General features: G+C 70.7%; 37 protein-coding genes. 15 read left to right on the forward strand and 22 right to left on the reverse strand.

The window, feature by feature from the left end; all coding sequences use genetic code 11:
- The 8 genes from BO221_RS18880 to BO221_RS18915 form a co-directional block, all read right to left on the reverse strand.
- A partial coding sequence (locus BO221_RS18880) for a hypothetical protein (protein WP_198956142.1) occupies window positions 1–432 on the reverse strand: 432 nt, incomplete at its 3' end.
- 55 nt (window positions 433–487) lie between these two features.
- Complete coding sequence (gene tnpB, locus BO221_RS18885; RefSeq protein ID WP_083680609.1) at window positions 488–886, reverse strand: IS66 family insertion sequence element accessory protein TnpB; 399 nt, start codon at window positions 884–886, stop codon at window positions 488–490.
- Window positions 883–1,293, reverse strand: a complete 411-nt coding sequence (locus BO221_RS18890) for a helix-turn-helix transcriptional regulator (protein ID WP_073558437.1) — start codon at window positions 1,291–1,293, stop codon at window positions 883–885. The genes tnpB and BO221_RS18890 overlap by 4 nt, the downstream gene beginning before the upstream one ends.
- A gap of 984 nt (window positions 1,294–2,277) precedes the next feature.
- Window positions 2,278–3,738, reverse strand: a complete 1,461-nt coding sequence (locus BO221_RS18895) for a serine/threonine-protein kinase (protein WP_083681175.1) — start codon at window positions 3,736–3,738, stop codon at window positions 2,278–2,280.
- A complete protein-coding gene (locus tag BO221_RS18900; RefSeq protein ID WP_043411564.1) occupies window positions 3,735–4,457 on the reverse strand; it encodes an RNA polymerase sigma factor in 723 nt (240 codons plus the stop codon). Before BO221_RS18900 ends, BO221_RS18895 begins: the two co-directional genes overlap by 4 nt.
- A 205-nt stretch (window positions 4,458–4,662) precedes the next feature.
- A complete protein-coding gene (locus BO221_RS54900) occupies window positions 4,663–5,172 on the reverse strand; it encodes a hypothetical protein (protein ID WP_158079874.1) in 510 nt (169 codons plus the stop codon).
- A gap of 100 nt (window positions 5,173–5,272) precedes the next feature.
- Window positions 5,273–6,016 (reverse strand): helix-turn-helix domain-containing protein, encoded by a 744-nt coding sequence (locus BO221_RS18910; RefSeq protein ID WP_233166146.1) that lies wholly within the window; start codon window positions 6,014–6,016, stop codon window positions 5,273–5,275.
- Between the two features lie 280 nt (window positions 6,017–6,296).
- A complete protein-coding gene (locus BO221_RS18915) occupies window positions 6,297–9,452 on the reverse strand; it encodes a serine/threonine-protein kinase (RefSeq protein ID WP_073561893.1) in 3,156 nt (1,051 codons plus the stop codon).
- A 98-nt stretch (window positions 9,453–9,550) separates the two neighbouring features.
- On the opposite strand from BO221_RS18915, the gene BO221_RS18920 reads away from it, so the two are divergent.
- Window positions 9,551–9,772: a hypothetical protein gene (locus BO221_RS18920; protein WP_073561894.1), complete on the forward strand. Its 222-nt coding sequence runs from the start codon at window positions 9,551–9,553 to the stop codon at window positions 9,770–9,772.
- A 10-nt stretch (window positions 9,773–9,782) separates the two neighbouring features.
- Here the strand turns inward: BO221_RS18920 and BO221_RS18925 are convergent, their stop codons facing one another.
- Window positions 9,783–13,832, reverse strand: a complete 4,050-nt coding sequence (locus BO221_RS18925; RefSeq protein ID WP_073561895.1) for a protein kinase — start codon at window positions 13,830–13,832, stop codon at window positions 9,783–9,785.
- A 119-nt stretch (window positions 13,833–13,951) separates the two neighbouring features.
- Window positions 13,952–14,839, reverse strand: a complete 888-nt coding sequence (locus BO221_RS18930; RefSeq protein ID WP_143195542.1) for a hypothetical protein — start codon at window positions 14,837–14,839, stop codon at window positions 13,952–13,954.
- An 81-nt stretch (window positions 14,840–14,920) separates the two neighbouring features.
- On the opposite strand from BO221_RS18930, the gene BO221_RS18935 reads away from it, so the two are divergent.
- Entirely contained in the window at window positions 14,921–15,316 is a 396-nt protein-coding gene (locus BO221_RS18935; RefSeq protein ID WP_073562326.1) for a translation initiation factor, read from the forward strand.
- Window positions 15,317–15,573: 257 nt separating this feature from the next.
- Here the strand turns inward: BO221_RS18935 and BO221_RS18940 are convergent, their stop codons facing one another.
- From BO221_RS18940 to BO221_RS18950, 3 genes are read right to left on the reverse strand one after another with little or no spacing between them, the layout of a single operon-like run.
- Complete coding sequence (locus tag BO221_RS18940; protein WP_073562327.1) at window positions 15,574–16,263, reverse strand: hypothetical protein; 690 nt, start codon at window positions 16,261–16,263, stop codon at window positions 15,574–15,576.
- A 49-nt stretch (window positions 16,264–16,312) separates the two neighbouring features.
- Entirely contained in the window at window positions 16,313–17,107 is a 795-nt protein-coding gene (truA, locus tag BO221_RS18945) for a tRNA pseudouridine(38-40) synthase TruA (RefSeq protein ID WP_073561897.1), read from the reverse strand.
- Window position 17,108: 1 nt separating this feature from the next.
- Window positions 17,109–18,293 carry a serine/threonine-protein kinase gene (locus BO221_RS18950; protein ID WP_073561898.1) on the reverse strand — a complete coding sequence of 395 codons (1,185 nt, stop codon included), beginning with the start codon at window positions 18,291–18,293 and terminating at the stop codon, window positions 17,109–17,111.
- Window positions 18,294–18,483: 190 nt separating this feature from the next.
- On the opposite strand from BO221_RS18950, the gene BO221_RS18955 reads away from it, so the two are divergent.
- Both BO221_RS18955 and BO221_RS18960 read left to right on the forward strand, forming a co-directional pair.
- Entirely contained in the window at window positions 18,484–18,816 is a 333-nt protein-coding gene (locus BO221_RS18955; RefSeq protein ID WP_143195543.1) for a hypothetical protein, read from the forward strand.
- Window positions 18,817–18,963: 147 nt separating this feature from the next.
- A complete protein-coding gene (locus BO221_RS18960; RefSeq protein ID WP_073561900.1) occupies window positions 18,964–22,776 on the forward strand; it encodes an ATP-binding protein in 3,813 nt (1,270 codons plus the stop codon).
- Between the two features lie 6 nt (window positions 22,777–22,782).
- Here BO221_RS18960 and BO221_RS18965 read toward each other — a convergent pair whose 3' ends face one another.
- From BO221_RS18965 to BO221_RS18980, 4 genes are all read right to left on the reverse strand, one after another.
- Entirely contained in the window at window positions 22,783–23,769 is a 987-nt protein-coding gene (locus BO221_RS18965) for a class I SAM-dependent rRNA methyltransferase (RefSeq protein ID WP_073561901.1), read from the reverse strand.
- Window positions 23,766–25,061 (reverse strand): amidohydrolase family protein, encoded by a 1,296-nt coding sequence (locus tag BO221_RS18970; protein WP_369865171.1) that lies wholly within the window; start codon window positions 25,059–25,061, stop codon window positions 23,766–23,768. The genes BO221_RS18965 and BO221_RS18970 overlap by 4 nt, the downstream gene beginning before the upstream one ends.
- A 180-nt stretch (window positions 25,062–25,241) precedes the next feature.
- The gene (locus BO221_RS18975) at window positions 25,242–25,661 is read right to left on the reverse strand and encodes an MGMT family protein (protein ID WP_073561903.1); all 420 of its coding nucleotides are present in this window, start codon (window positions 25,659–25,661) and stop codon (window positions 25,242–25,244) included.
- 126 nt (window positions 25,662–25,787) lie between these two features.
- Window positions 25,788–27,206 carry a reverse transcriptase family protein gene (locus BO221_RS18980; RefSeq protein ID WP_073561904.1) on the reverse strand — a complete coding sequence of 473 codons (1,419 nt, stop codon included), beginning with the start codon at window positions 27,204–27,206 and terminating at the stop codon, window positions 25,788–25,790.
- A gap of 302 nt (window positions 27,207–27,508) precedes the next feature.
- On the opposite strand from BO221_RS18980, the gene BO221_RS18985 reads away from it, so the two are divergent.
- Both BO221_RS18985 and BO221_RS18990 read left to right on the forward strand, forming a co-directional pair.
- Entirely contained in the window at window positions 27,509–28,324 is an 816-nt protein-coding gene (locus tag BO221_RS18985) for an SDR family NAD(P)-dependent oxidoreductase (protein WP_073561905.1), read from the forward strand.
- A gap of 83 nt (window positions 28,325–28,407) precedes the next feature.
- The gene (locus tag BO221_RS18990; protein ID WP_083681176.1) at window positions 28,408–36,138 is read left to right on the forward strand and encodes a right-handed parallel beta-helix repeat-containing protein; all 7,731 of its coding nucleotides are present in this window, start codon (window positions 28,408–28,410) and stop codon (window positions 36,136–36,138) included.
- 185 nt (window positions 36,139–36,323) lie between these two features.
- Here the strand turns inward: BO221_RS18990 and BO221_RS18995 are convergent, their stop codons facing one another.
- Together BO221_RS18995 and BO221_RS19000 are read right to left on the reverse strand one after the other, a co-directional pair.
- Window positions 36,324–37,223, reverse strand: a complete 900-nt coding sequence (locus BO221_RS18995) for a hypothetical protein (RefSeq protein ID WP_073561907.1) — start codon at window positions 37,221–37,223, stop codon at window positions 36,324–36,326.
- A 147-nt stretch (window positions 37,224–37,370) separates the two neighbouring features.
- Window positions 37,371–40,238, reverse strand: coding sequence for an aldo/keto reductase (locus BO221_RS19000; protein ID WP_073561908.1), 2,868 nt, complete (start codon window positions 40,236–40,238; stop codon window positions 37,371–37,373).
- Window positions 40,239–40,275: 37 nt separating this feature from the next.
- Between BO221_RS19000 and BO221_RS19005 the strand changes: the two genes are divergently transcribed.
- The gene (locus BO221_RS19005; protein WP_073561909.1) at window positions 40,276–40,914 is read left to right on the forward strand and encodes a hypothetical protein; all 639 of its coding nucleotides are present in this window, start codon (window positions 40,276–40,278) and stop codon (window positions 40,912–40,914) included.
- 18 nt (window positions 40,915–40,932) lie between these two features.
- Here BO221_RS19005 and BO221_RS19010 read toward each other — a convergent pair whose 3' ends face one another.
- Both BO221_RS19010 and BO221_RS52615 read right to left on the reverse strand, forming a co-directional pair.
- Window positions 40,933–41,775, reverse strand: a complete 843-nt coding sequence (locus BO221_RS19010) for an SDR family oxidoreductase (protein WP_073561910.1) — start codon at window positions 41,773–41,775, stop codon at window positions 40,933–40,935.
- 149 nt (window positions 41,776–41,924) lie between these two features.
- Window positions 41,925–42,425, reverse strand: coding sequence for a LysR substrate-binding domain-containing protein (locus BO221_RS52615; protein ID WP_073561911.1), 501 nt, complete (start codon window positions 42,423–42,425; stop codon window positions 41,925–41,927).
- Between BO221_RS52615 and BO221_RS53815 the strand changes: the two genes are divergently transcribed.
- The 8 genes from BO221_RS53815 to BO221_RS19055 all read left to right on the forward strand — a co-directional run bounded on the left by BO221_RS53815 (window position 42,385) and on the right by BO221_RS19055 (window position 55,555).
- Entirely contained in the window at window positions 42,385–43,386 is a 1,002-nt protein-coding gene (locus BO221_RS53815) for a pyridoxal-dependent decarboxylase (protein ID WP_233166148.1), read from the forward strand. The genes BO221_RS52615 and BO221_RS53815 overlap by 41 nt on opposite strands.
- 94 nt (window positions 43,387–43,480) lie before the next feature.
- A complete protein-coding gene (locus BO221_RS19025) occupies window positions 43,481–46,333 on the forward strand; it encodes a tetratricopeptide repeat protein (protein ID WP_073561913.1) in 2,853 nt (950 codons plus the stop codon).
- Window positions 46,330–48,582: a fused MFS/spermidine synthase gene (locus BO221_RS19030; RefSeq protein WP_073561914.1), complete on the forward strand. Its 2,253-nt coding sequence runs from the start codon at window positions 46,330–46,332 to the stop codon at window positions 48,580–48,582. The genes BO221_RS19025 and BO221_RS19030 overlap by 4 nt, the downstream gene beginning before the upstream one ends.
- 179 nt (window positions 48,583–48,761) lie before the next feature.
- A complete protein-coding gene (locus tag BO221_RS19035; protein ID WP_143195545.1) occupies window positions 48,762–49,394 on the forward strand; it encodes a hypothetical protein in 633 nt (210 codons plus the stop codon).
- 119 nt (window positions 49,395–49,513) lie between these two features.
- Window positions 49,514–50,302, forward strand: coding sequence for a DUF3396 domain-containing protein (locus BO221_RS19040; protein WP_233166187.1), 789 nt, complete (start codon window positions 49,514–49,516; stop codon window positions 50,300–50,302).
- Window positions 50,303–50,388: 86 nt separating this feature from the next.
- Window positions 50,389–51,360 carry an ABC transporter substrate-binding protein gene (locus BO221_RS19045; protein ID WP_073561915.1) on the forward strand — a complete coding sequence of 324 codons (972 nt, stop codon included), beginning with the start codon at window positions 50,389–50,391 and terminating at the stop codon, window positions 51,358–51,360.
- Window positions 51,357–53,264 carry a HAMP domain-containing sensor histidine kinase gene (locus BO221_RS19050; RefSeq protein ID WP_073561916.1) on the forward strand — a complete coding sequence of 636 codons (1,908 nt, stop codon included), beginning with the start codon at window positions 51,357–51,359 and terminating at the stop codon, window positions 53,262–53,264. The genes BO221_RS19045 and BO221_RS19050 overlap by 4 nt, the downstream gene beginning before the upstream one ends.
- Window positions 53,265–53,293: 29 nt before the next feature.
- On the forward strand, window positions 53,294–55,555 hold the full coding sequence (locus tag BO221_RS19055) for a YfhO family protein (RefSeq protein ID WP_073561917.1): 2,262 nt from the start codon (window positions 53,294–53,296) through the stop codon (window positions 55,553–55,555).
- On the opposite strand, the gene BO221_RS19060 is transcribed toward BO221_RS19055, so the two are convergent.
- The gene (locus BO221_RS19060) at window positions 55,542–57,584 is read right to left on the reverse strand and encodes a glycosyltransferase family 39 protein (protein WP_233166150.1); all 2,043 of its coding nucleotides are present in this window, start codon (window positions 57,582–57,584) and stop codon (window positions 55,542–55,544) included. The genes BO221_RS19055 and BO221_RS19060 overlap by 14 nt on opposite strands.
- Window positions 57,585–57,671: the final 87 nt, after the last annotated feature.

The raw sequence follows: 57,671 nt of genomic DNA on the forward strand, positions 1-57,671 counted from the left end.
GCGCCGCTCCACCACGTCCACCTCCTCGGCCTCCTCGTAGCAGCCCTTCATCTGCGCCAGCGCCCCGCCGCACTTGGGACACTGCTTGTCGGGCTCCTCCAGCGTGTGTTCCACCTCCAGCGTCGGCAGCGTGGGCTGGGCGCGCGGGCCGTGGCCGTGCGTGGGCGGCTCGGGTTTGTTCCCCTCGTCCTGCTCGCGCTGGGGGCGCTTCTCGCTGGAGCGGCCAAACAGCTCGCCGGTGCGCTGCGCGAGCTGCCGCTCCAACTCCTGCAAACGCAGCTGCAACTCCTCGGCGTCCTTGCCCTGGGCGCTCATCAGCTTGCGCGTGAGCTCCACCACGCGCGCCACCAGGCGTCTGTTTTCCGCCTCCAACAGGAGGGCCGCCTGGCGCAGCCTCTCCACGTCCTTCTCCGTCGTAAGCTGGAAGCTCATGCGCGGGTAGTGCCATGCCAGCACCCGCCCGCGCAAGTAGTGCGCGCGGCATGACTCACGAAGTCACCGCCCCAGCGTCCTCCGGCTGGAAGAGCGGCGCCAGCGTGTACGGCGCGGGCGACAGCGGCGCTCGTCCCACCAGCTCGCTGCCCTCCAGAAACAGGGCCAACTCCGACACCGTCAGCACCAGCGGCGGCTTGTCGCTCTCTGGCTGCCACAGCGGCGCGAAGCGTCCTTTCTCCAGCCGCTTGGCGTACAGGCACAGCCCGGTGCCGTCCCAGAAGAGCGCCTTGGCCCTCTTCCTGTCCCGTCCCACGAAGAGGAAGACGTCGCCCGAGAGGAAGTCGCGGCCCAGTGCCTGCGTCACCAGCCCGCTCAGCGCGTCGTAGCTCTTGCGCATGTCGCACGGCTGCCCGTAGGCGTACACCGCGAGCCTGCGCGTGGAGCCAATCACAGCAGCCCTCGCAGCAACCTCACCGCGTCCTCAACGCACAGGCCCTCTACCCGTACTCCTCCGGGCCCGTGCGCCACCAGCCCTCCTCTTCTGGCCTCGGGGCGCGCGTCCTTCACCTCCACGGGGACCAGCGCTGCCCTCGCGGGCTCCTCATGAGTGGCACGGCGAGCTGCGCTGCCCCAGCGGCTGAGCGTCCAACTGCTCACGCCCAACTCCTTCGCCGCTTCCTCCCTGCTCGCCCCCTGTTGCTGGCGCGCTCGCATGTACGCCACCGCTTCCTGTCTCTGCTCCTGCGTGTAGCGCGTACGCGGGCCCACTTCGCCCCGCTCGAGTACCTGCCGCCGGAACTTCTCCGCCTGCTCCTTCATTTCCATCGCTTCCTCCTCCTTCACGGGGGCGACGGACATGCTCACGCCTCTGCTCTCGCGTCACGACGGGCTCGGGCGAGGATTTACGGTACTCGCGCAGCACGTCCTCCAACGCCTCGTCCCCAGGCGCCGGCCGCAACGTCTCGGCTCGCTCCACCCACCAGTGCGAGGTAGTGCTCGCCCCCTCATGCGTCCCGGACAGCTCCACCCGCACCGTGCGTGGGCCCAGCCCCCGTGTGAAGGGCAATACCGCCAGCATGAGAGCCTGCGCTGCCCATCCGTCCGCGGGACGCACCCCGCCACCTGACCCGGCCTGGTAGGGCCCCGATTTCCAGCCCATCAGCCGGTCATCCTCCAGGGTGAGCTCCACCGTCATGCGCGCCGATGCGCCCGCGGGCACCTGGAGCAGGCGTACCACCTGATTCGCCATGGCCTGCACCGCCAGGAGCGGCCCGGCGATGGCCCCCGTGCGCCGCGCCGGATGTTTCCTCGCCTCTGGAGGCTCCTCCAGGGAGGCCGCCCCGTAGTCCCCCCTCCAACGGCTCCGCTCCCGATGCAGCGTGAAGGCCAGCGCTCCTGTGTGCGTCTCGGCGAGCACGGTGAGCAACCCCCTCAGCTCTCGCGTGAAGGCCTCCGCCCTCGCTACCTGGCCCTTCTCTCCTCCCACCGCGCCCCGGTGCTGGGACAGCAGCGTGAAGGCACCACGATCCACCCAGAAGGCGAACTCCAACTCCGTGCCCACCTGCTGCTCGCCGCTGGCCGCTTCCCACATCCGTGCCAGCACCCACTCCACCTCCGCCCGCCGTGCCTCGGCGTCCCCCCTCGTTCTCCGAGTCCGAAGCGCCCCATTGGGTGGAGACGAGCGTCGCCTCTCCCGGAGATGACGCGCGGTGCGGCACGGTGGCGCAGCCCTGCGCCAGCAACACCGCGAGCCCCACCGCCATGGCCCGCCAACATGTCCCGCGTGTCATCGGGGATTCCCTCTCCGAGCACGCCACCGGAGCGCTCGCACATCCGGGCCCCTCAAGGCCGCCAGCGCCACAGGTACATGCCGAACTCGAGCACCGGCGGCGTCAGCATCAGCACCAGCCCCGCCCACAGCAACGGCTCGCGCGAGAGCGGGCGCTGTCGCCTCCACGCCTCCAGGATGGAGACGCACAGCAGGTACAGCGCCGACAGCTCCAGCAGTCCCCCCACCAGCGGCATGAAGGGGGGCATGGAAATACCCGCGCCCCACTCCAGCACCCCCCGCAGGGCGAACAGCCCCGAGCAGGCCAACGCCACTCCCAGGAAGCTCCGGCTCTCGCGCAGCGGAACCTCCGGCGCGGGCGCGTCCAGGCCCTCGTGGCGCCAGTGTCTGCGCAGCAGCCCGTACGCCGCCAACGCCACCGCGAGCCCCGCCACCGCCCCCAATATGGGCCCCGTCTCGAACCGTGCCCGCGTCACCCACCGGCCATCCGCCAGCCGCGCCGCCGGCTGCATCGTGAGCGGATCCAACTCGTGCGGCGCCACCACCCGCGGCGTCACCGACACCACCAGCGCCCAGAGCACCAGCGCGCTCGCCACCGCCTGCAGCACCGCCACCGCGCGCAGCCAGATGGCCTCGTCCGGAGGCAGCGCCGCCTCCTCCGCTCCATCCGCGAGCCGCCTCAAATCCAGCCCCAGTGCCCGCGCACTCGCGTAGCGCCTCGAGGGCTCGAGCGCCACCGCCCGCCGCACCACCGCTCCCAGCGCTCCCGTCAGCGCCGGCGCCCCCGCCACCGGTGGCCGGCCCGTCACCAGCTCGTGCAGCAGCACGCCCACCGCGTACACGTCCATGCGCGGATCCGGCGGTGCCCCGGCGAGCGCCTCGGGCGCCATGTACTCGGGCGTGCCCACCACGGCGTGCGCGGCCGTGAGCGTGTCCCGAGGCCCTTCCTGGCGCACGATGCGGGCAATCCCGAAATCCGTCACCTTCACCGGGCCATCGTCCGCCACCAGCACGTTCGCCGGCTTGATGTCCCGGTGCACCACGCCGCGCTCATGCGCATAGGCCAGCGCGTCGCACACCTGGAGCACCACCCGCACCGCCTCCGCCGGCGCCATGGGCAGCAGCTCCGCCAGGGAACGGCCCTCCACCAGCTCCATCACCAGGAAGCGCTCGCCCTCCTCGTCGCCGAAGTCGTGCACCCGGACGATGTTCGGATGATCCAACAGCGCCAGCGCCCGCGCCTCCCGGGCGAAGCGGGCCTGCGCCTCGGCGCTGGAGGCCCCCTCCCCCGCGAGGAACTTCACCGCCACCGGCCGGTCCAGCCGCACGTGCCGTGCCCGGAAGACCCGGCCCATCCCTCCCCGGCCGATCTCCTCCTCCAGCTCCAGCGAGCCGATCCGCCCCGGATCCTCCACGTCCTCGTCCAGCAGGCAGCCCGGACATACCGCCAGGCGTCCGCCCACCCCAGGCGTGCCGCAGCGTGGACAACGGACACTCCTCGCCTCGGCGCTCATCGCTTCAGCACCCGGAGCAGCTCTGCGAGCTCGGCCTCCGCCTCCTCCGGCCCTCCCACCGTGTCCGCCACTTCCTCGCGCACCAGCTCGCGGTAACGCACCCGCGCCCGGTGCAGGAACGTCTTGAGCTGCGGCAGCGACATGCCGTGTGCCTCCGCCGCCTCCCGGTAGCTCGGCGGCTCGCCGGGACGGAAGAACTGGAGCACCAGCGCGAAGGGACCCTTGCGCGCCCCACTCTCGAACTCCTCCTTCAGCCGCCCCAGCGCCCGCTCCATGACGCTCGCCGCCCACTCCCGCTCGAAGGCCTCGTCCGGGCCCTGCGCATCCTCCGCGGCGATGCGCTCGGCCAGCTCGAAGTCCAGCGGCATGGGCGCCACGCCCCCTCCGCGCCGGGCGGCGCTCTCGCGCTCGTGGCGATGCACCAGGTGGTTGCGCGCCGCCGTCAGCAGGTAGCCCCGCAGACGGCCCTTCTCGGGGCTCAGCCGCTCGAGGAAATCGTGCTCCAGCAGCCGCACGAGCAGATCCTGCACGGCATCACGCGCGGGCTCGGCATCCAGCCCCTGGCGGCGCATGAAGACGTAGAGCGGGCGCCAGTAGGTGCGCAGCAGCGACTCGAGCGCCGCGCGGCGGGCCTCCGGCGAGGCTCGTGCCGACCGGATGACAGTCCAGCGCGTGGGTGGGAAGGCGCCGGGCCCTTCCTCTCGCGGATCTGCGCTCATGAGTCCGTTCTAGCGCACTTCCGGGATGGCCTTCTCGGGGGGGCGCTGATCGGGAGTGCACATCCGCGCCGGGCACTGCTCTCTGCCGGACACGCCTCCTCCGCCGCCTGGAGCAGCGTCTCCGTTTCACTGGAGGAAAAGTCCCTACCGCGTTGTCCGGGGGGATCTCGATCTCTAACGTCCGGTCCCGAAGCCGTACTCCCCGTCACACCCGAAGAGGACGAACCATGACGCCTGCCTCCCAGATGCCGATGCAGTCCGGAATGAACCCCATGATGGGCATGAACCAGATGCCGATGATGGGCATGAACCAGATGCCGATGATGGGCGGCATGATGGGCATGAACCCGATGATGGGCGGCATGAACCCCATGATGATGGGCGGCATGCCCATGCCCATGATGGGCGGCATGAACCCCATGATGATGGGCGGGATGATGCCGATGATGGGCATGAACCCCATGATGGGCGGCATGATGGGCATGAACCCGATGATGGGCGGCATGCCCATGATGATGCCCATGATGATGCGCATGCCGATGATGGCCCGGATGACCTGTGAGATGGGCAAGGACGGCATGATGTGCCGGATGATGCCCATGGAGTCCGGCCAGATGGAGATGATGAAGGAGTGCTGTGACGCGATGAACTCCATGATGGCCATGGGGATGCCGATGATGATGATGTGCAACGGCATGCCCATGATGATGTGCACCGCGAAGTAGCACCCGGGCCCCCGAGGGCCTGAAGCACGAGAGCCGGCGAGAGCCCCACGGGCCCGCCGGCTCTTCGTGTTTCGGGGCCCAGCGCCGCGCCTAGCCGACCGTCTCCGCGTACGTCATCACCAGGTACATCACCGCTTCCGTGTTGCTCGTGTTGCGGTACACGTGGGCCACATCCGCCTCGAAGAGGATGGCGTCTCCCGCGGCCAGCACGTGGTGCTCGTCGCCCCGGTCGATCTCCACCGTCCCCGCCGTCACCACCAGGTTCTCCATCGTCCCCGGTGGGTGCGCGTCCGCCCGCTCCTCCGCGTGCGCGGCCAGCCTCAGCTCGTAGAACTCCACGCGCCGCGGCTCGTCGAACGGGAAGAGCGCGCGCGAGCTGAAGCTCCCATCATGGGACGCCAGCCGCTTGGACTGCGCGGTGCGCATCACCCGCGTGCCCGTCTGCGCCGTGGTGCTGATCAGCGCCGAGAACGGGATGCCCAGCGCCCGGGCGATCTTCCAGATGACGTTGATGGTGGGCGCGCTCTGGCCCAGCTCGATCTGCCCCAGCATGGCCCGGCTCACCCCGGACGCCTTGGCGAGCCGCTCCAGGGACAGGCCCCGCTGGGTGCGCAGGCGGCGCAGGTTGCGGCCGACGATGGGCGCCAGGTCCGTCGACGCATCCGCGTGCGCCACCTCGTAGGCCCACTCCTCCTCGGAGCTCGGGGCCTCGGGCGCGGGGGCCTCCGCCTTCTTGGCCCCCTGCTCCTTCTTCTTGCCCTTGCCCTTGGCGGCGGGGGCCGTCTCTTCCGTTTCCTCCCCCGTGGGAGGGGTGTTTTCGCGGACCGATTTCACGTGGGCCAGACCATGACCCACACCCACACCGGCGTCCAGAGGCTCATGGGGGCGGGCGACCGAGTCGACGAAGGCCTGGACTCACGCCGCTTCCGGAACTCATCGAGGTTGATCACTTCGGCTGCCGAGCTCATGACAGATGGTCTCTCCGATAGCGGAACCATGTCCGCCGTAGCGGACGAACGCAATATCCGTTTTAACGGACGTCCTGTCAATGTCACCGCGCCGCGGGGAGGGCAGCCAGGCGTACCGGGCGCCTGGAGTGCCTCCCCGTGCTCCGTCAGGGGCCGCCGTGGGACTCCAGCCACGCCGTCACCTGGGTGGCCTCGGGGGCCTTGTGGGCCTGGAGGAACACCTCTCGCGCCCCGGCGGCCAGCTCCCGTGCCTTCTCGCGTCCCGTGCCCGTGTCCCAGAGGGCCCGGGCCAGGAGGAAGCGGACCTCCGCCGCCGTCTCCGGGGCAATGCGCGGGGAGCCCGCCAGCGCCAGCGCCCGCTCCAGCGGCGCCACCGCCTCGGCCGGCGCGTTCAGCGCCACATGGCTCCTGCCCACGCCCGCCAGCGGCTCGAAGAGCTCCGGGTGTCCTGGCGGGAGGTCCTTCTCCTGGAGGGACAGGGCCCGCTGGTAGTGCGCGAGCGCCTGCCGGTGCTGCCCGCCCTCCAGGTACCAGGCGCCCAGCCCTTCCAGCACGGAAGCCACATCGGAGGCCTCCTTGCCCAGCTCCTTCTCCGCCAGGGCCAGGGCGCGCTGGAGGTGCGGCAGGGCCTCGGCGCGGCGTCCTCGGGCCCGCAGGGCCCCGGCGAGGTCCACCAGGGCGGTGATGACATCCGGGGGATAGGGCTCCTCGATGGACTCCGCTACCCGCAGCGCCTCCTGGAAGCGCGTCAGGGCCTCGCCCTTCCTGCCCAGACCCTCCAGGGCCTCCGCCACCCGCATCAGACTGGCCGGAAGCTCCGTGTGCTTGGGCCCGAAGGCCTTCGTCCGGATGGCCAGGCCCCGCTCGGAACTGGCGAGACACTCCGTGTACTGGCGCAGAGCGCAGTAGCTGCCGCCCATGGAGCCCAGCGTCGCGCCCGTCTCCGGGTGCTCCGGCCCCAGCCCCGTCTCCCGCGCCGTCAGGGCCCCCCGCAGGTAGCGCAGGGCCGCCGCGTCATCCCCGAGGTGCTGCGACAAGCGCCCCAGGTTGTGGAGCGCGTTGCCCGTCTCCGGATGCGTGGGCCCCAGGGCCTTCTCGTAGATGGCCTGCGCCTGGACGAGTTGCTGGCGCGCCTCCTCGTACCGGTTCAGCTTGGTGAGCGCGGCGCCCAGGTTGTTGAAACCCGCCGCCACCTCCGGGTGATCGGCCGGGTAGACCTTCTGGCGCAGCGCCACCACCCGGCGGAAGTGCTCCAGGGACTCGTCCATCTTGTCCTCGCGCAGGAGGATGGAGCCCAGCGCGTTGGTGACGAAGGCCTCGATGCGGTCATCCCCGCCCATGCGCTCCAGCACCGCGCGGGTGTGCTCGGCCCACTCGCGGCCCTGCTCGAACTCGGCCTGGAGCATCCCCGAGCGCACCAGCCGGGCCGAGGCCGAGGCGATGACCTCGTCGTGGCGGCCGGCCTCCGCGGCCCATACCGCCCGCCGCAGCGTGGCCTCCGAGGCCGGGAAGTCCCCGGCCTTCTCCTCCAGGGCGCCGCGCAACTCCAGCACCTCGGCCTCCAGCGGGCGGTAGCGCACGGCCACCACCTCCCCGGCGAGCGTCCGGACGCGCTCCAGGGCGGGCTTGAACTGGCCGCTGTCGAAGAGGGCCCGCGCCTCGGCGAGCCTCAGCCGCGATTGCTCCACCTTCTCCCGCGTGGCGGGGTCCTCCGGCGGGCGGACGGTGGCGCGCAGGGCCTCGACGTTGGCGCACCCATCCAACGTGGGCAGCGCATGGGCGGCCTTCGCGGCCTGGTCCACCAGGGCGGCGTCCGCGCGGGAGTAGACGTCCGTGAGGGCATGGAGCGCGTGCAGCCGCCGCTCCAGACAGGCCATGCGCAGCGAAAGCACCTCGTCGGACTGCTCGCCGCGGACGCGGGTGGCCTCGCAGGACTCGGCGTGCATGGAGACCCAGCCCTGGGCGTAGGTGTCCAGCACCTGGGCCGTGCGCGACCAGGACTCGTCCGCGTTGGGCTTGCCGGTGGTGTGGAAGGCCTTGCCGAGCGACTCCTTGCGCGCGGTGTCCCACAGCCCTTCCAGGTGACGGGCGCCACCCCGGCAGGGCTGCTCCGCCTGGGCCCGGTACTGGAGGGGCAACCCCACGCCGAGCGAGAGCAGGAGGAGGCCAGCGGCCGCCGCCAACCAGTACCGCTGCTGCATCGGCAGCGTCTGGCCGAGCGCCTCGAGCAGTGCCTCCATGGAGGCGAAACGCTGCTCGGGATGGGGGTCCAACCCCCGCAGCACGAGGCGCCGCAGACTGGCGGGCACCCGGGCGTCCCGGGGCGGCTCGGGGGTGCGCCAGGTGGAGGGCGGGCCCGGCGTCCGGCCATGGGGCCGCTCTCCATAGAGGGCCTCGTAGAGGGCCACGCAGTAGCTGAACTGGTCCGAGCGCGCGTCGAAGGCGCCTCCGCTGTAGAGCTCCGGCGCCATGTAGGCCGGCGTGCCGATGACGAGGCCCACCCGGGTGAGGGGCGTGTCCAGCGGTGAGCTGCCCCGCTCGGACAGATCGAGCTCGGTGAGCGCGGGCAGGGACTCCTCCGTGGCCGCCGCCGGCCGGGCCAGGCCGAAGTCCAGCACGCGCACGCGCCCGTCCTTGCCCAGCAGCACGTTGTCCGGCTTGAAGTCGCGGTGCACCAGCCCCGCCGCATGCGCGGCCGCGAGCCCCCGTCCGGCGGCGGTGAAGACATCCACCACCTCGCGCCAGGAGCGGGGCGCCTGCTTGAGCCAGTCGCGCAGCGTGGGTCCCTCCACCAACTCCATGGCGAGGAAGACGCGTCCGTTCCACGTCCCCACGTCGAAGATGGAGATGACGTTCGGGTGGGCCAGCCGCGCCAGCGCCTGGGCCTCGCGCATCAGCCGGGCCTGGCCGCCGCTCTTCTCCACCTGATCCGCGCTCTTCTGGAGCAGCTTGAGGGCGAGCTTGCGGTCCAGCTCGGGATCATACGCGGCGTACACCACGCCCATGCCGCCAGCGCCGAGCTTGTCGAGCACCATATAGCGGCCCACCATGGCGCCGCGCGGGAGCACCTCATCGGGAGGAAGCTCGGCCAGCGGGGCCGGCGCGGCCACCACGTTGGTGGGCTCCTCCTCCGACGAGGAGAGGGGGGTGCCACTGCGCACCAGCAGGAGGCCGCACGAGGGACACCGCTCCGCGTGCGCGAGCAACCGCGCCACCTCCGCCTCCGGGAAACGTCCCGACAAGGCCTCGCGTACGGCGCCTTCTTCCGGGCAGATGCTGTCGTCGATCGGGCTGTCCGCCATGGCTCGTTCCTATGTGCCCCACATTCTGACCCGAGGCGTGGAGGGTTGGCCACTCCGGAAGCGGCTGGCATAGGCTCGCGGACGAGGAGGCTCCGCGAGTGCCAGGCGGCGACCCACGCGACCACATCCCCGACGTGCGAGACGGGCTCACCCGGGCCGAGCGCATCATTCTGCACACACTGCACCAGCTCGAGCGCGAGCGCGGGGGCCGCTCCGTGCCCACGGCCATGCTCTACGGGTACGTGGTGGAGCGGCTCGACATCGGCCCCGGCGAGTTCCAGGACATCCTCACACGGCTGGTGGGACGCCGGGTGCCGTGAGGGCCCTGCTTCAGGAATACGGCAGGGACTCGTCCAGCCGAGCATCCGGCCGCTCGAGCCACCGCCCCCACTCGGTCAGGACACGCCGCGCGTAGATGTGGGCGCCCTGCCCGCGAGCGATCTCCAGCACCCGCAGGAACGCCTCCCGCGCCTCCGGCGCCCGGCCGCGCAGGACCAGCAGTTGGGCCCGGACCAGATGCGCATAGGCCTCGAAGCTGGTCTCGCCGGCATGGAGCTTCTCGGGCACCAGCGCGTGCTCGATGGCGTCCAGGCCCTCCTCGGCCCGGCCCAGCTTCAAATAGATGTCGGCGAGCATGGCGGAGTTGTGCAGGGTGCCGATGACGAAACCCGAGCGCGCCCAGGCCTCGAGCGCCCGGTGCATGAGCGCCAGTCCCTCTTCCGCCTGCCCCAGCTCGGCGAGCGCCCATCCCTTCAACAGGGTGGACCACCACAACCAGAGCAGGAACCGGTGCTCGCCCGCGAGCGCCACGCCCTGCTCCGCCCACTCCAGCGTCCTCCGGCCATCCCGGCGGATGTGCGCCCCGAGGGCCGCGTAGGTGAACACGCTCGCGCACGTGTGGGGATGTCCGAGCCGGCTGGCCAGTTCCAGCGCCTCCTGCACATGGCGCCGGGCCACCTCCTGCTCGTCGAGCGCCGAGTGGATGACGGAGCTGAAGGCCAGGGCCACCGCCCGCGGGTTCACCGCCTGCTTCAACGCGAGGGCCCGGTGGCGCTCGAGCGTGGACTCCTCGGAGTGGGCCAGGGCCTGCTCGATGTGGGCCAGGGCCGTGGGCATGTTCCCCCAGGTGAAGGAGTCGATGGCCATCATCCGGTGCCCCATCACCAGCAGCTCCCGGTTGGACTGGCGCTGGCCCAGCTCCACTTGCAGCTCGGCGATCTCGTGCGCCTCCTGGAACTTCATCTGCGTGAAGTAGTAGGAGTACGCGCCCCAGTACGACAGCTCCATCCGGCCCACGCCCTCGCCCACCTGCCGGAAGAGCTCGCGCACGCGCTCATACACCTGCTCCACCTCGGGCGAGTGGTAGCCCCGCAGCTGCACCAGGGGCAGTCCCAGGGCCAGCAGCAGCTCCAGCTCATCGGGAAGGAGCGACGCGGCCTCCGGCAGGCTCCGCAGCAGCTTCAGCGCCTGGGTGAGGTGGCTCACGGCCTCCTGGTTCGCGTAGCGCCGGCTGGCGCGCAGGCCCGCCTGCTTCCACGCGCGGATGGCCGGCTTCAGTTCCCCGGCCTCCGTATAATGATGGGCGAGCAGCTCGGGCCGGTGCTCCACCATTCCAGGGAAGTGCTCCACCAGGGCGAGCGCGATGCGCCGGTGGTGCTCGCGCCGCACCCCGCGCGTCTGGGACTGGTACGCCGCCTCCTGGATGAGCGCGTGGCGGAACTGGTAGCAGGGCCCGGAGGCCTCCTCGTGGCGCTGCAGCAGACCCGCCGCCACCAGCCCCGCCAGATCCCTGCGCAGCTCGGCCTCGCGCAGGCCCGTCACGGTGACGAGCAGCTCGCGCGTGAAGCCACGGCCCAGGACGGCGCACCACCAGGCCAGCTCCTTCTGGCGCCGCGGGAGCGAGTCCAGCCGCGCCAGCAGCAGCTCCTGCAGGGTGACCGGGATGGACGCCGCCGCCCCGCCCTCCAGCAGCATGCGCGTCATCTCCTCGGCGAAGAGCGGAACACCATCCGTGCGCGCCACGAGCTGCTCCAGCACCGCCTCGGGCAGGTTCCGGCCCCGGGCCACCTCCTTCGCCAGACGCGCGGTGCACTCCGCCGGCATCCGCTCCAACGTGAGCGGGTGGAACTCCGGCCGCGCGGGCCAGGGCGGGCGGAACTCGGGACGGGCGCTGAGCACCCCCATGACGCGCGCCGGCCCCAGCCGCTCCATCAGCAACCCCAGCATCCGCAGCGTCGAGGGGTCCGCCCAGTGCAGATCCTCCACCACCAGAAGCACGGGATGCGCCGCGGACACCCGCAGCAACAGGGTGCCCAGCGCGTCCAACAGCTCCTCCAGCTGCCGCTCCGGCGTGAGCCGCAGGTGCGGCGACGACTCCGCCACCGGCAGCGACAGCAACGAGGCCAGCAGGCCCACCTGCACGGGCTTCAGCTCCCAGGGCGCGAGCCACTCCTCCAGCACGCGCAGGTTCTCCTGGGGAGAGCGCTCGGAGGAGAGCCACAACCGCTGCAACGCCTCGATGAGGGGGTGGAAGGCACTGGTGGAGAACTGGGACCAGCACTGCAACCGCAGGGGCAGCGCCTGCTCCCGGCCGATCCGCTCGCGCAGCTCCTGGATGAGGCGGGACTTGCCCATGCCCGCCTCGCCCGAGAGCAACACGAAGCCGCCCTCCCCCGCGCGCGCCCGCTCCCAGCGCGAGAGCAATTCCTCCACCTCCCGCTCCCGCCCCACCAGCGGCGTGAGCCCTCCCCCCACGGCCAGCGTCCGGTCGAACCGGGACACCGTCTGGCGAGCGCTCAGCACGCGGTACACCCGGATGCTGCGCGAGCCCTCGTAGGAGCGGGGGCCGAGCGACTCCGTCTCGAACGCGCGATGCACCAGGGCATGGGCCTCGCGGCTGAGCACCACCTCGTCGGGCCCGGCCTGGAGCGCCAACCAGGCCGCCACCTTCGGCGCTTCCCCCTGGATGCCGGGCGTGCGCCCCCGCAGTTCCTTCGGAAGATCGTCCAGCATCACCATGCTGGTGTGGATGCCCACCTGCACCCGCAGCTCCGGCCCGTCCCGCCACGGCAGCCGCTCCCGGAGCGCCTCGCGGATGGAAGGCAACAATGACAGGCCCGCATGCACGGCGCGCTCCGAGTCCTCCTCGCGCGCCACCGGATAGCCGAAGCACGCCAGCGCCTCGTCGCCCATGCACAGGGTGACGAAGCCGCCATGCTGTTGGATGACCTTGGAGAAGCCGCGATGGAAGGCCGCCTCCCACTCGCCGAAGTCCTCGGCGTCCATGCTCCCCGCGAGGTGGGTGAGCCCCTCGAGCCTGCACGCCACCAGCGTCACCTGCCGCCGCTGCGGGGCCACGTTCCTCGGCTGCTTGCGCCCGGGACGCAGGTGCTCCTCCAGCTCGCGCAATTCGTCCTGCAGCTCGGCCGCGGAGAGCAGCCGCCGGGAGGAGTCCTTCGCCAGCATCACCGCCAGCAACGACTCCAGCTCCCAGGGCAGCTCCGGGTGGCGCTCGCGCAACAGCGGCACGGGCTCGGAGGACAACACCCGGGCCCGCAGCTCCTCCAGGTTCATGCTCACGTAGGGTAACTCTCCCGTGAGCAGCTCGTAGAGCACCACGCCCGCGGCCCAGATGTCGGTGCGCTCGTCCAACGCCTCGCCCCGCCACTGCTCCGGCGCCATGTAGGGCGGCGTGCCCGCCATGGGCAGACGGGGGGCCAGCGCGGTGGTGGGATCCAGGAGGTATGCCAGCCCGAAGTCGAGCAGCTTCACCCCGCCCTTGCGGGTGATGAGGACATTGCTGGGCTTGAGGTCGCGGTGGACGATGTGATGCTCGTGGGCGTGCGCCAGCCCCGCGGCCACGGCCATCATGATCTCCAGCGTGCGCCGCAGCCCGGGCCGCTCGCGTTGCATGAGGTGGGCGAGCGACTCGCCCTCCAGGCGCTCCATCACCAGGAAGGGAATGCGCTGCTCGTCCGGGCGCCCGGCCCACTCGGCGACGTCGAAGATGCGGACGATGTTCTCGTGGTCGAGCCGCGCGATGGCTCGGGCCTCCGCCAGCGCCAGGCCCGCCAGTTCCTCGCGGGGCACGAGGAACTTGAGGGCCACCTCGCGCCGCAACTGCTCGTCCCAGGCGCTCAGGACCCACCCCATGGCACCCGCGCCCAGTTCCTCGAGGAGCTTGAAGCGGCGGCCGTCCTGGCCACCCAACCGCTCCCCGGGCACCGGCCTGCGCAAGGGCACGGGCACATGGGCCACTTCCCTCAAGAAGGAGTCATCCAGGTCCGAGTCCCCGGATACTCCACTCAGGCGCGCATCGGGCCAGGACGCCGCCGGTGGCCCGTCGATGGGCCTATCACCCGTGTCATCGCCACCTTGCATGGCATTCTCCCGCGCCCCCTCGACGGAACCCACTCCGGCGCCCTGCCTGCCCGCCCTGGAAAGCTATGGAGCCGAAGGGCACCGGGCAACGAAGCGGGCAGGAGGGCCGGCGTGGATGATCAACCCACCACCCGTTCTCGACCCTCGCTCCGGGACGAGAAGGCAGGTGGAACGTTCACGTTCATGCGCTGGCTCGCCCTCGGCTCCGGGAGGGGGAGCTGGATGCCGGATCCTAGCGACCTCCGGGGAGTCCCCTGGCAGAGCCGCCGCGCCAGATGGCTGGCGGCGTATGGGAATACGCGCAGCCCCTGCAGGAAGCCGATCGGACGCAGCCCACGCCCCGCGGCATGCGGGGTGAGTCGCAGCTCGTCCTCCAGCTCCACCTGGCTGTCCAGGCGGACCTCCGTGAGCGGCTGGTAGTCGTCCGTCCCCCACGGAGCCATCTCGAGCCGCAGAGTGGCCGCCCCCGACCGCACCGCGTCCTCGAGCCGTTCGTCCCGCGACAGACCCCGGGCACCCGCGCCCGAGGCGATGATGCGCAGCGAGACACGGCCGAGCCCCTTCACCTCATAGGGCGTGATGGCCCAGTAGGTGTTGGCCAGATAATCGTCGCGGTTGGTGGCCTTGATGTCCTGGGCGATGGCCCCGAAGGAGTGGAAGGAGACGAGGAAGAGATCCTGCCCGCCGGGCGCATTGGTGGTGCACGGCCCGGGCTGGCCGTGGAAGCGCAGGCCGAGCCCGAGCGAGTCCGTCTTCACTTCCCTGCCATGTTGCTTGAACAGGCCCCCCGAGAAGCGGACCAGGGCGCAGCCGGACAGGCGCTCGGCCACTTCCACGCCCATCACGGACGCGAGCCCGGGGGCGGGATACGCCATGGCGGAATAGACCACCCCCGTGGGATGGAAGAAGCGGGCCCTGCGGAGGAAGGACAGTAGGAAGAATACCCAGGACAGGAGCAGCAGCCCGAAGAAGACACCCAAGCCGTAATAGATACGTCCTCTCGACACACAAGCCCCCTATGGATTTGAAGAGTCAAGGTGGACGGAGCAGGATCGGCACGGATGTGATGACGCCCGCAGGGGATGCCCATGACGAAGCAGAAGGACAAGCACTCCAGTGGCCAGCAGGACTCGAAGGAGAAGGGATTCAACAACCCGTTCGCCCGGCTCCAGGAGTTGCGTGACACCCTGCCTTCCACGAAGCCCCAACTGCGCCGGGAAGACTTCCCCGACACTCCGCCACCGGGAGGCCCCGAGCGCGTGGTGGTGCGGCTCGAAACGGACCGCGCGGGCAAGGAAGTGACGGTGGTGGAGGGGCTGGGCCTGCCCTCGGCCGGGTTGAGGGAATGGCTCGAGGCCCTGCAGCGGGGACTGGCCTGTACGGGCGCGGTGGAGGGTGAGCGGCTGGTGCTGCGGGGAGATCACCGCTTCAAGCTGCCGGATCTGCTGCTACGCCGGGGCGCACAACGCGTGGTACACGGCTGAGCCGCACCCCGTTCCGTGAGGCCCCCATGTTCGTGCGACTCTTCGTCGCGAGCCTCCTGAACCAGCGGGACAAAATCCTTTCAGGGGTGGGGATGTCCGCACTGTCTACGCATGTCATGCCCTCGAGTTCAGCCCACCTTCCGGGCGCGCTCTTCACGAACTTGTCCAACTGTTGGACAAGTTTGGCGAGACCGTGCCCGGAGGGCTCCCTCGTGCTCTCGAGCTGAGGTAACCACCTCTTGCCCGAAGGGGCGTGCTCAGGCGGCGGGGGCCTTCGACTCGCCCGGGGGCTTCTGCTCGGAACCCTCCTCGGAGGAGGCGGCTGGCGCCGCGGGCTGCTCCGGCACCGGCAGTGACTGCACGGGAGCCCCCTGCCCCTCGGGCTTCGCGGCCTCGCGCTGGGCGATCTTCTCGCCCGCGAGCTCCGCCTCCCGGAGGAACTCGGCGTACTCGTCCTTGCGTGCATCCGCCTGCTGCTGCGCCTTCGTCTCCTGCTTGCCCGCGGCGGCCCGGCCCCGCACCACCGCCCGCTGGCTGAGCACCACGCCCCCGGCCACCACCGCCAGCTCCAACAACAGCGACACGGCTCCCGCGGCCAGCCACCCCTCGATGCCGTTGCTCGTGAACTCGATGGCGAGCGTGAAGAACAGGCCCGTGGCCGCGGCCCCGAGCGCCGTGGCCCACGGCTTCAGCTCGATGACCCGGGCAGCGCCGTAGCTGAGCACGGGCAGCACGGCGAGCACCCACAGGTGCCTCAGCACCGGGGCAATGAAGAAATCAATGAGCCAGGAAGGCAGCGCCTCGACAGGGCCGGACAGCCGCGTCCAAAGCGACAACGTCAACGCGGTGCCAATCACCAACGCGATGAATCCGAGCCCCACCGTGAATTGGACACGGCGGATGCGGACGCGCAGCGGTTCGAGGACGCTCTTCTTCTGGGTGCTCACGGGAACCACAGCCTAACCCAAGCCCGGCCCCGGCACGCACTCGGAGTCCTCACTCCGCGTCCTCGCCGTCCGCCGTGCCGCCCGGGGTGCGAGGAGGCGGGCCGTCCCCATAGAAGACCTCCTCCAGGACGAGCCCATGGGCCGGTGCGGTGGGACCCGCCCTCTTTCGCTCTCGCGAGGCGAGGACCTCGGCCACCCAGGTGTCGGGACGGCGCCCCTTGCCCACCTCCACCAGCGTCCCCACGAGGTTGCGCACCATGTGCTTGAGGAAGGCGGTGCCCTCGACGGTGACGGACAGCTCATCGCCGGAGGTGCCCTGGATGTCCACCCGGCGCACCTCGCGCATGGCATGGGCCGCCTGGCAGTCCGCGGCCCGGAACGCGGAGTAATCATGCCGGCCCAGCAGGTGTGCCGCACCGCGCCGCAGCGCCTCCACGTCCAGGGGGGTGAACACCTCCCAGTGGGTGAAGCGGCGCAGCGGCGAGCGCGAGGGCCTGTTGCTCAGCCGGTACCGGTAGCGCTTGCCGTGGGCCCAGCGGCGCGGGTCGAACCCGGAAGGCACCTCCTCGGCGCGCACGACGGCGATGTCCTCGGGCAGCAGCCCGTTGAGCCCCTTCCAGTACGCCTTGAGCGGCAGCTCGCGCGGCGTGTCGAAGCACACCACCTGCCCCGTGGCATGCACTCCCGCGTCCGTGCGGCCGGCCACCACCACGTCCACCCGCTCGCCGAGCAGCTTCTCGAGCGCCTGGACGAGCTGGGACTGGATGGAGACGCCGTTGGGCTGCACCTGCCAGCCCACGTACCGGGTGCCGTCGTATTCGAGGGTCAGCTTCAGGCGGGGCATGTCAGCGGTACTTGAGCCAGACCGAGAGGAGCTCCCCCACCATCTTGCCCACGGGGACGCCGTGCTTGCGGGCCATGGCCTCCAGCGACTCGAGCTGCGCGGCCGTCACGGGCACCGCGACAATCCGCTCACTGCCCGAGGGCTCCTCCACGGGCAGCACGGACTCCAGCTCCGGTTGCGTGGTGGGCGCCGGCGCCGAGAACGGGGCCGGTTGTTGGGGCCTCAACCGCTTCTGCTCCTCCTCCAGCTCGTCCAGGAAGAGCTGCTTGAGGAAGTTGGAGAGGTGGAGGCTCGAGGGGGTGAAGTCGTACGTGTTGAGGAAGCGATCCAGGTCCTGCTGGAAGTGCCAGGCCGTGGGGTAGCGCTTGTCCCGGTCGCGCTCCAGGGCCTTCATGAGGATGGCCTCCACGGGCTCGGGGATGTCCGCGCGGAAGTACGAGGGCGCGTACACCTTCCCATCCACGATGCTGCGCATGACGGCCACATCCGACTCGCCGGTGAAGAGCTTGAAGCCGGTGAGCCACTCGTAGAGCACGGAACCCAGCGAGAAGATGTCGCTGCGATGGTCCAACGGCTTGCCCAGACACTGCTCGGGGCTGAGGTAGCTGAGCTTGCCGCGCAGCTCTCCGGCGCGCGTCTGCTCCACCCGGTTGGCCGCCTTGGCGATGCCGAAGTCCAGCACCTTCACCGTGCCGTCGAAGCACACGAAGATGTTCTCCGGCGTCACGTCCCGGTGGACGATGTTCAACGGTGCCCCGTACAGGTCCACCTTCTGGTGCGCGTAGTGGAGGCCCTCGCACACGGACGAGGCGATCTTCAGCGCGTACACCATGGGGAAGGGAATCCCCAGCGACTCGGCCTTGGGCACCACCCGCCGCATGTCCCGGCCGAAGAGGTACTCCATGCCGATGTAGTAGCTGTCCCCCACCTTCCCCAGGTCGTGGATCTGCACGATGTTGGGGTGGTTGAGCTGGGCGGCCAGGCGGGCTTCGTTGAGGAACATGCGCACGAAGGCCGGCTGCCTCGACAGGTGCGGGCGGATGCGCTTGATGACGACAGGCTTCTCGAAACCGTCCGGGCCAGACTGCTGCGCGAGAAACAGCTCCGCCATGCCGCCCACGGCGAGGCGATCGATGAGCTTGTACTGGCCGAACGACACGGGGGCGCGGGGGGCGGCTGTGGACATCAGAGGCGCCACGATACCTCCCCCGGGGCCTTCCTGGCCAAGCTCAACGCGCCCCCGACCCCGGGCACCGGCTGTCCTGGAGGCCGCACCTCCCTTCCTCTGGCCCTCCCTGGACGCACGGAACTATTGCGCCCGCGCGGATTTACAAGCACGTTGAGGGAATCACGTAGTGGAGAGGAAGACCATTCTCATGAAGAACGCTGAAGGGGGCGCATATCCCTTTGAGCTGCTGGACCAGAGGTTGAGGGAGAGCACCGCGCAGTTGAGGGACGTGACGAAGGTGCTGGAGGCGCTGGGCCGGTCCGCCGGTACGCTCCAGCGCATGGTCAGAGGGGAACAGTTCCAGGAAGCCGCCAGGACGGCCGGCCGGGCCCCGAAGGCACAGACCGCGCCGCCGCCCGCCAGGGGCGCCCAGGCCCCACAGAGCAGCACCCCGCAGGCACAGGCCGCCCAGGACGACATTCCGGAATGGCGCAAGGTGTTCCCGAACCTGTCCAGCAAGGTGCCGAGCCGAGGCAAGTAGGCAGGACCCCGAGCCACCGGCCTGGAGACAGGAACCAGGCTGGTGGCACCCAGGGACGGCGAGCGGCCTCGGTCAGGAGGGAAGCACCCGGCGAAATCGCGGCTCCCTCGCTACAAGCCCGAACCGTCTTCGTGATCGAGACCTGGAATGCCCAAGATCGACCCTTCCGCGCCCCGCGTCTCCGACTCCCAGGAAAGCTGTCTGGCGGAAGGCGGTGAGCTGGGCGCGCTGGTGCGCTCGGTGGACTGGTCCCGGACGCCCCTGGGTCCCGTTTCCGGATGGCCCACCAGTCTCAAGACGATGGTGGGCGTCGTGCTCCGCAACCGCTTCCCCATGCTGTTGTGGTGGGGACCGGACCTCATCCAGATCTACAACGACGGCTACCGGCCCATCCTCGGCGAGAAGCACCCCGCCTCCCTGGGCGCGCCCGCCGTCCAGGTCTGGAGCGAAATCTGGGACGTCATCGGTCCCATGGCCCGGAGCGTGCTCGACGGGGCCCCGGCGACGTGGAACGAGTCCTTCCTGCTCCTCATCAACCGGCGCGGTTTCCCCGAGGAGACCTACCACACCTTCTCGTACAGCCCCGTCCCCGCCGAGGGGGGCGAGGTGGGCGGCGTGCTCGTCACCGTGAATGAGACGACCGGGCAGGTGCGGGACAACCGCCAGCTGCGGATGTTGGGCGAGCTGGCCGCGCGGGCCGCCGAGGCGAAGTCCGCGGAGCAGGCCTGCCGCACCGCCTCGGGCATCCTCGCGGAGAACGACGCCGACCTGCCGTTCTCGCTCCTCTATCTGCTGAGCGAGGACGCCCGGGAGCTCCGGCTCGTCAGCACCACCGGGCTGGACCGCTACGAGGGCCCGGGCAAGCCCGCCCAGGTGTCCTTCGACGCCAGCGTCAGCGACCCCCCGGGGTGGCCATTCGCCGAGGCAGCCCGCACCGGACGCGAGGCCCTCGTCGACAACCTGCCGGAGCGCTTCGGGCCCATGCCCGGAGGCCGCTGGGAAATCCCCTCGGAGCGGGCGGTGGTCCTCCCCCTGTCGCGGCCCGGCCAGCCCCACCCGTACGGCTTCCTGGTCGCCGGCGTCAGCCCCCGCCGCGTGCTGGACGGCCGCTACCTGGGACTCTTCCGGCTGACGGCGGATCAGGTGGTGACGGCGATCGCCAACGCGCGCGCCTACGAGGAGGAGCGCAAGCGCGCCGAGGCGCTGGCGGAGATCGATCGCGCGAAGACGGCCTTCTTCAGCAACGTCAGCCACGAGTTCCGCACTCCGCTGACGCTGATGCTCGGGCCCACGGAGGACGCGCTCGCCTCGCCCTCGCGAGCGCTCACCGGCGGGAACCTGGAGACCGTCCACCGCAACGCGCACCGGTTGCTGAAACTCGTCAACTCACTGCTGGACTTCGCGCGCATCGAGGCCGGCCGCGTCCAGGCCTCGTACGTCCCGGTGGATCTGGCGGAGCTGACGGCCGGCCTCGCGAGCGCCTTCCGCTCGGCCATCGAGCGCGCGGGGCTCACGTTCGAGGTCCACTGCCCTCCCCTCCCCGAGCCGCTCTACGTGGATCAGGACATGTGGGAGAAGATCGTCCTGAACCTGCTCTCCAACGCGCTGAAGTTCACGTTCGAGGGCACCATCCACGTCTCGCAGCGGTGGTGGGGCGAGGGTGTCGAGCTCCAGGTCCGCGACACGGGCACTGGCATTCCCGAGAGCGAGCTGCCCCACCTCTTCGAGCGGTTCCACCGCGTGCGGGGGGCGCGCTCGCGCACGCACGAGGGCTCCGGCATCGGCCTGGCGCTGGTGCACGAGTTGGTGCGCATGCACGGTGGCACCATCTCCGCCACGAGCACGGCCGGCCAGGGGACGGCGTTCACCGTCCGCATTCCGGCCGGGACGGCGCACCTGCCGAAGGAGCGGGTGGCCCCCCGCCGCACGCAGGAGTCCACGGCGCTCGGCGCGGCGCCCTACGTGAACGAGGCACTGCGCTGGCTGCCCGGCGCGCCCGAGGAGCCCTCCGTGGAGCCCTCGCCTTCGAGCGCTCCGGTGAACCCGGCGATGGACATCGTGGCCGGGGCCCGCATCCTGCTCGCCGACGACAACGCGGACATGCGCGAGTACGTGGGCCGGCTGCTCGCCGAGCGCTGGCAGGTGGAGACGGCCGCGGATGGCCTGGCCGCGCTCGAGGCCGCACGCGCGCGGCCGCCGGACCTGGTGCTCACGGACGTGATGATGCCGGGCCTGGATGGCTTCGGCCTCTTGAAGGAGCTGCGGGAGGACGAGCGCACCCGGAACGTGCCCGTCATCGTCCTGTCGGCGCGCGCGGGCGAGGAAGCACATGTCGAGGGACTCCGGGCGGGGGCCAATGACTACCTGGTGAAGCCGTTCTCGGCCCGGGAGCTGATGGCGCGCGTCGAGTCCCAGCTCGTGCGGGCCCGGCTGCGCACCGTGGAGGAGCAGCACCATCGGCGGCTCGCCCGGGTCTTCCAGCATGCCCCGGTGGGAATCGCGATCCTGCGCGGCCCCACGCACGTGTTCGAGTTCGCGAACGCCAACTATCTCCAGCTTCTCTCCAACCGCCCGGTGCTGGGCCGGAGCGTGCGCGAGGCGCTTCCCGAGCTGGCCGGCCAGGGCCTCTACGAGCTGCTGGACACGGTGTTCACGTCGGACGAGCCGTACATCGGCAGATCCGTGCGCGTGCTGCTCAACCGTGGCACTGGAGGAGCGGAGGAGGAGGGCTTCTTCGACTTCGTCTATCAGCCGATGCTCGACGAGGGGGGACAGGTAGAGGGCATCGTGGTCGTGGTCTTCGAGGTGACGGAGCTGGCGCGCGCCCGGCGGGGAGCGGAGTCGGCCAACCGGGCCAAGGACGAGTTCCTCGCGATGCTCGGCCATGAGCTGCGCAATCCCCTGGCCCCCATCCTGACGGCGCTGCAACTGATGCAGCTTCGCGGCGACGCGGAGATGGAGCGGGAGCGCACCATCATCGAGCGTCAGGTCAAGCACCTGGTGCGGCTGGTGGATGATCTGCTGGACGTGTCGCGCGTGACGCGGGGCAAGGTGGAGCTCAAGCGGGAGAAGCTCGAGCTGTCCACGGTGGTGGCGAAGGCCCTCGAGCAGGCCAGCCCGTTGCTCGAACAGCGCGAGCACACGTTGACGGTGGACGTGCCCCGGCAGGGCCTGCCCCTGGACGCGGATCCGACACGGCTCGCCCAGGTGTTCTCGAACCTGCTGACGAACGCCGCGAAATACACCGAGCCCGGAGGCCGGATCTCCGTGAGGGCCACACAGGAGGGCCGCGAGGCCGTCATCCGGGTCCGCGACAACGGCACCGGCATCGATCCCAAGACGCTGCCCCAGGTGTTCGATCTCTTCGTCCAGGAGCGCCAGGCGCTGGACCGGTCCCAGGGAGGACTCGGGCTCGGGCTCGCCATCGTCCGGAGCATGGTCACGCTCCATGGCGGCGGTGTGGAGGTACACAGCGAGGGGCGAGGGCGTGGCAGTGAGTTCACGGTCCGGCTGCCCCTGCTGCCGGCGGGAGAGGCCCTGACCGTGGCCGCTTCCGTCCAGGAGGAGCCGGCACCGCCCGTGCGCGACGCCGTGCCCGGCCGCGTGCTCGTGGTCGATGACAACCGGGACGCCGCCGACATCCTCTCCGAGTCGCTCGAGCTCCTGGGGTGCGAGACCCAGGTGGCCTATGACGGCCCGAGCGCCCTGCGGATGGCGGAGACGTTCCGGCCCGAGGTGGCCCTGCTGGACATCGGTCTGCCCGTCATGGACGGCTACGAGCTGGCGCGCCTGCTCCGCGCGCAACACGCCTCCCGGGGCATCCGGCTCGTGGCCGTGACGGGTTACGGCCAGGCCTCGGACCGCCAGCAATCCAAGGAGGCGGGCTTCGATGCCCACCTCGTCAAGCCGTTGGATCTCGACGTGCTGGAGTCCCTGCTCAAACGGCTCGCGGCGCCCTGAAGGCCCTCAGGGCAGCTCCAGCACCCGCACCTTGAGGGCGGCCGGGTGCGAGAGGGACGTGGGGAAATCCACCGGCGAGGGCCCCAGCGGCAGCATGCCCCCGCCCTTGCGCTTCGCCCGGGACACGCCCTCCGTCACCATGGTCTCGAAGCGGCGCGGCTCCAGCGTGGCGAGGTTGCAGCACGCCACCAGCCGGCCTCCGGGGGCCACCACCCGGGCGGCGGCCTCGGCCAGTTGCGCGTAGTCCCTCGCGGCGGAGAAGCGGCTGGTGCGCGTGGTGGCGAACGAGGGCGGATCCGCCACCACCACGTCGAACGTCTCCCCCTTGCGCGCCAGGCGGCCCAGCCATTCGAAGACATCCCCGGCCACGTAGTCGTACCGGTCCACCGGCTGGCCATTGAGGCGGGCATTCTCCTCGCCCCACTCCAACACGCGGCGGCTGGCGTCGATGTTGAGGACGCGCTTCGCCCCACCCGCGGTGGCCGCCACGCCGAAGCCACACGTGTAAGAGAAGAGATTGAGGACGGTGAGGCCGCGCACCTGTCCGGCCAGCCACACCCGCGTATCGCGCATGTCCAGGTAGAGACCCACCGACAGCCCCTGCCCCGGACGGATGAGGAAGCGCAGCCCATTCTCCAGCGCTACCAGCGACTCCACCGGCTCGCCGCGCTCGGCCTGCTCGGGGGCGAGCTGCTCCTTCGCCACGTTGGCCAGGTGACGCGCCTCCTTCGGCCGGCGCTTCAGGTAGACGCTGCGCGGCGCCCAGGCGGACTCCACGGCCTCCAGCAGCGCCCGCTCCTCGTCCGGAGTGAAATCACGGTAGAGGCTCACCACGTGCAGGTACTCGAAGACGTCCACCGTCACGTCGGGCACGCCATCGGGCTCGCCGTTGACGAGCCGGAAGGCCGTGGTGTGTGGGTCCTCACGCAGCGGGGCACGCCGCTCGCGGGCCTGGCGGAGGAGCTCCACCAGGGACGGGGTGCTCCGGTTCATCCCTGGCGCACCGGCCAGAAGTGGGCCGCCGCCTCCGGGATCCGGGTCTTCGCCCACAGCCGCGAGAGCACGAGGGACGCCTCGCGTGCCAGCGCCACCTCATCCATGCCGAGCAGTTGCCCCTCGCGCACGGTGACGCGGCCATCCACGATGTTCCACGCCACCCGCGAGCGCCCGAGCTGGCCCATGAGGAACGGGGCCTGTCCACTGTCGGGATCCAACGCGGGCACGCAGTCGAACACCAACAGGTCCGCCAGCCGCCCCTCCTCCACCGCGCCGGAGGGCGCACCGTAGAGACGCGAGCACAGCTCGGCCGGGCCGTCCGCGAAGAGCTGCACCAGCACACCGTCCGGGTCCACCAGCCGCGAGCCTCGCGCGGCGCCCATCGCCGTGATGAGCGCGGCCGCGATCGCATCCCAGAGGTTGCCGTGCCCGGCGCTGCCCAGGCCCATCAGGTTCTGGCGCCCATGCAGCGTCTCCAGGGCCCGGCCACTGGGCTCGACGAGCAGCGCCGACCCGGGGCCGAGCGCCACGCACGTCCCGGACTCCGCCAGGCGGACGGACTCGGTATCGTCCACGGCGCGCGCGTACGCGGCCACCGACAGGGGCCCGAGCAGCCCGAAGCCTTCCAGCCGGGGCACCACCCGCTGGAAGTGCTGCTCCCAGGTGGTGGCCAGGTCGTGGTCGCCCTCGGAGAGGTGGAAGACGACGGGCGCTCCGGAAGCATCCCGCAGCCGGCTGAGCTTCTGCATCAGCGGATTGGCGCACGTCCACGAGGCATGGAAGCCGAGCGCGCCCCGCACCAGCGAATGGGAGCCGCGGCGCCGCACGAAGTCGGCATTGGCCTCGGCCTGGGCCACGGACTCGGAGGTGCCCTCGAGGCTGGTGGTGGCATGGCTCGCCACCAACCGCAGGCCGAGCTGCTCCGCCGCGCGCGCCTGGGCATCCAGTGCCCCGGCCACGTCCCCCGGACACGACAGGTGGTCCACCGCCAGGGTGACGCCCGAGCGCAGCGCGCGGGCCATGGCGTAGAGGGAGAGGATCTCCACGTCCGCGGCGGTGAGATGGGCGGCCAGACGCCGCTCGTGCTCCAGACGGACCTGGGGCGGGTGCAGGAGGAGCTCGCCCGAGGTGGGCACCAGCAGATCCCCCACGAGGTGGGAATGGCAGTCCACGAGGCCCGGCATCACCAGCCGGCCCCGGCAGGACACCTCCCAGTCCCCGGGGAGCACGGGGACCTCGGCGTCGGGAGCGACCCGGCGGATGAGTCCATCCTCGACCACGACGGCCATGCCAGCACGTCCACGGCCGTCCGCGCGGAAGATGGAGCAGTTCTTAAGAACCAAGCGGCCTTCCATAGGGGCGCCGAGTATACGCACGGCGCGGGCGGGTGGATCGCCGAGGTGCACCGGCCGCTGTCACTGCCAGTGACCCCCACCCCGAACCGGGGTATGCCCGCCCCCCCGGAAAGCTCAGAACAAGCGCATCTGGGACTTGTCCTCCTCCTTGCCCGGACCACGCGCGGGCAGCGGGGTGAAGCCGTGCTTCGCCGCCCACTCCTGGCTCGGCCCCGCCCAGCGGAAGCGATCCAGGTAAACCTTGCCTTTCTCGTCGAACTCGACCCCCTCGGCCACCAGCAACTCGCGCTGGTTGTACCCCTGCGTGCTGATGCCTCCCGAGCGGTTGATGATCCGCTGCCAGGGCACCTTGGCCGCGCGCGGCCCCAGGTCCCCCATGGCGAGCCCCACGATGCGCGCATCGCACCCGCCCCCCACGATGATCGCGATGTCACCGTAGGTGGACACCTGGCCGTGCGGCACCTGCTCGACGGCCTGGTAGATGCGCTCGAAGAACCTTCGCTCCTGCATGGTGATGGTAACGGTCGTGGACATGTCTTCTCCAGTCAGATCCCTCGTACTACCTCAGAGGACCTGTCCAGTGAAGCCGGTACTACGTCCGCCGTCGTGTACCCGACCCTACACGTGAAGTCGGCGGGCGCCGGGCCCGCCGCCGGGCCTTCATCGGCCGAGCAGCGCCTTCACCTCGCCCTGCCAGCGGGCGCCCAGCTCCGGGTGCACCATGCGGACATAGGCCGCGTAGCCCTCCAGCCAGCGCTCGAAGTCCGGCCGGCCCCGCGCCTGCGAGGCCACCCCGTGCTTACGGCAGTTGGCGAGAATGGCCTTGAAGCGGCGCCGATCCTCGCGGGGGATGGAGACCTTCTGGTTCACCGTGAGGCCCGTCACCCGCTGGCGCGAGCCCTGGCGCATCACCCGCCGCTTGGCACCATTCTCGATGAACCCCTCCTGCTGGAGGATGGCGTTGAGCCACCAGAAGAAGCGGCCCAGGCGCTCGGGAGGCGCGCGGAAGGAGAAGGACAGGTCGTCCGCGTAGCGGGTGTAGGTGGCGCCGAACTTCCCGGCCAGCGCGGTGAGGCGCGCATCCAGGCGCCGGCAGACGAGGTTGGCGATGGCCGGAGAGGTGGGCGCGCCCTGGGGCAGCACGCCCGGCCACACCACCGTCCCGTCCGGCAGCTTCGCGCGGTGCGTGGTGAGCCCGGCGAGCACTCCGGCCACCTCGTCGCCATAGCCGTGCGACAGGAAGAGGCCCTTCACCCGGCGGTAGTGCACCGTGGGGAAGAAGTCCTCCAGATCCACCCGCACCACCGCCGTGGAGCCCACGTGGGGCCCGGCGTTGCTCACCGTGGAGCGGCCCTCGATGAAGCCGTGCGCGGCCGGGTGCGGCGTCATGCGCGCGAGCACCTTGTCGAGAATGGCCCGCTGCACCTCCTTGAGCGCCTGGCGCGGCGCCGAGATGCGGCGCACCCCGCCCGAGCGCTTGGGGACCTCGAACTCCACGTACCCCGAGCCGGCCTCCGTGCCCGGACGCATCAGCGCGTCCAGCGCGGACTCCTCCACGCCCACCAGTTCCGCCACGTCGGCCCGGGTGCGCAGCGCGGGCAGCTCGCCCGAGGTGGGGGGCGGACGCTTCCCCCGCTTGTACCCGTAGATCTGGTTCGCGAAGAGACCGAAGTTCCAGCCGGTAGGGTTCCACCCGCCCACGCCGCCATGGCGGTAGCGGGGGTCACCCCGGAGATCCGGCGGCGCCACGTCCGCGAGCCCCAGCTTGCGCACCGCGGCGCGCGCGGTCCGGGCCACGCTGCTGTCGGGGTCCTTCACACGCGGGCGGAGCAGCCGGGCCGCCGTGGTGCTGGAGAAGAGCAGCGGGAGGTACCGCACGCCCTTGCGCCGCTCGCGCGGGTCCACGCTGCGCAGCTTGCGCTCGACGGGCGCCTGCCAGAAGCGGCTCACGTAGAAGCGCGCCACCTCGTACTCGGCCAGACCGTGGTGACGCTCCAGCAGCTCGGTGATGCGCTCGAAGTTCGCGTCGGGGTCCGCCAGCAGGGGTTTGAGCTCGAGGAGGAGGCTGGCGAGGTTCATGCGCTGTACCCGGAACGGCCGAGGATGAAACCGGTGCCCCTGGAGCCGCCGCCACCTGCACGGCAGAGGCAGACGAGGTCAGGGAAGCCCGCAGGCGGACCTCGTACTGCATCGTTCTTCAATGGGTAACGTCAGCAGCCGCGACGTGACATCGCGGACGGAAGGCTGGCTGCACGCGGCCCCAGGAGCACTGGAAGCAAGCTCACCACAACCCGGACGGGGTGGGAAGGCCACGCGCGGTCACCCGGAGCTTTCCCTTCCCGGCGCTTCCCCTGCAAGGACGTGCCTGTCAGGCTCGGAGCATGGCTGACTTGATCCTCACCGGCGCCTCGCGCGGTATCGGTCACGCGCTGGCCCTCGCCCTCGCGGAGAAGCACACGGAGCGCCTCGTCCTCGTCGCCCGGGACCGCGCCCGACTGGAAGCCCTCGTCGCCGACGTCGAGCGGAAGGGCGGCCGAGCCATCGCCGTACCGGGGGACCTCTCGTCCAAGGCTGGGGCCCGGGCACTCGGACAGCGGCTCGCGGACACCGTCGCCCCGGGCGCGACGCTCGTCCACAACGCCGGGCTGTGGCCATCGAAGCGGGAGCTCACCTCCGAGGGGCTCGAGACCGCCTTCGTCGTCAACCACCTGGCGCCGCTCGTGATGCAGCAGCCGCTGCTCGAGGCCGGACGCCTGCGCCGCATCATGGTGGTGAGCGCCGGATTGATCATCAAGGGCCGGTTCGACGCGGCCCGCACGCCCACCGGCGAGGATTTCTCCAGCATTCGAACCTACTGCGACACCAAGCTCTGCTTCGCGCTCGCCATGCGCGACATGGCGGCCGCCCACCCGGAGCTCGATGTCGTCGTGCTGCACCCCGGCGTGGTGCGCACGGAGCTCGGGGCGCGCAAGGGCCCGATCGGCTGGCTGCTGTCACTCGTGAAGCGCGGCTGGGAATCCCCCGAGGTGTGTGCCGCACGCCTCGCCCGAATCCTCGCGCGCGAGCGGTGGTCCCCCGCGGGCGAGGCCCGCTGGCTCGTGGAGGAGCAGGAACAACCGTGGCCCGCCGTCGCCGAGGACGAGGCCACCCGGCGCGCGGTGCGGGAAACCACGATGCGCCTGCTCTCCGCCGCGTGACGCGCCCACACTGCTAGCGGCTTGCCATTCGCGCTTTGTTCGATTTAGAGCACTCCCCGGTTTTCCAAAGAGGGGGTGTACAAATGCTACGGGGCGCATGCGTGGTGATGCTGTTGGCGGCGGGAGCCGCCTCGGCGGGCACCACCGTTCAGGGAACTCTCGCTGAGGACACGACGTGGACCGCGGCGGGCAGTCCCTACACGATGATGGGCGATGTGACGGTTCCCTCGTGGGCGACGTTGACGATCGAGCCCGGTGTCCAGGTCATCGCCAACAGCTCGGACGCCATGAGCTCCGGGGCCGACCCCACCAAGGTGGAGCTCATCGTCCAGGGCAGCCTGCGGGTACAGGGCACCGACATCGCTCCCGTCACCTTCAAGGGCTCCAGCGCGGGCATGGACACGTGGCGCGGCGTGCACGTGCAGACCGGCACCACCAGCGTCCTCTCCGGCGCTCTCATCCGCGATGCCTCCTACGGATTGCGCGTCACCGGCTCGGGCACCGCCGCCACCCTCACTTCCAGCACCCTCACCGGCAACTCCACCGGCGCCTATGTCAGCTCCAGCGCCACGCTCGCCATGGACCACACCGTGGTCCACGCCAACTCCGATGGCGTCTTCGTCGGCTCCGGCACCGCCAACCTGACCTACGTCACCCTCGTCAACAACAGCTCCTACGGCGTCTACCTGGGTGGCACCGGCCACAACCTCACGCTGCGCAACAGCATCGTCACCGGCAACTACTACGGCGTCTATCGCTCCACCTCGTACACCGGTACGTCCGCCATCACCTACAGCGACGTGTGGGGCAACTCCTCCAGCGACACCTTCAACGTCATCCTGGGCACCGGCACCTTCTCCGCCAATCCCCTCTTCGCCGCTTCCTCCTTCCGTCTCACCTCCTACTCCCCGGCTCGCAAGGCGGCCTCCGACGGCTCCTCGGACATTGGTGCATTCCCCTACTCGGGCGATGCCTCCACCTCCCTGGCCGGCTCCCTCCACGAGAACACCACGCTCTCCGGTGCCCTCACCCTCGAGGGTGACCTCACCATCCCCGCTGGCGTCACCGTCACCCTGGCCCCGGGCACTACCTTCACCGCCGCCTCCACCGACTCGATGCGCTCCGGCGTTGACGCCACCGCGGTGGAGGTGCTCGTTCGCGGCACCCTCACGGCCCTGGGCACCGGCTCCAGCCCCGTCACCTTCAAGGGCTCCAGCACTGGCTTCGACAAATGGCGCGGCGTGCATGTTCAGGCCGGCACCACCAGCGTCCTCTCCGGCGTCCTCATCCGCGATGCCAGCTACGGCTTCCAGGTCTCCGGCTCGGGCACCAGCGCCACCCTCACTTCCAGCACCCTCACCGGCAACTCCACCGGCGCCTACGTCAGCTCCAGCGCCACGCTCGCCATGGACCACACCGTGGCTCACGCCAACTCCGATGGTGTCTTCGTCGGCTCCGGCACCGCCAACCTGACCTACGTCACCCTCGCCAACAACAGCTCCTACGGCGTCTACCTGGGTGGCACCGGCCACAACCTCACGCTGCGCAACAGCATCGTCACCAGCAATTACTACGGCATCTACCGCTCCACCTCGCACACCGGTACGTCCGCCATCACCTACAGCGACGTGTGGGGCAACTCCTCCAGCGACACCTTCAACGTCATCCTGGGCACCGGCACCTTCTCCGCCAATCCCCTCTTCGCCGCTTCCTCCTTCCGCCTCACCTCCTACTCCCCGGCTCGTAAGGCGGCCTCCGACGGCTCCTCGGACATCGGTGCCCTGGCCTACTCGGGCGATGCCTCCACCTCCCTGGCCGGTACCCTCCACGAGAACACCACGCTCTCCGGTGCCCTCACCCTCACGGGTGACCTTACCGTCCCCGCTGGTGTCACCGTCACCCTGGCCCCGGGCACTACCTTCACCGCCGCCGCCACCGATGCGATGCGCTCCGGCGTTGACGCCACCGCGGTGGAGGTGCTCGTTCGCGGCACCCTCACGGCCCTGGGCACCGGCTCCAGCCCTGTCACCTTCAAGGGCTCCAGCACTGGCTTCGACAAGTGGCGTGGCGTGCACGTGCAGGCCGGTACCACCAGCGTCCTCTCCGGCGTCCTCATCCGCGATGCCAGCTACGGCTTCCAGGTCACCGGCTCGGGCACCAGCGCCACCCTCACCTCCAGCACGCTCACCGGCAACTCCACCGGCGCCTACGTCAGCTCCAGTGGCACGCTCGCCATGGACCACACCGTGGTCCACGCCAACTCCGATGGCGTCTTCGTCGGCTCCGGCACCGCCAACCTGAACTACGTCACCCTCGCCAACAACAGCTCCTACGGCGTCTACCTGGGTGGCACCGGCCACAACCTCACGCTGCGCAACAGCATCGTCACCAGCAATTACTACGGCGTCTACCGCTCCACCTCGCACACCGGTACGTCCGCCATCACCTACAGCGACCTGTGGGGCAACTCCTCCAGCGACACCTTCAACGTCATCCTGGGTACCGGCACCTTCTCCGCCAACCCCCTCTTCGCCGCTTCCTCCTTCCGCATCACTTCCTACTCCCCGGCTCGCAAGGCCGCCTCCGATGGCTCCTCGGACATCGGTGCCCTGGCCTACTCGGGCGATGCCTCCACCTCCCTGGCCGGTACCCTTCACGAGGACACCACGCTCTCTGGTGCCCTCACCCTCACGGGTGACCTCACCGTCCCCACTGGCGTCACCGTCACCCTGGCCCCTGGCACTACCTTCACCGCCGCCTCCAGCGACTCGATGCGCTCCGGCGTCGACGCCACCGCGGTGGAGGTGCTCGTTCGCGGCACCCTCACGGCCCTGGGCACCGGCTCCAGCCCCGTCACCTTCAAGGGCTCCAGCACTGGCTTCGACAAATGGCGCGGCGTGCATGTTCAGGCCGGCACCACCAGCGTCCTCTCCGGCGTCCTCATCCGCGATGCCAGCTACGGCTTCCAGGTCTCCGGCTCGGGCACTACCGCCACCCTCACCTCCAGCACCCTCACCGGCAACTCCACCGGCGCCCATGTCGGCTCCAGCGGCACACTCGCCATGGATCACACCGTGGTCCACGCCAACTCCGATGGCGTCTTCGTCGGCTCCGGCACCGCCAACCTGAACTACGTCACCCTCGCCAACAACAGCAGCTACGGCGTCTACCTGGGTGGCACCGGCCACAACCTCACGCTGCGCAACAGCATCGTCACCGGCAACGCCTACGGCGTCTATCGCTCCACCTCGCACACCGGTACGTCCGCCGTCACCTACAGCGACCTGTGGGGCAACTCCTCCAGAGACTTCTCCAGCGTCGGCCTGGGCACCGGCACCTTCTTCGCCAACCCCCTCTTCGCCGCTTCCTCCTTCCGCCCCACCTCCTACTCCCCGGCTCGCAAGGCCGCCTCCGACGGCATCTCGGATATCGGCGCCTTCCCCTACTCGGGCGACCCCACGCCCTTCCTCGCCGGTACCCTCCACGAGGACACCACGCTCTCCGGTGCCCTCACCCTCGCGGGTGACCTCACCGTCCCCGCCGGCGTCACCCTCACCCTGGTCCCGGGCACCACCTTCACCGCCGCCGCCACCGATGCGATGCGCTCCGGCCTCGATGGCATCCTGGTAGAGGTGAACGTTCGCGGCACCCTTCAGGCCCTGGGCACTGACTCCAGCCCCGTCACCTTCAAGGGCTCCAGCGCTGGCTTCGACAAGTGGCGCGGCGTGCACGTGCAGGCCGGTACCACCAGCGTCCTCTCCGGTGTCCTCATCCGCGATGCCTCCTTCGGCATCCAGGTCGCCGGCTCGGGCACCACCGCCACCCTCACCTCCAGCACCCTCACCGGCAACTCCACCGGCGCCTATGTCGGCCCCAGCGGAACACTCGACATGGACCACACCGTGGCTCACGCCAATGTCTACGGCGTCTTCGTCAGCACCGGCACCGCCAACCTGACCTACGTCACCCTCTCCAACAACACCGACTACGGTGTCTACCTGGGTGGCACCGGCCACAACCTCACGCTGCGCAACAGCATCGTCACCGGCAACTACTACGGCATCTACCGCTCCAGCTCGTACACCGGTACGTCCGCCATCACCTACAGCGACGTGTGGGGCAACGCCTCCAGCAACATCTCCGGCGTCACCCTGGGCACCGGCACCTTCTCCGCCAATCCCCTCTTCGTCTCCACCATCGACTTCCATCTGCAGGCCAGCTCGCCCTGCCGCCGCGTGAGCTCGGAGGGCACGGATATCGGTGCCCTGCCTTACGACGACAAGGTCGTGGCCTCCGTGGAGATCGTCCCCGTCAGCGCCACCGTGGAGGCCGCCGGAACCACCGCCTTCATCGCACGCGCCTACAACTCAGAAGGCAACCGCGTCAGCGACGCCGCCTTCACCTGGAGCGCCCACCCCGCCGCCGGCACCATCGACACCTCCGGCGTGCTGACCGCCTCCTGCAACCTCGGGACGATCGCCTCCGCCGTCACCGCCACCAGCGCCAATGGCGTCAGCGCCAGCGCGAACCTCGCCATCGTCCCCGGCCCCGCCACCCAGGTCATCCTCTCGCCCACCGCGACGGGTATCGAGGCCGGTGCCTCTCGCCTCTTCCTGACCACCGTGAAGGATCGCTGCGGCAACATCCGCACCGGCGACACCATCGAGTGGAGCACCGCTCCCGGTACCGGCACCATCACCTCCGCCGGCCAGTACACCGCCACCTGCACGCCAGGGAACTACACGGGCGCCGTCATCGCCCGCCTGGGGGCCGTCACGGGCACCGCGAACGTGTTCGTCTCCACGGGCCCCCTCGTGAGGATCGCCCTCTCCCCCCTGTCCCCCAAGGTGTCCAAGAGCGGCACGCAGACCTTCAGCGCCACGCCCACCGACAGCTGCGGCAACACCCGGCCGGACACCATCTCCTGGTCGGTCGTCAATGGGGGTGGCACCATCAACACCTCGGGCGTCTTCACCGCGGGCACGACTCCAGGCTTCTACGCCAACACCATCCAGGCCTCCTCGGGTGGCAGGGTGGCCCAGACGGACGTCACGGTGCTGGGTGGAGAGGTCGCCTCGCTGGAGCTCTCCCCGAGCGCTCCCACGGTGACGCCCGGGGGCACGGTGGCCTTCACGGTCACCGCGCGTGACGAGCTCGGCAACGAGGTCCCCGCCGATCCCACCTGGTCGGTCGTCAGCGGCGGCGGCTCCATCGACACCTCGGGAGTCTTCACCGCGGGCACCGTGGCCGGCACCTATGCGAACACGGTCCGCGTCGTGGCCGGCAGTGCATCGGCCACCGCCACCGTCACCGTCGTGCCCGGACCCGCCGATCGGATCTCCCTGAGCCCCTCGCCCGCCCTGCTCGCTCCGGGCGGTACGGTGCGCTTCAGCGCCCGGGTGCTGGATGTCCACGGCAACGTCCGGACCGACGAGGTCACCTGGAGCCTGATGTCCTCGCTGGCCGGAACGCTCGACGCCACGACGGGCGACTTCACCGCGAGCACCCTGGCCGGCACCTATACGGACGTCATCCGCGCCGAGGCGGCCGGACTCACCGCCCTGGCCACCGTCACCATCAGGTCCGGAGCCCTGGCGCGGCTGGAGCTGAGCCCCACCTCGGCCTCGCTCAAGGTGGGCGAGTCCGTGACCTTCACCGTCCGGGGCGAGGATGAATACGGCAACGAGGTGACGCTCCTGCCCACGTGGGAGGCCGTCAATGGCGGCGGCGGCATCACCCCCAGCGGCGTCTTCACCGCGGGCTCCACGGCCGGCACGTACACCGACACCGTCCGGGTGAGCGCCGGGGGCATGAATGCCCTGGCCACCGTGGTGGTGAAGCCGGGCCCCGTCGTGAGCGTCAGCCTCGCGCCGGGCAGCCCCTCGCTGCCCACCCGCGGCACGGTGCAGTTCACCGCCACGGCAACGGATGCCTTCGGCAATGAGCTGGCCACCAGTCCGCGCACCTGGTCGGCCCACACGTCGGCCGGCAGCCTCACCGCCACCGGCCTGTTCACCGCGGGCACCGTCCCTGGCTTCTACTCGGACGCCATCCAGGTCGAGGTGGAGGGCGTGAAGGCCACCACGAGCGTGGAGATCTCCCGCCGCGTCGCGCGGGTGGACGTGTCCAGCACGAGCGCCTCGGCCCTGCCCGCGGGCGGCTCCGCCACCTTCACCGCTCGCGCCTTCGACTCCACGGGTGCGGAGGTGACCGGCGTGGCCTTCACCTGGAGTGCCCTGACGGCAGCGGGCAGCATCGACTCCAGTGGGCGTCTGTCGGTCGCGTGCTCGCGGGCCACCGTTCCCGCGGCCGTGAAAGCCACCGCCGAGGGCATCTCCGGCAGCGTGGACGTCACCATCGTCGCCGGCCCGGCCGCGTCCCTGGCGCTCTCTCCCACCAGCGTCACGCTGGAGGCGAAGGGCTCCACGACGTTCACCGCCTCCGCCGAGGACCGGTGCGGCAACGCGCTGCCCCCGCCCTCGGTGACGTGGAGCACGGCGAGCGGCGCGGGCACCATCAACCCTGCGGGCCAGTACACGGCGCCGTGCTCCGTGGGCAGCCTGCCCGCGGCGGTGATGGCGCAGCTCGGGAGCCTCTCCGCCACGGCGAACGTCACGGTGACGCCGGGCGCGCTGGCCACGCTCTCCATCAGCCCCGCCTCCGCCAAGGTGGCCGTCACCGGGATGAAGCAGTTCTCGGTGGAGGGCGCCGACGCGTGCGGCAACGCGCTGACTCCTGCGGTGAGCTGGGAGGTGGTATCCGGCGGTGGCTCGGTGAACGGCACCGGTTTGTTCACCGCGGGCACCACGGCCGGCAGCTACGCCGGCACCCTGCGGGTGAGCGCGGGCGGCGTCTCCGCCACCGCGAGCCTCACCGTGCTGCCCGGTCCTCTGGCCTCCATCTCCGTCCACCCCGCGCGCGTCGAGCTGCTCCCGGGTGGGACGGTGACCTTCACGGCCCGGGGCGCGGACAGCTACGGCAACTCCCTTCCGGTCTCGGCGGACTGGAGCGTGATGTCGGGCGGCGGCAGCATCCTCCCGTCGGGCGAGTTCACCGCGGGCTCCACGGCCGGCACGCACACGGACACGGTGCGGGCGGATGCCGGGGACTTCACGGCGAGCGCCACCGTCGTCGTCCTGTCCGGGTCCGTCTCGCGCCTGGAGCTGACGCCCTCGGAGGTCACGCTCGAGCCCGGCCAGGTGCGGCGCTTCACCGCCCAGGCCTTCGACGTGTTCGGCAACCGCGTCGACGCCCCGCTCTCGTGGAGCGTCGCGGAGCCGGGGGTGGGGACGATCGACGGTGACGGCTTCTTCACCGCGGGCACCGTGGCCGGGAGCTACCCGGAGGCGGTGCGCGTGAGCACCGGTGGCATCACCACCGTGGCCCGTGTGACGGTGGTGGCCGGCCCCACGGCCCGCGTGGAGCTCTCGCCGCTGGCGCCGGAAGTGCGGGCCGGTGGCACGGTGCGGTTCGCCGCACGCGCGCTGGACGCCCACGGCAACGAGCGCTCCGGCGTGCCGACGTGGACCGCCCGCCCCGAGGCCGGCACCATCACCGCGGAGGGCCTGTTCACCGCCAGCAGCGTGGCGGGTGACTACACCTCCGCGGTGAGCGTCACGATCGACGGGATGAGCGCCTCCACCTCGGTGAAGGTGCTCTCGCCGGGCGGCACGGACGGCGGAGACGGCGGCGGGCAGCAGGTGCCGGAGCCGGGTGGCTGCGGCTGCTCGAGCGCGGCGGATGCCTCGGTGCCGATGATGGCCCTGTGGGTGCTGGCTCTGGCCGCGATCCGGCGCCGCCGCTCGCTGGCCTGAGCCCCTCCGCGGTGAATGGCCGCGGAAACATCCCCGCGGAAACATCCCCTCTCCCACCGGGAGAGGGACGGGGTGAGGGTATCGAAACTCCCGGGTTGAACCCGTTGTCCACACCGTGGGCCACGGGTTGGAGAACGGGCTCGGATACCCTCACCCCCACCCTCTCCCGAAGGGCGAGGGAGTTGTCATCCGCAGGTGCCGCAGTCGCGCATGCAGCTGTCGGCGCGGCTGCCGGTGCCACAGGACTCGTTGGGCCGCTGGCAGATGCCGTCTCCACACGTGGAGATGTCCTGGTAGCGCAGCCGCGTGGTGAGCGGCTGGTAGGTGACACCGTTGTAGGTGCACCGCGTGAAATACGACCCCGTGCCGTCGTGCTGGCAGCGCGCGTGGCAACTCCCCACATGGACGAGCGGCGGACACGCGTTGGGACCCGAGAGCGCACAGGCGCGAAGGCTGCTCTGTGACGCGGACAACAGGCCCTGGTCGTTTCCGACGAAGAGCCCCTGGCCGTTGAAGAGGTTCCCGAAGAAGCAGGCCTCCCGGAGGGTGAACGTGCCCAGTTCCACGGGCGTGGTGGGAATCCGCTGCCCCACAGCGTTGGCGCCCAGGACGGAGATCTGCACGGTGCGCCCGTACTTGTTGACGAGCGCGGCCAGGCACGCGGAGACGACCTGCTGCTCCGCCAGCGTCGCGGGCAAGCCGCTGGACCAGCCCGGTGCCAGTCCCAGTCCACCGCGCCAGACATAGGTGGCCGTGCCCTTCGAGTACGTCCGGGTCTGTCCGGCCGGGACGGAGCAATGGACCAGGTACTTCATGAAGAGGTTGGACTCCGCCGGGTGCTGCTGGAACCAGGAGGAGAAGCTGCTGCTGGACAGGCCGTTGAAGGCGAGTCCATTGAAGGCCAGCCCGTTGAAGGCGAGTCCATTGAAGGCCAGCCCGTTGAAGGCCAGCCCGTTGCCCTCCTCCATTGCCTGGGCCGCCGTGTGGGTGGACTCCTCGGATGGATTCGTGGGTGTGTCCTCCGCCGGGCCACAACCTCCGGTGAGAACCAGCAACATCACTCCGAACACCTGGATTGCTTTCATGGTGTCTCCCCCAGAGCCCGTGGGAATGGGCTCCAGGAGAAGTGTCGCCGCCCGGGCCCTTGCGGGTGCTTCAGCACACATCCGCTCCGTTGCCCGTGAACAGTCCCCGCCCGGAGCGCCGGACAAAACCGGGGCGCTCTCTGATTCTCAAATGTCGGAAGCGTCTTCGTCGAGCAACGCCAGCAGGGTGTCGCGCGTGCCGCCCGGGGCCTGACGCACGAGGGCATTGAAGCGCTGGTTGCCCGCACGCACGCGCTCGCCATGGGCGCGCATCGCCGCCAGCACGTCCGGCATCATCCAGGGGCGCTCGAGCACCTCCAGGTTCTGCTTCAACTCCCGGTGGTTGCGCGGCGCGCTGAGGCACGCCGCCACTCCGGGCTGGGACAGCGCATAGCGGTAACAGTCCACGGCGCCAGGCAGCGGCAGGTCCGGGGGCTCGCCCGGCGCGGGCCGCAAGAGGCGCCCGTAGCATGTGGCTGTGAAGGTCAGCACGCCCGTCCCGCGCGCGAGGGCCTCGGGGAAGAGCGCCGCCTCCGCGCCCGGGTGCGCGGCGCTGTGGCGCGTCATCACCACCGGCCAGGGGTGCTGGCTCAGGGCCTCCAGCGCGAGCTCCCGGTGGTGGGTGGAGAAGCCGAAGGCGCGGATGCGGCCCTCGGCGCGCAGGGCCTCGAGCGCCTCGAAGTTCTCCGCGTCCAGCCGCTCGCGCGAGCGCACCCAGAACAACAGGAAGACGTCCAGGTGATCCGTGCGCAGCAGGCGCAGCGCGGTCCGCACGTCCCGGCGGATGGCCTCGGCGCCCGAGTGGTACGTGCCCGCCACCACCACGAGCCCCTCCCTCCGGGTCCGGCCCGAGCGCAGGAAGCGCGTGAGCTCCATGTAGCGCGGCTCCCAGAAGAACGCGTTCACCCCGGCCTCATGGGCCTCGGCCAGCGCGCTGGCCGGCAAGCCGTGGGCGCCCGAGAGCACGAGCGGCGAGACGCTCAACCCCGTCCGTCCCAGGAGCCGCCGGGAGGAGTGCGATGGGGACTCGGGTGCCGTGCGCACCGGGCCCGCCTTCGCCCGCTGCGAACGCGTGGGCCGCCGCGGCTCGAGGTCGGGAGCCCGCGCGAAGGCCTCGTCGGGGAAGACGAGCGTCAGCGCCTCCAGGTGCGAGGCCACCCGCTCCGGCTCGGAGGCGTCACGCAACGCGGCGCACAGGTGCTCGAAAGCGGCGTCGTCCGCCCGGCGGAGCAACCACGTATAGGCGGAGACACGGATGTCCTCGGTCCGCTCTGCGCTGGGGCCTTTCAGCAGGTCCGCCAGCCGCGCGTCGAGCGTGTCACATGCCTCCAGGGCCGAGGCCGCCGCGGCCCTCACCATGGGCGACGTGTCGAGCGACAGGCGAAGCAGCGCGCCCAGTTCCTCCCGCTCGCCCTCCGCCTGGAGCAGCCCGGCCGCACGGGCGCGGATCCACGGGTCCGGCGAACCCGCGCCCAGGAGCGCCACGGCGCGAGACTCCGGGGCGGACAGCTCGTGCCGGCGCGACACGAGGAGCCCCATCGCCGCGCGGCGTACCCACGGGTCCGGGTCGCTCGCGCACACGGCCTTCGCCGGCTCCGCGTCCAACACGGCGGCGCGAATCCACGGATCCTCGTGCACGGACGCCGCGCGCAGCTCCGCTTCGGAGAGCACTCCGAGCCGGGCCAGCGCCGCCAACGCCACCGCGCGAACCGACGGGTCCTCGTCCTCCGAGGCCCGGGCCAGCTGGGGCTCTTCCTCCAAGAAGGCCGCCGCCTCCGCCACGGCCCGGCGCTCACGCGGAGAGCGCGCACCCGGCGCGAACGCCACCAGCGCACGGGCATGGGCCTCGAGCGCCTCCGGGGCCACGGGCCGCCGCTCCCACGCGGAGAGGACTTCCTCGCGCACCGTCTCGTCGGAGTCCTCGAGCGCGGACAGGACCACGGCCCGGCTCTCCGGGTCATGCACGAGCCCCGAGAGCGCCGCGCGCCGCACCGGGGGCTCGGGGTGACGGGCCAGGGGTCGGACCCGCTCCAGCAGCCCCATGTGTGCCCTGCGCGCGGCCACCCACGCCGCCAGCCCCACCGCGCCCGGCCTCGGCGGCTCGTCGAGAATCCGGAAAGCGAGCGCCACCTCGTCCACGTCGAGCCGCTCGAGCAGGGCCCGCACCTCGTCCGCGGCATGGGGGACGCGCGGCTCGTCCAACCATCGCAGCGCGAGCCGGAAGGCCTCCGGATCCCTCCGCTCGCGCAGGCGCCGCCGGGCCAGGGCCCGCAGCGGCTCGTGGGGATCTCCGAGCCACTTCACCAGTTCGGACACGGGCACGTCCGAGGCGGGCATCCGCTCGAGCCGCGCCGTCACCACCGCCGGATCCTCGTTGTCGAGAGGCCCCGCCGGTCCCTGGGACTGCCCGGGCACGGGCAACAGGAACCCGCCCGGAGCCGCCGCGCTACCCCACACGCCCTCGAGGTACGCGGCGGCGGCCTTCACCGCGCCCTTCGGGGAACCGTCCGCGACGGTGCGCACCCGCTGCCGCACCCGCTCGTCTACCTCTCCGAGCCAGGCCAGGGCCTGCACCGCCGCGTTGCGCACCCGCCAGAAGGGGTCCTCCAGCGCCTCCAGCAGGAGCTCCAGGGCCCCCGGGCCCGCCACCGAGGCCGCGGCCCGGATCGCCGCGCGGCGCACCCACCAGACCGGCTCCTCGTGAAGGGCGCGGGGTACCCGTGTCAGCAACACCTCCGCACCCAGCCGGGCCAGGGCGCGCCAGACCCGGTCGCGCACGGCGGGCATGGGGTCTCCCAGGGCCTCGAGCAACGCCGGGACGAAGCGCCCATCTCGGAGCTCCCCCAACCGGCGCGCGGCGGAGGCGCGGACCTCGGCGTCCTCGTCCGTCAGCAGCACCTGTCGCAGGGCGAAGCGGCCCGGCGCGGCCGAGGTGTCCACGGCATCCACCGCCTCACGGCGCACCTCGGCGTTCTCGTCGAGCAACCGCACGGCGGCGGGATCCACGGGGCCCATACCCGCGGACTCTACGCGCCCTGATAGAGTCGGGGACATGCCCGACATGCTGGCGATCATCAGCAAGGCCGTGTTCGAGAAGGAAGCGGCCGGCCGTGCCCCTGGCGACGTGCACCCCATCGATCGCTACCGCAGCGCCAGCAAGCACCTCGAGCCGCTGCGCGCCGGAGGCCGGCTCTTCCTCTTCACCGTGCGGCCCCCTTCGGAGTCGCTCTGGCTGGTGGCGGTGCTCGAGGGCCTCCGGTTCGAGGACGGCGAGTGGCGAGCCCCACCCAACCGCGTCCCCATCACGGACGTCACCGCCCTCATCCCCCGCATCCGCTTCGAGTCGGGCAAGGGCATCCAGGCGGCGAAGGGGGCCCTGGGCATGTCCCTGCAGACGCCGCGGGCGCTGGCGGCCGGGGACGTGGCGCTGCTGCTGGAAGGGGGGGGCGCGCGCATCATCAACCTCACGGCCCACGATGAGCAGGGGCCCCTGCCCTGCCTGTGCCGCCGCTGCCTTCCCCGGAGCGGCGAGCGGGCCGAATCGGGAGGCATGTCCTTCCTCCGCACCCAGGTGGAGGCCGAGGGCCGGACGCTCTTCTACTGGATGCCCGAGGAGCTCCAGCCCGACACCGAGCGGGTGGCGAAGTCGGTCCAGAACGTGCTCGCCGCGCGCCTGCGCTCCACCGGGTGACGCCTCACCTCCGCGTCTTCAGACGGGCCGGCCGGGCAGGATGCCGAAATCGCTCCGGGCGCTGCCGCCCACGCTCATCAGCCAGCGCATGACGCCCGGCGCGTGCTCGAAGAGCGCATAGAAGACACCCAGCGAGCGGGGCACATCCACGATGGGCCTGCGCCGCTCGATTCCTTCCAGGATGGCCTCCGCCACCTCATCGGGACTCAGCGCCCGCACGAAGTCCGCCAGCCGGGGCATCCGTGAGGAGGGCACGTGCTTGCCGAAGAACTCCGTCCCCGCCACCGTCCCGGGGCGCACGAGCATCGCGTGCACGGGCGTGCCCCGTAGCTCCTCCTGGAGCATCTGCGTATACCCGTCCACCGCCGCCTTCACCGCCGCATACGCCGCGGACGAGCCGCCCATGAAGACGCGCCCCGCGGACGAGCCCACGTTGACGATGCAGCCCCGCCTCTTCTCCAGCATGGAGGGCAGCACCTTGCGCGTGGTGTAGGCGATGGCGTTGAAGCCCACCGCCATCGTCCGCTCCACGTCCTCCACGGCCATGTCGATCACCTTCTCCCAGCGCACGAAGGCGGCGTTGTTCACCAGGACGTCGATGCGGCCTTCCTTCTCCAGCACGCCCGCGCACCACGCCTCCACCTGCTGGCGGTCCGCCACGTCGCAGGGGGCGAAGTGGAAGCGTCCGGGCCAGGGCAGCTCCGCGGCCTTCGCCGAGGCCAGTTCCAGGTGCTCCTCGGAGATGTCGCACACGTACACCGTGCCACCCGCCGCCGCGAGCCGCCGTGCCGTTGCCCAACCGATCCCCTGGGCCCCACCCGTCACCAGGCACACCTGGTCCTTCAGGAAGTCCTTCGTCATGGCAACCCTCGTTTCATAAGCACCGTTTGTGCACCAGCCCATGCCGGCGGAAGGGCACGGGCCGCCAGCTACGCTGCAATTCTTCAATAATCCAGTAAAAATCCGGAGACTATCGAGGATTTCACGGAATCGAGGTCTCTCTACCTTCCCTACCCCTTGGGTTCAGGACCACCGCGAAGGACAGCGCGCTCGCGGTGGAGGGTTTCCGAGAGGAAATCAGCCAGCGCCCGTACCCGGGCGGTATGGCGCAGGTCGCGGTGGAGGACGAGCCACAAGCCCCGCACCACCCCCTTGGAGACAGGGAGCACCCGGACGAGCCCGGGCACGGGATCCGCGAGGTAGCACGGCAGCAGGGCCAGGCCCATGCCGGCCTCGGCCGCGGCGAGCTGGGACTGCGGGCTGTTGCTCTTGAAGACGACGCGTGCGCTCCGGGCGTGCTGGGCCAGCCAACGCACCTCCGCCTCGGGCTGGAAGGTCTCGTCGAAGCCGATGAGTTGGTGCCTGGAGAGCTCCGGCGGGCGGGGCTTCCCGCGAGCGGCGAGGTAGTCCTTGGATGCGAGCGGCCTGCTCGTGAGCGGAGCCTCGATGGCGACCCTGGTGGGACTGTCCGTGGCGCGGAGCGAGAAGGCCGGGGGCGACGTGCGGCGCACCGGGCTCTTCGGCCAGACGCGGATGACGCTGTACGCCTCGCGCGAGACACATGCATGCGTGCGCCGGGCGGCGGAGGTGCTCGGACTGGGGAGCGGCTCGCTGCGGCTGCTGCCGGTGGACGCGGACTTCCGCGTGGACGTGGGCGCCCTGCGCGCCGCCATCGCCCGCGACCGGGCCGAGGGCCTGCGCCCCTTCTGCGTGGTGGGCAACGCGGGCACCGTCAACACCGGCGCGGTGGATGACCTGGAGGCGCTCGCGGACGTGGCGGAACAGGAGGGCCTGTGGTTCCACGTGGACGGCGCGTTCGGCGCACTGGCGGCGCTGTCTCCCCGGCTGCGCCCGCTGCTGCGGGGCATGGAGCGCGCGGACTCGCTCGCCTTCGATCTGCACAAGTGGATGCACATCCCCTTCGAGGCGGGGTGCATCCTCGTCCGCTCCGAGGCGGCGCACCGCCGGGCCTTCGCCTACCAGACGGAATACCTGGCGCAGATGCCACGGGGGCTCGCGGCGCGGCCCTCCATGTTCAGCGAGTACGGGGTGCAGCTCACCCGAGGCTTCCGGGCCCTCAAGGTGTGGATGAGCCTCAAGGCGCATGGCGCGGCGAAGTTCGCCCGCCTCATCGAGCAGAACGTGGAGCAGGCCCACGCGCTCGCGCGGTGGGTGGACGCCGAGCCGGAGTTGCAGCGGCTCGCGCCGGCGTCCCTCAACGTGGTGTGCTTCCGGTACGTGGGCCGGGGCGTGCCCGAGGAGCGGCTCGACGCGTGGAACCGGGAGCTGCTCTGCCGCCTGCACGAGTCCGGCGTGGCCGTGCCCTCGTACACCACGCTCGGCGGGCGCCACTGCCTGCGCGTGTGCCTCACCAACCACCGCACCCGCCGCGAGGACCTCGAGTTCCTCGTCCAGGAGATCCTGCGGCTCGGCCGGGAGCTCTCCGCGGAGCTGGAAGCGAAATCCGTCTGAGGAGCATCCCGGCGGACAGGCGTCCGCCCGCACTGGCGCCGGTCAGCCGGGAGACGTTTCGCTGGGAGTGTGGCATCCTCGCCGCCACGCCCCGATGAGACAGACCACGGCCGCGGCGCTCCGTCCGCCCGATCCCCCCGACCTCCCGACGAGCGATGACGCCTCCACTCCCATGCCCGGTCTCCGGCCCTGGGTGCTGCGTCTCTTCTTCCTTTCGGGACTGTCGGGGATCCTCTTCCAGGTCCTCTGGACCCGTATCTTCACCTTCCTGCTGGGCGGCACCACCCAGAGCGTGAGCGCCGTCATCACGGCCTTCATGCTCGGGCTCGGGGTGGGCTCGTACCTCTTCGGCAGGCTCGTGGACGGCCCCGCCCGGCGGCCGCTGATCCTCTATGGAGTGCTGGAGCTCGGCGTCTCCCTCAGCGGGCTCGCCGCCTTCTACGCGTTCCAGCACACCGGCGCGCTCTACGAGGCCCTGTACACGCGAGCGCCCCAGGCCACCGTCAAGTGGCTCGTCTTCCTCATCGCCTTCGTCTTCATCTCCATCCCCGCCACCCTCATCGGCGGCACGCTGCCCGCGATCGTCCGGCACGCCGTGACCCGCTCCGAGGGTGTGAAGTCCGCCCTCGGCCGGCTGTATGCCATCAACTCCCTGGGCTCCTCCGCCGGCGCCATCCTCATGCTGGGACTGGTGTGGGCCATCGGCTACGAGGCCAGCTACCACGTGGCCCTGCTGCTCAACTCCGTCACGGGTGTGGCAGCCCTGGTGATGGCACGGCGGGAGGCACGGGGGGAAAATACGGACGCTCGATACCCTCACCCCGTCCCTCTCCCGGAGGGCGAGGGGATATCGGGCACGGAGGAGGCACGGGGCTCTGATGGGCACGGTGCGCAGGGGGCTTCCGCCCGGGTGCTCCTGCCCGCGTTCGCGCTCTCCGGCTTCTGCGCGCTCGCCTATGAGGTCATCTGGTTCCGCACGCTCGACTTCCTGCTACTGGGCAAGCTGGCCACCTTCGCCTGCGTCCTCTCCGTGTACCTGCTGGGCATCAGCCTCGGCAGCCTCGTGCTCAGCCGCTGGACTCCTCCACGCCTGGGTGATCTCCAGCTCTTCATCCTCTTCGAGCTCCTCCTGGGACTGCTCGGCCTCATCACCCTGCCCGTGCTGTCCATGGTCAGCGGACTGGGCCAGCGGCCCCTCACCATCGCCACCTCCTTCCTCCTGCTCTTCGGGATGACGCTGCTGCTGGGAGGCCTCTTTCCCCTCGCCGGCAAGCTGTACGCGGGACCCCTGCGGCTGCTGGGGCGGACCGTCGGCAACCTGTACTCGGCCAATACGCTCGGCTCGGTGCTGGGCTCGTGCCTCACGGGCTTCGTCCTCATTCCCTGGGTGGGCACGTCGCACGCGCTCCTGCTCACCGCGGGGCTCAACCTGTTGATCGCCGTGGGTGTGGCGATGGCCGCGCTCCGGCCGCTGCCCCGGCGCCCGCTGGCGGTGGGCGTGGGGCTCGCGGCCGTGGGCCTGATGGGCTGGTTCAGCGGAGACTGGCTCACGCGCTTCTATGAGAACGCGGGGCTCCGGCCCGGCTTCCACGTCATCGCCCAGAGCGAGGGCAGCCTGCAACCGGTGCTGGTGGCCGAGGACTCCCACGGGGAACGGGTGCTCATGGGCGGCCCCTTCCAGTCCGGCGAGACGGTGCCCGCGCGCCGCCAGACGCAGCGGCTGCAGGCCCACCTGCCCATGCTCGTGCACTCCGCGCCGCGCCGGGTGCTGGAAATCGGTTACGGCGTGGGCGAGCTCGCCCGGACGCTCCAGCTCTACGAGCCCGAGCTGCTGCACATCGCCGAGCTCGACGAGCACATGATTCCGATGGCCGAGCAGTACTTCGAGGCCCTCAACGAGAAGGCCAGCCGCCGCGCCAACGTGCGCGTGGACGTGATGGACGGCCGGCACTTCTTGAAGATGAGCCCCGACACGTACGACGTCATCATGTCGGACTCGATGATCCTCGCGAGCGAGGGCAGCCTGCGGCTCTACACGCAGGAGCACTTCCGCGAGGCGCGCCGGCACCTGAATCCCGGGGGCGTGGTGCTCGCCTGGCTGCCGCTGAACGCGGGCACCACCAAGGCGCTGGTCATCCTGAAGACGTTCCAGGAAGTCTTCCCGCAGAGCCTGCTGTGGCTGCCGCTGGGCCTCAACACGCAGGAGGCCTTCCTCATCGGCTTCCGTGACGAGGCGCGCATCGATTGGGAGGCCTGGCAGCGGAAGTTCGAGCGGGTGGCGAAGGCGGACCTGGAGGGCTTCGGCTGGGGAGACCCGGCCGTCTTCTTCGCGAGCTTCCGGGCGGGCCCCGAGCGGCTGGCGGAGATCGCCTCGCGCGTGCCGCTCATCAACCGGGACATGAACCCGGTGCTGGACTTCCTCCCGCAGGAGCCGCCCAGGGAGATCGCCGCCACCGTCGAGCGGCTCGTCGCGTACGAGCCGGACTTCATCTTCGAGCACCTGCGCGCGCCCCCCGGAGCCCAGGAGTCACTGGAGCCGCTGCGCGCCAGTGTCCAGCGGGTACACGAGGCGGATCAGCACTTCCTGAAGGGGGTGGCGGCGCTCGACGCGTTCGGCGCGCGGCCTCCGGCGGAGGTGCTGGAGAACGCGGAGTCCCTCACGGCCGGCTTCCGCCAGGCGCTGGAGGTGTACCCGGCTCATCCGGCCGCCGCGGTGTGGACGGGGCAGGTGCTGGGACTGGCCGCCCGCGTGGAACCTCCGCTGGAGCCCGAACGCACCCGGGCGCTGCTCGAGGAGGCCCTCCGTCACAACCCCACGGACCTCGCCGCCACCGAGGCGCTCGCGCGGCTGGCGCTCCAGCGTGGAGCGCACGACGAGGCCCAGAAGTACCTCGCGCGGCTCCGCGCGCTCTCCCCCTACTCCCGGCTCGCCCTCGAGATTCCATGACCGCCCCGACGACGCTCAGCCGCTCCCGTTTCCGCTTCCTCTGCGCGCTCCTGTTCTGCACGGGCATGACGTCGCTCGTGTTCCAGATCATCTGGCTGCGCGGGTTCGGCATCATCCTCGGCAGCACCATCTATTCGATGTCGTGCGTCATCACCGTGTTCATGCTCGGTCTGGCGCTCGGCAGCTTCCTGATGTCCCGGTTGCTCGAGCGCGGCCGGTGGCTGGCGGCACACCCGCTGGCGGCCTACGGCGGCGTGGAATTGCTGGTGGGACTCAGCGCCCTGTTCGTCACCTGGACGCTCTTCACGCACCAGGACTTCTACCTGTCGCTCTCCGGCTCGCCCACGGCGCCGCTGGTGATGCTGCTGGCCAGACAGTTCACGGTCTGCACCATGCTCATCGCGGTGCCCACGACGCTCATGGGCATGACGCTGCCGTTGGTGAGCCAGCTCGTCACGGATCGCCGGCAGGTGTCCGCGCTCTACGGCATCAACACCATCGGTGGTGCCACGGGGAGCATCGTCTCCAGCTTCGTCCTCATCTACTACCTGGGCTGTGTCCGGGCCGGAGCGGCGGCCGCGGCGCTCAATGGCATCATCTTCTGCGCCGCCATGCTGACCAGCCGCTACTTCCCGCCCGTCCCGGCGGGGGCCGTGGATGCGGACGATGGAGTCCCAGCGGCCACGGCCGCCGCGGAGAACCGGTTGCTCGGGCGCCCGTTGCTGCTGACGCTGGCGGTCTTCTCCGGCTTCATCGCGCTGTCGTGTGAGATCACCTGGACGCGCTTCCTGTCGCTGGCGTTCGGCAACCGCGTCTACGTGACGAGCATCACGCTGGCGCTCATCCTGCTCTTCATGGGCCAGGCGGCGCGCATGAGCAGCGCCCTGCTGCGCGGGCCGGATCCGCTGTGGCGCATCCTGCTCTATTCGTGCGCCTTCACGCTCATCTCCTTCTCGGCCGCGTTCCTGCTGGAGCGCCCGGCCCTGCAGGCGAGCCACCCGGGCCTCGTCGTCCTCTTCATCCTCGTCATGGTGGTGTTCCCGGCCACGGCGCTCGGGCTGCTCTTCCCGCTGACGCTCGCCGCCCGGCCCGCGGGCATGGACAACCCGGCGAGCTGGGTGGGCCTCGTGTACGGCTTCAACACCCTGGCCAGCCTCGTGGGCTCGCTGGCCAGCGGCTATGTGCTCATCAACCTCATCGGCTCCAACGGGCTCATCGCCTTCAACTCGGCGTTGCTGGTGCTGTCGCTGCTGGGGCTGGTGTACGCCTTCCGCCAGCACTTCAAGCCATCGGACCATGCGCTGGCGGCGGTGGCGGGCCTGGGCTTCCTCGCCGTCATCCTCCCGCGCAGCACCGAGGTGCCGCCGGTGGTGGACGCCAACACCGCGCTGGTGAGCAGCGAGGACGCGCACGGCATCTTCAGCGTGGTGCGCATGGACGAGGGCCGGCTCCGGGTGCTCAACAACCGCACGGACCTGGTCTACCTGTACGGAGACCCCACCACCCAGTACGTGCAGGAGTCGCAGGCATACCTGCCCATCCTGTACGCGCCGCAGTTGGAGAAGGTGCTGAACATCGGCTCGGGCTACGGCATCACGGCGGGAGCGTTCTCGCGCGTCGCCGAGGTGCGCTCCATCGAGGCGGTGGAGATCGTCCCGGCGCTCGTCGAGCACGCGAACCTGTTCAGCCCGGGCAACCACCGCTACTTCGACAACCCGCGCATCCAGGTGCACGTCACGGACGGGCGGCACTTCCTCGCCACCACTCCGGATCGCTACGACATCATCTCCATCAACGTCTCGGATCCGTACCTGCCGGGCTCCTCCAGCCTGTTCAGCAGCGAGTTCTACGAGATGGCACGCTCGCGCCTGAAGCCGGGAGGCGTGCTGGCGCAACACATCTTCGGGCCGGACGTCGCGTCGCTGTACCACGGCATCCACGAGGTGTTCCCGCACGTGAAGGCCATTCCGGCGTACGGCAACGGGCTCACGCTCATTGCCTCGGCGGAGCCGCTGAAGCCGCACCAGCGCGAGGTGTTCCTGAGCAAGTACGACGAGGGCCGGGCACTGTTCGGGCCGATTGGCCTGGAGAACGGGCTCGCCGGCTTCGAGGAACTGATCGCCCTGGGTGACGAGAAGCTCCAGGAACTGGCCTCGCGCGCCCCGGAGTTCCGCAACAGCGACGACATGCCGACGCTGGAGTTCCGGCGGCTGCCCGGCAAGGTGGGGCTCTTCTACTCCAACAACTGAGCGGACCCATGTGGCGCCCATGGCTGGCACTGCTGGGCAGCGTGTGGCTCGGGGCGTGCGTGGGCGTCCCGCGCCGAGGGGCTCCGAGTCAGTACGCGCTGGACACCCTGACAAACACTTGCCTGAAAGACCCGAAGTATTGCGCCACCCTGGCGGGCAAGGAGATCACGAGCGGGCCCGTGCAGACGGTGGGCTCGGCCGTGGCCTCGGGGGCCGCGGTGCTTCAGGTGCTGACCGAAACGATTCAGGACAACATCGAGGAGGAATTGGAGAGGTGCGCGGACATGGCGCGCTCGGAGGTCCTGCTTCGCTATCCGACTGAGTTCAAGGACGAGAGTCCCTCGGACGCTGAATGCAGGAATTGGACGGTGGACGGCAAGAATAGACGTGTGACGTGGGCCATGCGTCTGGGAACGGAGATGCACGAAGTAGCGCTCAAGTGCGCCGCCGGAGTCCTGAGCCGACTGCGTCAGGGAGGCTTCATCCAGGATCCGTGCTATCGCTACGACAAACAAAAGAAGGAGACGACCTTCGTGAGTTGCGAGGAGGTGAAGGATCTTCTCGAGAAAGGATGTGGTGACGAACTGATGGGCACCCTCCGTCCGGATCTCGTCCTCCATGGAGGTCACCCGCTCCGGGTCCAGGCCGTCTACGATTTCAAATTTCCCTGCGTGCACGACAGCGAAAACCCTCCAGAATGGAGGAGGTACCCCGAAACGTCTCCCCATCACGGTTGTCATCAAGGCGAGATGTACGAGGAAGCGCTGGGAGTACCGCCCAGGCGTATCGCCCCACGATGGGGAGTGTTCTGATGAGCGGGCGTTACCCGAAAATTCGTGTCCACGCGCAACACGGAGGCATCTTGATCCGCGAAGGCCTGAGCCTATGCTTCTACATGAAGCGTCCCCATGTAGAGATGGTTCAGGCAGTGATGCAAGCTCTCGATGTCTACCTGCGCGTGGTGGGACCCCAGACGCTCCGGTGGTATCTGGACGATGAAGGCGAGTGGCAGGAACTTAATGAGGCGGGTTGGGAACTCACGCGGCACACGTTGCTCGAACAACACCGGCCGCGCATCGATCTGCGGGGCTCGGACGGCGAGCAGCAATATCGATTTACCTATCAGGGAAAGAACCCTGACGATCCCATCCGGCCTGGAAACACAGGGGAAGTCTGCGTATTGAGCATCTGGCTGCCCACGGAGTCCTTGGAGGAGCATGGGCCCGGGAGAGTCCGGGAGCTTGCCCTCGAGTTAGCGAGCACTCTCCCTATCTGCTCTGGCCATGCCGGTCTCTCGTTCCACTGTGATACCCATCTGGTCGGCGTGGATCGGAAGCTCCGCGAGTACTGCTTCCGCTACCCCGGCCTGGACATCCCGGACTTGAGTCACCTGTCGTTGAATCTCGGCACCCGCGTGCGTGGTCCCGCCTGGCTCACCTTCCTGGGTCAACCGATCCTGGGTGCGCTGGGAGGTGTCACGGAGCTGCGGGCCCGCCTGTCCACTCCTGGCACCACCGTGCAGGAGTTGAACGGAGATCGCGCCGTCGTGACCCTGGGCCCCTGGCCCGAGGCCGGCGACACCGAGCAGGGCCAGCTGCTGCCCGCGTATCGGGAGCTGGCGCGCGTCCTGGAGCCCTGGCTCTATCGCAAGCAACCGGCCCGTCCATGGCTCGAGGTCCCCGAGTCGACGCGCCGCTGGGAGCGCCGGTTCCTCGACTGAGCGGGCCTGGCCGCCTGGAGGGCAAGCAGCCCCGAAGGATCATCGCGGCGAAGAGACTTTTCTTGATATCCTGGATCTGGACCTTGATGAACGTGCCCAGACTCCAGAGCTGGCTATTCGCGGCACTGCTGCTGCTGTGCGCCTGCACGCCCCCTCCAGAGCCGCGGCTCCGGTTGGGCACCACCCCCTGGCCCGGCAACGAGCCCCTCTTTCTCGGCCAGGAGCTGGGGCTCATCCCCGCCCAACGCATCCACCTGGTCGAGTACGTGTCCTCCGCCCAGCTCATGCGGGCGTTCCGCAATGGCGCCATCGACGCGGTGTCCGCCACCCTCGAGGAGGTGCTGTCCCTCGAGCAGCTCGGCCATGATCCGAAGGTGGTGATGGTGCTCGACGCCTCTCACGGGGCGGACTGTGTGATGGCCCGGCCCGACATGGAGTCCCTCTCCGCGCTCGAGGGCCGGCGGATCGCCTCAGAAGAGTCGCTGCTCGGGGTGTACATGCTCACCCGTGTGCTCGAGCAGGCCGGGCTGAAGCGCGAGGACGTGCGGCTGGACATCAGTTCCCTGGGGTCCCACGTGGCGGCCTGGCAGCGGGGCGAGCTGGATGCGGTGGTGACCTTCGAGCCGTACTGCCAGCAGCTCGCCAGCGTGGGCGCCCGCAAGCTCTTCGACAGTTCCCACATCCCCGGGGAGATCGTCGACGTCGTGGTGGTCCGCAAGGAATTCCTCGAGGCCTGGCCACGGCACGTGGACGCGCTGCTGCGCGGCTGGTTCGCCACCCTCGCCTGGAAGCAGCAGCATCCCCAGGACGCCATGAAGCGGATGGCGGGGCGGCTCGGGCTGGAGCCACAGCGCTTCCAGGAGGCCATGTCCGGCGTGCGGCTCATGGACGAGCGGGCCCAGCATGCCCTGCTCACCGGCGCTCAGCCTGCCCTGCGAGAGACCCTCGAGCGGATGGGGGAGTTGCTGCGGCACCACCAGCTCCTCCCCGGGCTCCCGGGACGTACGGAGTCCTCGCGGGTGCTCGAAGCGGCGCCACTGCTGAGGGTGTCGCCATGACGGCGTCCGTTCCAGCACGGCGCGCCGGGTGGCACCGGCTGCTGTCCATGCGGGTGCTCGTCCCGCTGATGTTGCTCGCGTACGCGTGCGTCTTCGGCCTCTACACCCTGGGGCGCGACATGGCGCTCCGCGAGCAGCAGGTGGAGGAGCACGTACGCGAGGAAGTCACCCAGCGGATGACGCACCTGCAGGGGACACTCGAGTACCTGATGCGCACCGGGCAGCGCGAAGCCGTGCGCGAGGAACTCGCCGACCTGGGCTCCAATCCCGACCTGACGGTGGGACTGCTCCTCGACGATCAGCGCAACATTCTGGCCTCCACCCGGCTCGCCCTGCTCGGCCATCCGGTCTGGGAGGCCTGGCCGGAGCTCATCCGTCCGGGGGCGCTCGCCCGCATGAAGAGCGTGAAGGTGCGGATGAGTGGGGACGTACGGGTGAGCGAGGACGGCTCGCGGGTCGAGGGCTATTACCCCATCCAGCTCAGCACGCAGCCCCTGGGGAACCAGGTGGGCATCCTCTACCTCCAGCACGATCTCTCGCAGCTCAAGGCCGCGCAGCGCTACCGGGCCGAGCGTTCCGCGCTGCGCTCGAGCCTGCTGCTGGTGCTGATCGCCGGGCTGCTGGGACTCTTCTTCCACTTCGCGCTGGGGCGGCGCGTGCGGCGCCTGGAATCCGCCGCCCGCCGCCTCGCGGGAGGGGAACTGAGCGCACGCGCCGGGTTGCGCGGGGTGGACGAGCTGGGGACGCTGGGCCGGGCCTTCGACGAGATGGCCGAGCGCCTCAGCCAGGAGCGGGAGGCCCTGAGGCGCTCGGAGGCCAGCTTCCGCACCCTCATCGAGCGCACGCCGGACGCCGTCTTCGTCCACCGCGAGCGGATGCTGCTCTTCGCCAACCCCGCGGCCAGCACCCTGCTCGGCTACGCACGCGAGGAGGAGCTGCGGGGCCGCCCGGTGGAGGAGCTCCTCATGCCCGGGGAGCAGGATCCCCTCTCCGAGAGCTCCCTGCCCGGCTCGGCCCGGGAGGTGCGCTTCCGGCACCGGGAAGGCCAGCAGGTGCTGGGCGAGGTGGTGACGTTCTCCATTCCCTTCGATGGCCAGCCGGCGGTGGTGTCCATCGCGCGTGACGTCACCGAGCGCAAGCAGGTGCAGGAGAAACTGCGCACCACCGACCGCATGGTGTCGCTCGGCACGCTGGCGGCGGGCGTGGCGCACGAGCTCAACAACCCCATCTCCTACGTGCTGAGCAACCTGCGCTTCGCGGTGGACGAGCTGGGGGAGGCGGGCGAGGCGGGCAAGCCGCTCTCGGACGAGCGGTCCCAGGAAGTCCAACAGGCGCTGCGCGAGGCGCTCGAGGGCGGCGAGCGCATGCGCCACATCGTGCATGACCTGAGGAGCTTCTCGCGCCGGGAGGACGAGCACTTCGGCCCGGTGGACATCCACGCGGTGCTCGACTCGTGCGCGAGCCTGGCGCGCACGGCGATCCGCCACCGCGCGCAGTTGGTGAAGGAGTACGGGGAAGTGCCGCGGGTGCTCGCCAACGAGTCGCGGCTCGGGCAGCTGTTCCTCAACCTGCTCGTCAACGCCGGCCAGGCCATCCCCGAGGGGGACGCGAAGGCGCACAGCGTCCGCGTCACCACCGAGCGCGTGGACGAGGTCTGGGTGGTGGTTTCGGTGCGGGACACGGGCGTGGGGATTCCGCCGGAGAACCTCCAGCGGCTGTTCAAGCCGTTCTTCACCACCAAGCCCGTGGGCGTGGGAACGGGGCTGGGTTTGTCCATCTGCCACGGCATCATCACGGCGATGGGCGGGCGCATCGAGGTGTCCAGCGAAGTGGGCAAGGGCACCACGTTCCGTGTCTTCATGCCCGTGGCCGACAAGGCCAGCGGTCAGACGAAGCCCGCCTGAGCCGCGCCGTCTGCTAGGGTCCCGGGTCGATGACGCCATCGAGCTCGACGCTCCGGACGGTCCGCGGGTGGCTCGTCCCCGGGTTGGGGCTCCTCGCCGGCATGGGCCTCGTGTACCGACCCCTCCTCCAGGGGCGGGTGCTCGCGGGGCGCGACGCCTTCCGCATCTTCATCCCGGACTCCGCCTTCCTCCTCGAGGCGCTGCGGTCCGGGGAGCTGCCCCTGTGGAATCCCTACCTCCGGATGGGGCAGCCCTTCGCCGCCACGCTGTACTCGCAGGTCTTCTATCCGCCCCGGCTTCTCACCGTGCTGCTCGCGGGCCCGGAGCTGGGACTCACCCTCCAGCACCTGCTCCACGTGGTGCTCGCCGCCGTGGGCACCTTCCTGCTGCTGCGCCACCTGCGCGCCTCCCGCCCCGCGGCCATGCTGGGCTCCGCCGCCTTCGCGCTCTCGGCTCCCTTCGCTGACTTGTCCGCCCAGCAGAACGTCGTCAGCGCCGCCGCGTGGACGGGCCTCCTCCTGCTGGCCTCGCGCCGGGCCGCGCTCCAACCCTCGCCCCGCCGCGCCGCGCAGGTGGCGCTCGTCGCGGGCCTCGCCTTCCTCGCGGGCTCCCCGGAGACATGGTTGTGGCAGGCCCCGCTCGCCCTCGCCGTGGCGCTCGCCGCGCGGCGCGAGGTGCGCACGCTGGTGGCCACGGGCGCGGAACTCGCCTGGGGCTTCGTGCTCGGGGCGCTGGTGGCCCTGCCCGCGCTCGAGTTCGCCCGGAACTCCACCCGGGGCGCCGGACGGACGGACCAGCTCGAGTGGTCCCTGTCCTGGCCCCAGCTCCTCTCGGCGGCCTGGCCCTTCGCCGAGCATCCGCGCTCGCGCTACTGGGCGGGGGATGATCAATTCTTCATCCTCGTCCTCTTCCTGGGCACCCTCGTCTGCGCGCTGGCGCTCGCGGGCCTGGGGCGCTCGCGGCGGGCCCTGCCCTTCGGACTGGGGGCGCTCGTCCTCACCCTGCTCGCGCTCGGCGCGCACTTCCCCCCGGCGGCGCTCGTCCTCCAACTGCCGCCCTTCCACCTCTTCCGCTACCCGGTGAAGTACTTCGTCGGAGCGGCCTTCTGCCTCGCGGTGCTCGCCGCCTTCGGGCTGGACGTACTCTCCCGCCGGGCCCGGAGGGGACGCCGCTCCCTCGTGCACGTGGCCGCGGTGGTGGCCGCCCTCTTCGCCGCCCTGCTCCTGGGCCCTCCCGTCGCGAAGCTCCCCATCTTCCGCTCCGGCGTGGAGGCCGGACTGCCCTGGGTGGTGCTGGCGCTCGGCGCGGGGGCCCTGGCCTTCATCCTCCCCGCCGCCGGCCCAGGCCGGGGTCTCCGGGTCCGCCGGGCGCTCGCCGTGGTGGCCCTCGTGGAATTGGGCGCATTCCATCTGTTGCAGGGGGGCACGGGCAGCGCGCCGCTCGCGTCACTCCGACGTGCTTCCCGGCTCGCCGCCGCCATTCCTCCCGGGTACGCGGGCCGTGTCAGCGTGGACCTCGGCTCGGACGAGCTCTCCGAGGTCCCCACCGCCCCGAGCACCACCGCCGCGCCCCTGCCCGGCGAGGAGGGCTCGTACATCGCGCTCAGCCGGGATGCCCTCGTGCCCAACCGCTTCGTCGAGGAGCGGCTGCGTGTCTTCGAGGGCTATGGTGCGCCGGAGCCCCTGCGCATCGAATCCCTCTACGAGTCGGGAGCACGCGCGGCCTTCGACCTGGCCGGAGTGGGCTACTACGTGCGCCGGGGCGCGCCGCCCTACGAGGACCTGGTGCCCGTGCTGGCATTGCCGGGGCTGCCCACGCTCTACCGCTCGGACACCGCCATGCCGAGGGCCTTCGTGGTGCACACCGCGCGCGTGGCGAGCGACGCCGAGGCTCAGGCGGCCTTCGTGGATCCCGCCCAACCGCTGCGCCGCGCCGCCCTCCTCTCCGAGGGCGAGCCCCTGGAGGGACCTGGCTGCGAGGGCTCGACGGCACGAGTGACGGAGGCGGGCCTGTCCCGGGTGGAGGTGGCGCTGGAGGCGTGCGGGCCGGGCTACCTGCTCCTGAGCGACTCGCACTACCCCGGCTGGGAGGCCACACTGGATGGAACCCCCGTGCCGGTGCTGCGAGCCAACGCCGTCATGCGCGCGGTGCGGGTGCCTCCGGGAGCGCATTCAGTCCGCTTCGACTACCGCCCGCTCAGCTTCCGGCTGGGGGCACTCCTCTCCGTGCTCGCGCTCGGCGCGCTGGCCGTGGCACTCCGGCCCCGGGGAAACAGGCTCACCGCGCGGTGAGATCCACGGCCGATTCCACCGCCAGCCCCTCGCGCACGGCCTGCTCGGAGACGAGGGCGGTACCACCCCCGCCGGGGCAGTCGAGGCGGTAGGGGCCCCGGGCGAGCACATCCGCCTCACGGGTGTCACGGGTCGTGGGATAGGCCACACGAAAGGCAAAGGAGCCATCCGGCGCGGTGGTGGTGCGCAGCTCATACCGGAGCGTCTGACCGCGAGCCGTCTCCAACTCCAGCACGGCCGTCACGGGAGCATGGGGGCCGCAGCGGCCGTGCAACACGGCCCCGGGCACGACCTCGAACAGGCGGGCGTAGGGGAGCCCGGGCTTCTTCCGGCGAGACTCGGCGGAGTCGTGGACGAGGCGGAAGTGGCCGCTCGCGGCGCGCTCTCCGGTGGCCAGACCCGCGTGCTCGTGGAGCCAGGGAGAGATGGTGCCGTCCAGCGACTGGCCGGGACGGCCGAGCAGCTCGTTGAACGGGGTGAGCAGGAGGTAGCGCGCGGTCAACGCGCGGGCCAGAAGATAGGCATCCGCCTCGGTGGTGGCGCCGAGGACGGCGGCGGCCTGGGCGTTGGCGCTCTGGTGCACGGACACCTGGGAGAAGGGCGTGGCCACCGCGGGGCGCTCGGCCCAGAGGACCAGCAGGTGCCCCATGTCGTACTGCGCGACGACACCCCAGGCGGGGTGGACCCGCACATCCCAGGGGGGCGAGGGCGGCGGAGTGTGCTCGCGCATCCACGTGAGGGTGGAGCGCACGGGAGCGATGGCGCTGGGCTCCGTGGAGCGCGGAAGGGGCACGGCCTCACCGAGCAGGGGCAGCCCCACGAGCGCGAGAACAACCACCGAGGCGCGCTGAGGCAACGGGCGCAAGCCACGCAAAACGCCACCCAACGAGGAAGCGATGAGCAATGCAGCGCTCCCCACGAGGGCCTGGGTGAAGCGCGCCTGGAGGAGCGAGGCGGCGGTGAGCGACAGCGCGCCGAGGAAGACAGGAGCCAGGGACACCTCGCGCTCCCGCCACAGGCGCACGCCCGCGGCGGCGAGGGCCACCGGGAGCAGGAGCAGCACCGGGCCGAGCAGCTCGCGAGCGAAGTCCGGATCCTTCCAGAGGGGAATGGACTCCATGACGACGGCGAGGAGCGGATCCCCGAGCAGGAGGTGCTGGAAGGCGCGGACCAGCTCCGGGACGAGCGGGAGGGCGCAAGGCAGGGCGAGGCCGAGCTGGAGGCTCCAACCCCGGCGGCGCTCGAGGAGCGTGGCGAGGCCGGAGGCCCCGGCGAGCAGGGCCAGGGCGAGCAGGGGCTGGAAGGAAGTCAGTCCGTAATAGGTAAGGGACGCGGGCTCGCCGAACAGCACCACGCCCAGGGCCAGCACCGCGGCGGCGCCCAGGCCCATGGACAATCCCACCCGGCCCACCCCAGGGCCCGGCGTGTCACGGCTCAACCATGCCGCCAGCACAAGCGAGGCGGCGAGGCCCGGCAGCAGGACGAAGCCGCTGGTGGTGAAGAGCGGCGCGAGTCCCAGCACCGCGCCCGTGACCGCCCCGAGCAGGACACTCCGCTGACCCAGGGCCCGGCCCAGCAGGAGCGCGCAGAGGGCGGCGAGGGTGGGCTCGTGGACGTGATGGTCCGCGGTGCCGAGCGTCCCGGCCATCACCCCCGCGGGCACCAGGGCCAGGAGCGCGAGGGTGCCGAGCGCCACTCCCCTCCCCCACCACTGGCGGATGAGCAGGGAGAGCAGCCCCAGCTCGATCAAGGAGACGGCAGGACCCACCCACGCGGCGGTGCGCTCGGGCTGCCCGGCCCCCAGCGCGAGAAACAAGGCCACGCCCCAGGTGTGCAGCGGAGGCCAGATAATGGAGGCCCCGGTGGGGTGGTTGATGTACGGATCAAAGGGCTCGAAGCGCGGGAAGGCGAGCTGCTGGAGCCGGGCGAAGCGGATGTAGTAGTACGAGTCGGTGGGGACGAGCTCCACGGAGCCGCCGAGCACGTTCCGCCAGTCCGCGGTCCGGGCGGCGAGCGCGAGCGCGAGCAACGCGGCCCAGGCCAGCCAGAACGCGGCGTTGCGCCAGGTGGGTCCAGTCGCCTTCAGATGACGCTCCCCGGAAAAAGCGACAGCCCC

This window comes from Archangium sp. Cb G35 (genome assembly GCF_001896145.1).
GTDB lineage: Bacteria > Myxococcota > Myxococcia > Myxococcales > Myxococcaceae > Archangium > Archangium violaceum.

Bases quoted from the DNA above. Each gene is read 5' to 3' on its own strand.
- BO221_RS18890 (WP_073558437.1), bottom strand. From the start codon at position 1,293: ATGTCCGTCGCCCCCGTGAAGGAGGAGGAAGCGATGGAAATGAAGGAG.
- BO221_RS18895 (WP_083681175.1), bottom strand. From the start codon at position 3,738: ATGAGCGCCGAGGCGAGGAGTGTCCGTTGTCCACGCTGCGGCACGCCT.
- BO221_RS18900 (WP_043411564.1), bottom strand. From the start codon at position 4,457: ATGAGCGCAGATCCGCGAGAGGAAGGGCCCGGCGCCTTCCCACCCACG.
- BO221_RS18915 (WP_073561893.1), bottom strand. From the start codon at position 9,452: ATGGCGGACAGCCCGATCGACGACAGCATCTGCCCGGAAGAAGGCGCC.
- BO221_RS18925 (WP_073561895.1), bottom strand. From the start codon at position 13,832: ATGCAAGGTGGCGATGACACGGGTGATAGGCCCATCGACGGGCCACCG.
- BO221_RS18935 (WP_073562326.1), top strand. From the start codon at position 14,921: ATGACGAAGCAGAAGGACAAGCACTCCAGTGGCCAGCAGGACTCGAAG.
- truA (WP_073561897.1), bottom strand. From the start codon at position 17,107: ATGCCCCGCCTGAAGCTGACCCTCGAATACGACGGCACCCGGTACGTG.
- BO221_RS18950 (WP_073561898.1), bottom strand. From the start codon at position 18,293: ATGTCCACAGCCGCCCCCCGCGCCCCCGTGTCGTTCGGCCAGTACAAG.
- BO221_RS18955 (WP_143195543.1), top strand. From the start codon at position 18,484: ATGAAGAACGCTGAAGGGGGCGCATATCCCTTTGAGCTGCTGGACCAG.
- BO221_RS18960 (WP_073561900.1), top strand. From the start codon at position 18,964: ATGCCCAAGATCGACCCTTCCGCGCCCCGCGTCTCCGACTCCCAGGAA.
- BO221_RS18965 (WP_073561901.1), bottom strand. From the start codon at position 23,769: ATGAACCGGAGCACCCCGTCCCTGGTGGAGCTCCTCCGCCAGGCCCGC.
- BO221_RS18970 (WP_369865171.1), bottom strand. From the start codon at position 25,061: ATGGCCGTCGTGGTCGAGGATGGACTCATCCGCCGGGTCGCTCCCGAC.
- BO221_RS18975 (WP_073561903.1), bottom strand. From the start codon at position 25,661: ATGTCCACGACCGTTACCATCACCATGCAGGAGCGAAGGTTCTTCGAG.
- BO221_RS18980 (WP_073561904.1), bottom strand. From the start codon at position 27,206: ATGAACCTCGCCAGCCTCCTCCTCGAGCTCAAACCCCTGCTGGCGGAC.
- BO221_RS18985 (WP_073561905.1), top strand. From the start codon at position 27,509: ATGGCTGACTTGATCCTCACCGGCGCCTCGCGCGGTATCGGTCACGCG.
- BO221_RS18990 (WP_083681176.1), top strand. From the start codon at position 28,408: ATGCTACGGGGCGCATGCGTGGTGATGCTGTTGGCGGCGGGAGCCGCC.
- BO221_RS18995 (WP_073561907.1), bottom strand. From the start codon at position 37,223: ATGAAAGCAATCCAGGTGTTCGGAGTGATGTTGCTGGTTCTCACCGGA.
- BO221_RS19000 (WP_073561908.1), bottom strand. From the start codon at position 40,238: ATGGGCCCCGTGGATCCCGCCGCCGTGCGGTTGCTCGACGAGAACGCC.
- BO221_RS19005 (WP_073561909.1), top strand. From the start codon at position 40,276: ATGCCCGACATGCTGGCGATCATCAGCAAGGCCGTGTTCGAGAAGGAA.
- BO221_RS19010 (WP_073561910.1), bottom strand. From the start codon at position 41,775: ATGACGAAGGACTTCCTGAAGGACCAGGTGTGCCTGGTGACGGGTGGG.
- BO221_RS19025 (WP_073561913.1), top strand. From the start codon at position 43,481: ATGAGACAGACCACGGCCGCGGCGCTCCGTCCGCCCGATCCCCCCGAC.
- BO221_RS19030 (WP_073561914.1), top strand. From the start codon at position 46,330: ATGACCGCCCCGACGACGCTCAGCCGCTCCCGTTTCCGCTTCCTCTGC.
- BO221_RS19040 (WP_233166187.1), top strand. From the start codon at position 49,514: ATGCAAGCTCTCGATGTCTACCTGCGCGTGGTGGGACCCCAGACGCTC.
- BO221_RS19045 (WP_073561915.1), top strand. From the start codon at position 50,389: ATGAACGTGCCCAGACTCCAGAGCTGGCTATTCGCGGCACTGCTGCTG.
- BO221_RS19050 (WP_073561916.1), top strand. From the start codon at position 51,357: ATGACGGCGTCCGTTCCAGCACGGCGCGCCGGGTGGCACCGGCTGCTG.
- BO221_RS19055 (WP_073561917.1), top strand. From the start codon at position 53,294: ATGACGCCATCGAGCTCGACGCTCCGGACGGTCCGCGGGTGGCTCGTC.